This window comes from uncultured Bradyrhizobium sp. (genome assembly GCF_964252615.1).
Taxonomy (GTDB): Bacteria; Pseudomonadota; Alphaproteobacteria; order Rhizobiales; family Xanthobacteraceae; genus Bradyrhizobium.
In genome coordinates this window covers 169,556-215,509 of the sequence record NZ_CAXUNQ010000003.1, presented here as the reverse complement: position 1 = coordinate 215,509, position 45,954 = coordinate 169,556, and the positions used below count along the sequence as shown (strand labels likewise).

46 protein-coding genes and 1 tRNA gene (1 of these 47 running past the window's edge) are annotated in these 45,954 nt (G+C 63.3%); 23 read left to right on the top strand and 24 right to left on the bottom strand.

Annotated elements, in window-relative coordinates; all coding sequences use genetic code 11:
* Positions 1–313 precede the first annotated feature (313 nt).
* Entirely contained in the window at positions 314–1,834 is a 1,521-nt protein-coding gene (locus ACFE72_RS03575; RefSeq protein WP_375411685.1) for a glycosyltransferase family 39 protein, read from the top strand.
* A gap of 349 nt (positions 1,835–2,183) precedes the next feature.
* On the top strand, positions 2,184–3,038 hold the full coding sequence (locus ACFE72_RS03570) for a hypothetical protein (protein ID WP_375411665.1): 855 nt from the start codon (positions 2,184–2,186) through the stop codon (positions 3,036–3,038).
* A 45-nt stretch (positions 3,039–3,083) separates the two neighbouring features.
* Here the strand turns inward: ACFE72_RS03570 and ACFE72_RS03565 are convergent, their stop codons facing one another.
* Together ACFE72_RS03565 and ACFE72_RS03560 are read right to left on the bottom strand one after the other, a co-directional pair.
* Complete coding sequence (locus ACFE72_RS03565; RefSeq protein WP_375411664.1) at positions 3,084–4,118, bottom strand: YcjF family protein; 1,035 nt, start codon at positions 4,116–4,118, stop codon at positions 3,084–3,086.
* Positions 4,115–5,581, bottom strand: a complete 1,467-nt coding sequence (locus ACFE72_RS03560) for a YcjX family protein (RefSeq protein ID WP_375411663.1) — start codon at positions 5,579–5,581, stop codon at positions 4,115–4,117. The genes ACFE72_RS03565 and ACFE72_RS03560 overlap by 4 nt, the downstream gene beginning before the upstream one ends.
* Before the next feature lie 175 nt (positions 5,582–5,756).
* On the opposite strand from ACFE72_RS03560, the gene ACFE72_RS03555 reads away from it, so the two are divergent.
* Together ACFE72_RS03555 and ACFE72_RS03550 are read left to right on the top strand one after the other, a co-directional pair.
* A complete protein-coding gene (locus ACFE72_RS03555) occupies positions 5,757–6,452 on the top strand; it encodes a hemolysin III family protein (protein ID WP_375411662.1) in 696 nt (231 codons plus the stop codon).
* A gap of 25 nt (positions 6,453–6,477) precedes the next feature.
* Positions 6,478–7,275 carry an SDR family oxidoreductase gene (locus ACFE72_RS03550; RefSeq protein ID WP_375411684.1) on the top strand — a complete coding sequence of 266 codons (798 nt, stop codon included), beginning with the start codon at positions 6,478–6,480 and terminating at the stop codon, positions 7,273–7,275.
* A 42-nt stretch (positions 7,276–7,317) separates the two neighbouring features.
* Here the strand turns inward: ACFE72_RS03550 and mdlC are convergent, their stop codons facing one another.
* From mdlC to ACFE72_RS03520, 6 genes are all read right to left on the bottom strand, one after another.
* Positions 7,318–8,916, bottom strand: coding sequence for a benzoylformate decarboxylase (gene mdlC / locus ACFE72_RS03545; RefSeq protein ID WP_375411661.1), 1,599 nt, complete (start codon positions 8,914–8,916; stop codon positions 7,318–7,320).
* Positions 8,913–9,782, bottom strand: coding sequence for a MaoC family dehydratase N-terminal domain-containing protein (locus ACFE72_RS03540; RefSeq protein WP_375411660.1), 870 nt, complete (start codon positions 9,780–9,782; stop codon positions 8,913–8,915). Before ACFE72_RS03540 ends, mdlC begins: the two co-directional genes overlap by 4 nt.
* Positions 9,779–10,912 (bottom strand): CaiB/BaiF CoA transferase family protein, encoded by a 1,134-nt coding sequence (locus tag ACFE72_RS03535; RefSeq protein ID WP_375411683.1) that lies wholly within the window; start codon positions 10,910–10,912, stop codon positions 9,779–9,781. The genes ACFE72_RS03540 and ACFE72_RS03535 overlap by 4 nt, the downstream gene beginning before the upstream one ends.
* Positions 10,913–11,062: 150 nt before the next feature.
* Entirely contained in the window at positions 11,063–12,235 is a 1,173-nt protein-coding gene (locus ACFE72_RS03530; protein ID WP_375411659.1) for an acyl-CoA dehydrogenase family protein, read from the bottom strand.
* Between the two features lie 17 nt (positions 12,236–12,252).
* Positions 12,253–13,524: a cytochrome P450 gene (locus ACFE72_RS03525; RefSeq protein ID WP_375411658.1), complete on the bottom strand. Its 1,272-nt coding sequence runs from the start codon at positions 13,522–13,524 to the stop codon at positions 12,253–12,255.
* A gap of 34 nt (positions 13,525–13,558) precedes the next feature.
* Positions 13,559–14,830 carry a cytochrome P450 gene (locus ACFE72_RS03520; protein WP_375411657.1) on the bottom strand — a complete coding sequence of 424 codons (1,272 nt, stop codon included), beginning with the start codon at positions 14,828–14,830 and terminating at the stop codon, positions 13,559–13,561.
* Between the two features lie 257 nt (positions 14,831–15,087).
* Between ACFE72_RS03520 and ACFE72_RS03515 the strand changes: the two genes are divergently transcribed.
* Entirely contained in the window at positions 15,088–16,260 is a 1,173-nt protein-coding gene (locus ACFE72_RS03515) for an isovaleryl-CoA dehydrogenase (RefSeq protein WP_375411656.1), read from the top strand.
* Between the two features lie 153 nt (positions 16,261–16,413).
* On the opposite strand, the gene ACFE72_RS03510 is transcribed toward ACFE72_RS03515, so the two are convergent.
* Both ACFE72_RS03510 and ACFE72_RS03505 read right to left on the bottom strand, forming a co-directional pair.
* Complete coding sequence (locus tag ACFE72_RS03510; protein WP_375411655.1) at positions 16,414–17,172, bottom strand: DUF2927 domain-containing protein; 759 nt, start codon at positions 17,170–17,172, stop codon at positions 16,414–16,416.
* A gap of 108 nt (positions 17,173–17,280) precedes the next feature.
* Positions 17,281–17,862: a L,D-transpeptidase gene (locus ACFE72_RS03505; RefSeq protein ID WP_375411682.1), complete on the bottom strand. Its 582-nt coding sequence runs from the start codon at positions 17,860–17,862 to the stop codon at positions 17,281–17,283.
* 225 nt (positions 17,863–18,087) lie between these two features.
* Between ACFE72_RS03505 and ACFE72_RS03500 the strand changes: the two genes are divergently transcribed.
* The 6 genes from ACFE72_RS03500 to ACFE72_RS03475 all read left to right on the top strand — a co-directional run bounded on the left by ACFE72_RS03500 (position 18,088) and on the right by ACFE72_RS03475 (position 23,118).
* Positions 18,088–19,632 carry an acetolactate synthase large subunit gene (locus ACFE72_RS03500; protein WP_375411654.1) on the top strand — a complete coding sequence of 515 codons (1,545 nt, stop codon included), beginning with the start codon at positions 18,088–18,090 and terminating at the stop codon, positions 19,630–19,632.
* Positions 19,633–19,734: 102 nt separating this feature from the next.
* A complete protein-coding gene (locus tag ACFE72_RS03495; RefSeq protein WP_375411653.1) occupies positions 19,735–19,881 on the top strand; it encodes a hypothetical protein in 147 nt (48 codons plus the stop codon).
* 99 nt (positions 19,882–19,980) lie between these two features.
* Positions 19,981–21,312 carry a M20/M25/M40 family metallo-hydrolase gene (locus ACFE72_RS03490; protein ID WP_375411652.1) on the top strand — a complete coding sequence of 444 codons (1,332 nt, stop codon included), beginning with the start codon at positions 19,981–19,983 and terminating at the stop codon, positions 21,310–21,312.
* Between the two features lie 73 nt (positions 21,313–21,385).
* Positions 21,386–21,748, top strand: coding sequence for a phasin (locus tag ACFE72_RS03485; RefSeq protein ID WP_375411651.1), 363 nt, complete (start codon positions 21,386–21,388; stop codon positions 21,746–21,748).
* A 24-nt stretch (positions 21,749–21,772) separates the two neighbouring features.
* Complete coding sequence (locus ACFE72_RS03480) at positions 21,773–22,450, top strand: alpha/beta family hydrolase (RefSeq protein WP_375411650.1); 678 nt, start codon at positions 21,773–21,775, stop codon at positions 22,448–22,450.
* Positions 22,447–23,118 (top strand): metallophosphoesterase, encoded by a 672-nt coding sequence (locus tag ACFE72_RS03475; protein ID WP_375411649.1) that lies wholly within the window; start codon positions 22,447–22,449, stop codon positions 23,116–23,118. The genes ACFE72_RS03480 and ACFE72_RS03475 overlap by 4 nt, the downstream gene beginning before the upstream one ends.
* A 136-nt stretch (positions 23,119–23,254) precedes the next feature.
* Here the strand turns inward: ACFE72_RS03475 and ACFE72_RS03470 are convergent.
* Positions 23,255–23,329: transfer RNA gene (locus tag ACFE72_RS03470), tRNA-Val, on the bottom strand.
* A gap of 36 nt (positions 23,330–23,365) precedes the next feature.
* Between ACFE72_RS03470 and ACFE72_RS03465 the strand changes: the two genes are divergently transcribed.
* Complete coding sequence (locus ACFE72_RS03465; protein ID WP_375411648.1) at positions 23,366–23,503, top strand: hypothetical protein; 138 nt, start codon at positions 23,366–23,368, stop codon at positions 23,501–23,503.
* Between the two features lie 3 nt (positions 23,504–23,506).
* On the opposite strand, the gene ACFE72_RS03460 is transcribed toward ACFE72_RS03465, so the two are convergent.
* Complete coding sequence (locus tag ACFE72_RS03460; protein WP_375411647.1) at positions 23,507–24,799, bottom strand: hypothetical protein; 1,293 nt, start codon at positions 24,797–24,799, stop codon at positions 23,507–23,509.
* A gap of 163 nt (positions 24,800–24,962) precedes the next feature.
* Positions 24,963–25,559 carry a DUF1134 domain-containing protein gene (locus ACFE72_RS03455; RefSeq protein ID WP_375411646.1) on the bottom strand — a complete coding sequence of 199 codons (597 nt, stop codon included), beginning with the start codon at positions 25,557–25,559 and terminating at the stop codon, positions 24,963–24,965.
* A 109-nt stretch (positions 25,560–25,668) separates the two neighbouring features.
* On the opposite strand from ACFE72_RS03455, the gene ACFE72_RS03450 reads away from it, so the two are divergent.
* A complete protein-coding gene (locus ACFE72_RS03450) occupies positions 25,669–26,172 on the top strand; it encodes a YHS domain-containing (seleno)protein (protein WP_375411645.1) in 504 nt (167 codons plus the stop codon).
* On the opposite strand, the gene cysQ is transcribed toward ACFE72_RS03450, so the two are convergent.
* Positions 26,173–26,994, bottom strand: a complete 822-nt coding sequence (gene cysQ, locus ACFE72_RS03445) for a 3'(2'),5'-bisphosphate nucleotidase CysQ (protein WP_375411644.1) — start codon at positions 26,992–26,994, stop codon at positions 26,173–26,175.
* A gap of 270 nt (positions 26,995–27,264) precedes the next feature.
* On the opposite strand from cysQ, the gene chpT reads away from it, so the two are divergent.
* From chpT to ACFE72_RS03415, 6 genes are all read left to right on the top strand, one after another.
* Positions 27,265–27,912: a histidine phosphotransferase ChpT gene (gene chpT, locus ACFE72_RS03440; protein ID WP_375411643.1), complete on the top strand. Its 648-nt coding sequence runs from the start codon at positions 27,265–27,267 to the stop codon at positions 27,910–27,912.
* A 480-nt stretch (positions 27,913–28,392) separates the two neighbouring features.
* Entirely contained in the window at positions 28,393–31,053 is a 2,661-nt protein-coding gene (locus ACFE72_RS03435) for a chemotaxis protein CheW (RefSeq protein WP_375411642.1), read from the top strand.
* Positions 31,050–31,535, top strand: coding sequence for a chemotaxis protein CheW (locus tag ACFE72_RS03430; RefSeq protein WP_375411641.1), 486 nt, complete (start codon positions 31,050–31,052; stop codon positions 31,533–31,535). The genes ACFE72_RS03435 and ACFE72_RS03430 overlap by 4 nt, the downstream gene beginning before the upstream one ends.
* Positions 31,536–31,615: 80 nt before the next feature.
* The gene (locus ACFE72_RS03425) at positions 31,616–31,981 is read left to right on the top strand and encodes a PleD family two-component system response regulator (RefSeq protein ID WP_375411640.1); all 366 of its coding nucleotides are present in this window, start codon (positions 31,616–31,618) and stop codon (positions 31,979–31,981) included.
* A 73-nt stretch (positions 31,982–32,054) separates the two neighbouring features.
* Entirely contained in the window at positions 32,055–33,224 is a 1,170-nt protein-coding gene (locus ACFE72_RS03420; RefSeq protein ID WP_375411639.1) for a chemotaxis response regulator protein-glutamate methylesterase, read from the top strand.
* Positions 33,221–34,075 (top strand): CheR family methyltransferase, encoded by an 855-nt coding sequence (locus tag ACFE72_RS03415; RefSeq protein ID WP_375411638.1) that lies wholly within the window; start codon positions 33,221–33,223, stop codon positions 34,073–34,075. The genes ACFE72_RS03420 and ACFE72_RS03415 overlap by 4 nt, the downstream gene beginning before the upstream one ends.
* Positions 34,076–34,329: 254 nt before the next feature.
* Here the strand turns inward: ACFE72_RS03415 and ACFE72_RS03410 are convergent, their stop codons facing one another.
* From ACFE72_RS03410 to ctrA, 6 genes are all read right to left on the bottom strand, one after another.
* Entirely contained in the window at positions 34,330–35,487 is a 1,158-nt protein-coding gene (locus tag ACFE72_RS03410) for a glutathionylspermidine synthase family protein (protein ID WP_375411637.1), read from the bottom strand.
* Between the two features lie 20 nt (positions 35,488–35,507).
* Positions 35,508–35,732, bottom strand: a complete 225-nt coding sequence (locus tag ACFE72_RS03405; protein ID WP_375411636.1) for a hypothetical protein — start codon at positions 35,730–35,732, stop codon at positions 35,508–35,510.
* A 160-nt stretch (positions 35,733–35,892) separates the two neighbouring features.
* Positions 35,893–36,513, bottom strand: a complete 621-nt coding sequence (locus ACFE72_RS03400; RefSeq protein ID WP_375411635.1) for a cytochrome P460 family protein — start codon at positions 36,511–36,513, stop codon at positions 35,893–35,895.
* Positions 36,514–36,805: 292 nt separating this feature from the next.
* Entirely contained in the window at positions 36,806–38,122 is a 1,317-nt protein-coding gene (locus ACFE72_RS03395) for a nucleotide sugar dehydrogenase (protein WP_375411634.1), read from the bottom strand.
* Between the two features lie 10 nt (positions 38,123–38,132).
* Positions 38,133–38,870, bottom strand: coding sequence for a hypothetical protein (locus ACFE72_RS03390; RefSeq protein WP_375411633.1), 738 nt, complete (start codon positions 38,868–38,870; stop codon positions 38,133–38,135).
* A 276-nt stretch (positions 38,871–39,146) separates the two neighbouring features.
* Positions 39,147–39,848, bottom strand: a complete 702-nt coding sequence (gene ctrA, locus ACFE72_RS03385) for a response regulator transcription factor CtrA (RefSeq protein ID WP_335579925.1) — start codon at positions 39,846–39,848, stop codon at positions 39,147–39,149.
* Between the two features lie 365 nt (positions 39,849–40,213).
* Between ctrA and fliI the strand changes: the two genes are divergently transcribed.
* Together fliI and fliJ are read left to right on the top strand one after the other, a co-directional pair.
* Positions 40,214–41,539, top strand: coding sequence for a flagellar protein export ATPase FliI (fliI, locus tag ACFE72_RS03380; protein ID WP_375411632.1), 1,326 nt, complete (start codon positions 40,214–40,216; stop codon positions 41,537–41,539).
* 106 nt (positions 41,540–41,645) lie between these two features.
* Positions 41,646–42,062 carry a flagellar export protein FliJ gene (fliJ, locus tag ACFE72_RS03375; RefSeq protein ID WP_375411631.1) on the top strand — a complete coding sequence of 139 codons (417 nt, stop codon included), beginning with the start codon at positions 41,646–41,648 and terminating at the stop codon, positions 42,060–42,062.
* A gap of 188 nt (positions 42,063–42,250) precedes the next feature.
* On the opposite strand, the gene ACFE72_RS03370 is transcribed toward fliJ, so the two are convergent.
* Together ACFE72_RS03370 and ACFE72_RS03365 are read right to left on the bottom strand one after the other, a co-directional pair.
* Positions 42,251–42,658, bottom strand: a complete 408-nt coding sequence (locus ACFE72_RS03370) for a hypothetical protein (protein WP_375411630.1) — start codon at positions 42,656–42,658, stop codon at positions 42,251–42,253.
* Between the two features lie 11 nt (positions 42,659–42,669).
* Positions 42,670–43,341, bottom strand: a complete 672-nt coding sequence (locus ACFE72_RS03365; protein ID WP_375411629.1) for a serine hydrolase domain-containing protein — start codon at positions 43,339–43,341, stop codon at positions 42,670–42,672.
* 231 nt (positions 43,342–43,572) lie between these two features.
* On the opposite strand from ACFE72_RS03365, the gene ACFE72_RS03360 reads away from it, so the two are divergent.
* Together ACFE72_RS03360 and ACFE72_RS03355 are read left to right on the top strand one after the other, a co-directional pair.
* Positions 43,573–44,118 carry a sigma-70 family RNA polymerase sigma factor gene (locus ACFE72_RS03360; protein ID WP_375411628.1) on the top strand — a complete coding sequence of 182 codons (546 nt, stop codon included), beginning with the start codon at positions 43,573–43,575 and terminating at the stop codon, positions 44,116–44,118.
* Between the two features lie 19 nt (positions 44,119–44,137).
* The gene (locus tag ACFE72_RS03355; RefSeq protein ID WP_375411681.1) at positions 44,138–45,001 is read left to right on the top strand and encodes an anti-sigma factor domain-containing protein; all 864 of its coding nucleotides are present in this window, start codon (positions 44,138–44,140) and stop codon (positions 44,999–45,001) included.
* A 430-nt stretch (positions 45,002–45,431) separates the two neighbouring features.
* On the opposite strand, the gene ACFE72_RS03350 is transcribed toward ACFE72_RS03355, so the two are convergent.
* Both ACFE72_RS03350 and flhA read right to left on the bottom strand, forming a co-directional pair.
* Positions 45,432–45,632 carry a hypothetical protein gene (locus ACFE72_RS03350; RefSeq protein WP_375411627.1) on the bottom strand — a complete coding sequence of 67 codons (201 nt, stop codon included), beginning with the start codon at positions 45,630–45,632 and terminating at the stop codon, positions 45,432–45,434.
* Positions 45,633–45,928: 296 nt separating this feature from the next.
* Positions 45,929–45,954 carry the end of a flagellar biosynthesis protein FlhA gene (flhA, locus tag ACFE72_RS03345; protein WP_375411626.1) on the bottom strand. Its footprint extends 2,206 nt past the window's final position, so only the last 26 of its 2,232 coding nucleotides appear in the window; its start codon lies off the right edge, out of view; it ends in the stop codon at positions 45,929–45,931.

The window sequence follows — 45,954 nt, the reverse complement described above, 5'->3', positions numbered from 1 at the left end:
TCCTGCCCCGCGTCCGTGACGTTCGCGAGCGCCCCTGTAGTGGGGCAGGACACGATCAGCATAAGCGAGGTTTGAAGAGCGGGGATAACTATCCAACAAGATTTAACGATAATGAACGAATTTTTTTGTCCGCCAGAAGGCGCGTTCATAACAACGCGCAGGCCGGTACGGCGCGAACGAGGGCGCACGGCGTTGACACCCCCACCGGAGTTGGCGAAAAGGCCCCGTGACAACAGCCCTGCCGGAACAAGCCAGCCCGACGCAGCGCCGTCAGCTATTGGCTGTGGTCGCGCTGATCGCGTGTCTCACCGCGATGCGCGCGATCTATGCAGGTCTGATCGAGTTGCGTACCGACGAGGCCTATTACTGGACCTGGTCGAAGGAAAGCGTGCTGTCCTTTCTCGATCATCCCCCGATGATTGCGTGGTTCATCCGCCTGGGCACCGCGATCTTCGGGGATACCAACTTCGGCGTACGGTTTGCGGGCTTGCTGGCGATGCTCGTCACGCAACTGTTGCTGGCGGATCTGGTGCGGCGTGTAACCCAGGACTTCCGGGCCGTCATCCTTGCGGTGGTGATGCCGGAGGCGGCGGTCTATTACGGCCTGCTGATGGCCAAGGTCGCGCCTGATGTGGCGCTGATCCCCTTTGCGGTCGCGATGGTATGGGCGCTGGTCCGGCTGTCTGAAAGCAATGACGAACGCTGGTGGCTCGCCGCAGGCGGGTTTGCGGGCCTGGCCCTGTTGTCGAAACTCACCGCCGTGATGCTCGTCCCTGCCGTCCTGGCGTTCATGGTGATACCCGATTGGCGACGGCGCTGGTTGACCAGCCTCTATCCCTGGCTTGCCGGCGGAATTGCGGTCGCGCTGTTCTCGCCGGTCCTGATCTGGAACGTTCAGCACGACTGGGCATCGTTCCGATTCCAGTTCGTGCGTGCGGCGGCCACCCATGAATTATCGTTGCGCACGGTCGGCGATTTTGTCGGCTTGCAGTTCTTTCTGCTCGGGCCGATCCTGTTTCCAGTGGTCTTATCCGGCCTGGCGTTGACGGCGTGGCGCGCGGTTCGGCGGCGTGACGCCATTGCCGTTCTGCTCGGGACCAGCGTTATCATCCCGTTCGGCTATTTCTTCTGGAAATCGTTGAGTCTACGGATCGGCGACACTTGGCCGATGTTCATGTGGCCGATCGGATTTGCCGCGGCCGCCATCAACATCGCGATGCTGTCCCGCGAAAACTGGCCGGCATGGATGATCAGATCCACCATCGCATGGGCAAACGCGGCGGTCGCGTCGGGCATCGCACTGGTAATTGCGGTCTTTCTCTATTCCGTCGCCAGCCCCTGGAATTTTTTCGGCAAAGCGGATCCGATCGGTGGGGAAGCGGGCTACGAGCAGGTCGCGAGCCGCGCGCGCGCCGAACTCGAGCAGATCGGCGCGACCTGGATCGCGACCACCGATTATCGCACCTATGCGATGCTGCGCTGGTACTTCAAAGACCACGTGCCGGTGGTGCAGATCAACGAGCGCGGCCGGTTTGCGGGCTTTCGCGATCCCGGCATGAATCGGATCAGAGGTCATGCCGCCCTGTATGTCGCGCGCGAACCGGACCAGACCAATCCGGTCTGGGCTGCGACGACGGCAGTGCTGACGCCGTTGGAACGGGTGCAGCGAAAGTGGCGTGGCGTGGTGATGGATAGTTACGCCCTGGAGAAGCTGAACGGCTGGACCCCCGATCTCGATCCGCCGGTGGATTCGCCACTGTATCGCTGGCGTGTGCTGGCGGAAGACATTTCGAATGGTAACCGCCGGTTCGCTTTCGCGTCGCCGGCAAAATAAGATCCTCGAGCCCGGCGGTATGAAACAAATCTCTGGTCATCCACGGGCTTGACCCGGCAATCCATCCGCTTCGAACGACTCTTGGGAAGAAGGATGGATAGGCGGGACAAGCCCGCGTGTGACGAGGTGTGTGAATCCACCAGGATTGAGCCCGGCCATGACGCTCGGGCACTGGACGGTTCCCGTTCCGCCAAGCGCGGGAAAAAGTGGAACTTTGGCGAACGTCCGCGATTATAGGTGCGAGAGACACCGAGGAGGATTCAATGAACGGTCTGATTTATCTGGTCGGTCTGGTGGTCGTTATCTTGGCCGTATTGTCGTTTTTTGGCTTGAGATAGGGGCGGCGGTCATGATCGCGCAAACCGACGTTTCCGGCCCGCTTGACGCGGAGCCAGCCGTTTTACAATGGACGCCGGTAATCGCAGGAGCCTTGGCTGCTACGGCGCTCTCTCTCATTCTGGTTACATTCGCTGCAGCGGTGGGGTTGGGCGTAAGCTCGACGGCGCCGACCTGGCGTGACGCGTCCGCAGCGCTCTGGATCCTGTCGGGGATCTACCTCATTATCCAGGCAATCGTCAGTTTTGCCTTTGGTGGCTATATTGCAGGCCGCCTGCGTCGTCCGCTCGTCGCCGTTCCCTCCGAACAGGTAGAAGTCCGCGACGGAATTAACGGGCTGGCCGTCTGGGCCTTGGCGGTGGTTCTTGGCGCGACGGTGGCCGCGTTCGTCGCTGCTGCCGCTGTCAATCGCCCGTCCCCAGCGACAGCCAGTCTCAGCGCCGCCGAACCGCTTTTGAGCTATGAACTTGACCGCCTGTTCCGATCGGGGCGCCGGCCCGCGAATGCGGACTTGCGGTCCGAGCGGGCCGAGGCCGGCCGTATTCTGCTGACCTCGTCCGGCCACGACGGTGTGAGCACGGAAGACCGTACGTATCTGGTTCAAATGGTAGGCGCCACCACCGGTCTAGCCGCTGCGGACGCCGAGCGCCGCGTTGACAATGGCATCGCCAATGCCAAAGCTGCGCTGAATCGTTCGCGTCGCAGCACGATCATCCTCGCATTTTCCTTGGCAACGGCGTTGCTGCTTGGCGCGGTGGCGGCATGGGCGGCCGCCTGCGCCGGCGGCCGGCACCGCGATGGAGCTCCCCTTCCAGAGTGGATGGCGCATTCGGATCGGCTGGCGCGCAGGCGTATTGTGATTCACTAGGGAGCAGCGCGTCCCTTCACGCGCGCGCAAAGGCGCACTGGCATTTCATTCGTCGGCGCCGCGCTTGCTCAGCAGATCCCTGGCGAGATCACCGAGCGCAGGGCGGGGCAGTGCCGTGAATGGCAGCGGCCGCGTTACGTCGATCGCCGCAAGGCCCAGCCGCGCCGTCAGCAGTCCGTTCATGACGCCTTCACCGAGCCGCTGCGACAGTTTTGCCGCGATGCCGTGGCCGAGCACCTGCTGAACAAAGCCGTCGCTGGCCGCCATGCCGCCGGTGATGGCAAGATGGGCGATGACGTGCCGCATCAGACGGATCAGCCCCAGCGTTCCCGGCCGCCCGCCATAAAGCCGCGCCAGTTGCCGGACCAGTCGCAGCGATGCCGCAAATACAAAGAGAACATCGATCAGCGCGCGCGGGCTGACGGCGGTGACGATGGAGACGCGTTGCGCTGCGGATGAGACGAGGCGGCGCGCCTCTTGATCCAGCGGCGTCATCAGTTCGCGTTCGGCCAGCCGGATCAGATCGGCGCCGTCGATGATGTCGTCGCCATGGTTTTGCAGCACGGTTCGCGCCCGCGCCAACTGTGGGTTGCGGTGCGCAAGCCTGAGCAGGTCCTGCATGATCGCGCGGCTTTCGGCGCGGTCGTCGCTGAGCAGCGCGTCGGCCGCGCGGCGATGCAATTTCTCGATGGTTGCAAGGCGCGCAAGGCTGAACGCCTCCCGCGCCACGATGACGACAAGCGCCAGCGTGGCCACGAACGCCAGCACAATTCCAAGATAGCCCAGCCCTTCGCTGCGCGAAAACAGATCCTCGATCAGATGTGTCACGCCGAGCCCCAGGCCGAGCAGGACGAGGCCTCCGAGCGCGGTCCAGAGCAGGATGCCCCAGCGAAAACCGCGCTGCGGCGGGCCTGCCGGCTCCTCCGCCACCACTGGCAGCAAGGAGGGGTCGGCTTCCGGCGTAATCCGGATCGTGCCGCGCGACGGCCGGCCCGGATCGCCATCGGGATCCATCACGATCACATGGGGATCGTCGAGCTTGAAGGTCGCGGGACGGCGATGCGGCTCTCGCTCACTCATTGCAGTCTGTCTCCGATCAGGAACTGGAGCGCGCGGTCCAGGCGGATGTGAGGCAGCGCCGGCCCGCTCGCATCGTCGTTATCGAGCTGCGGCGGGCGGAAACGGAGAAAGCGAAAATCGGCTTTGTCAGCCGTTGCGGCGGCCAGTCCGCGAAAGGCGCCGTCGTCCCGAAAGAAATCGTCGAGATCGACCGGCAGGTCGCCGGGAAACGTCGCGACCTCGGTGTTGCCGTCGAAGATTTCGCCGTTCGCAGTCTCGCCCTTGGCGGGCGTCCCGAGGATGGACGGCAGCCTGTCGCGGCCACGCTGCACCTGGGCTTCGCGGGTGGCGCGCACCGCAGCCAGCGCAACCACGTCGACCGCGGCTCCGGCTACCTCGGCCCGGGTCGCGGCACGGTCCAGCATGCGCCGCAAGATCGCCTCCAGCCGGTCATGGCTGGAATGGTGCAGATGGTCCGCCTTGGTGGCGGCAAACAGGATGCGGTCGATGCGCGGCCGGAACAGCGCGCTGAAAACCGTACTGCGGCCGATCCGGAAACAGTCGAGAATGCCGCCGAGCGCCGCTTCCAGATCGTGCAGCGCTTCCGGTCCCGCGTTGAACGCCGAAAGCGCATCGATCAGGACGATCTGGCGATCGAGCCGCGAGAAATGGTCGCGGAAAAACGGCCGGACCACCTTTTCCTTGTAAGCCTCGTAGCGCCGCCGCATCATCGCCCACAGCGAGCCGTCCGGAGCAATGCCGTCGACCGCGACGTCGAGCGGCGCAAAGGTCAAGGCGGGCGAGTTCACGAGATTGCCCGGCATCAGGAAACGGCCCGGCGGCAGCAGGCTCATGGCGATGCGTTCGTCACGGCATGCGCGCAGGTAGTCGGTGAACAGTTTTGCTGCGGTTATGGCGGCCTGCTCGTTCTCGTGCGCTTCGGGACTAAGCGTCGCAAGATGTGCATGCCATTCCGCCGCCGGTCGGGCACGCGGCTCACCCCGCGACAACGCAAGACTTTCCGCCGACCATCGTTCGTAGGATTTGGTGAGCAGCGGCAGATCGAGCAGCCATTCGCCGGGGTAGTCGACGATATCGAGGGTCAGCGTGCGCTCCGCGCCATTTTGCCGTTGATAGTCGATCACCAGCCGAAGTTGGCTGATGTCCGTGGTCGAACTCGGCCAGCACCGCTGCTCGATCAGGGTGCGCAGGTGGTTTTCGTAGGCGAATCTCGGCACCGCATCGTCGGGCTGCGGCGCAAGCCGGGCGCGGGCGATCCGTCCGGTTGCGAGAGATTCGAAGATCGGAAACCGCCCGCCGCGCGCCAGACCATGGACCAGCGCGGTGATGAAGACGGTTTTTCCCGCGCGCGACAGGCCTGTGACCCCGAGCCGAACCGTCGGTTGGAAAAGATGGTCGCCGTAATCCAGCAGGGCCCGCGCGGACAGGCGCGCTTCCTCGACAATTTCGGAGAAACTGGCCATGCGGGGATGAACGACTCGACAAGGATGGAGGCAAAAGCGCCCGAAGCTTTTCAAAAAGTGGCGATTGTCCGGGCAAAATCAAGTTTCATATTTAAGGCGGTTTTGCCGGTTCAGTTTCGTTGACCTTGCAAGTGGTATGATTTATCGCTTGCTGACGAAGGCGGACGACCGATCGATGACTATCTTCAAGCTCAAGCAATTCGCCTCGGATTCCGCCACCGCCGCGATCGGCGCCGTGCGCTGGAACTACGACCGCGCAGAGCTGATCGCGGACGGCGTCGTGCACGGTATCGGCGTGCTCGGCGGTCTGGTGGCGGCAACCGTGCTGATCGTACTCACCGCCGTCTATGCCACGCCGTTCGACGTCGCCGTCGTATCGGTTTATGTCGCCGGTCTCTTGACCATGCTGGTGCTGTCGGCGACCTACAATCTGTGGCCGGTGTCGCGGGCAAAATGGGTGCTGCGCCGCTTCGATCATTCGGCGATCTACGTGCTGATCGCGGCGACCTACACGCCGTTCATCATGGAGATCAAGGACAGCATCCTCGCCATCGCGCTGCTGGTCGGGATGTGGTGCGTGGCCGTCGTCGGCATCGTGCTCAAGCTCGCGTTGCCGGGCCGTTTCGATCGGCTGTCGGTGGGGCTTTATCTCGCGATGGGCTGGAGCGGCTTCATGCTTTATGACGCCGTGGTGGCGGCATTGCCCGCCATGGCGCTATGGTTCGTCATTGTCGGCGGGGCGCTGTATAGTTTCGGCGTCATCTTCCATGCGTGGCAACGGCTGCGTTTCCAGAACGCAATCTGGCATTCCTTCGTGCTGCTCGGCGCGGCCTGTCATTACACCGCCGTGCTCGACCTGGTGCTGAGCTGACAATCTCGAACGGCGGGACGTGACGATGCAGGTTGCCGGCAAGGTCGTCGTGGTCACCGGGGGCGCCAACGGCATCGGCCGGGCGCTGTGCGAAGCCTTTCGTCGCGCGGGTGCCGCCAAGGTCGTCGTCGCCGACATCGATCTTGCCAACGCCGAAGCCGTCGCATCCTCGATCGATGGCGCGGCGTTCAAATGCGACGTCGGCCAGGAGCGGGACATCCGCCACGTCGTCGAGGACACCGAAGCACGCTTCGGCCCGATTGCGCTGTTCTGTTCCAATGCCGGCATCGGCGGCGGCTTCGATCCGCTCTCGGAAAATGCCGGCGGCACCTCGGACGAGCCGTGGGCCAGAAGCTGGGCCATCCACGTCATGGCCCATGTCTATGCGGCGCGGCATCTGGTGCCGAAGATGAAAGCGCGCGGCGGCGGCTATTTTCTCAACACGATTTCCGCCGCCGGCCTGCTGTCGCAGGTGGGTAGCCCGGCCTATTCGGCCACCAAGCATGCCGCGGTCGGCTTTGCGGAGAATCTCGCGATCTCGCACCGGGCGCATGGCATCAAGGTTTCGATCCTGTGTCCGCAAGGCGTCGATACCAACATGCTGCGGTCGATTCCGAAAGGCCCGCAATCCGGCGATGGCGATCTGACGCCGGAGCAGGTCGCGCAGGATGCCTTGCGCGGAATAGAGCAGGAAACCTTCGTGATCCTGCCGCATCCGCAGGTTCTCGATTACATGCGCAAGAAGACAGAGAATTACGACCGCTGGATCGGCGGCATGGCGAAGATCCAGGCCAGGATGCGGGAAAGTTACGGAAAACCATAAGCTCTACGTCATGGCCAACACAAGGCCGGGCATGGCGGCGGGTTACTTCTGCCCATAAAGCAGCGGCACTGCGGACTCCACCATCACCTCGATCAAGCTGACGCCGTGATGCGCGAGGCCGCGCGTCAGCGCGGGCGCCAGTTCCGAGGCCTTGTCGATCCGTACGGCATCGCAACCCATTCCCCCCGCGATCTGCACAAAATCGATGCCGGGCAGATCGAGGCCGGGGACGTTGCGGACCTGCATCACCTCGCTGAACGAGCGCATCGCGCCATAACCGATGTTGTTGAGCACCACCACGGTCAGCGGCAGCTTGCGCTGCGCCGCGGTCCACAGCGCCTGAATCGAATACATCGCCGAGCCGTCGCCGATCAGGCACACGGTGCGGATACCCGGCCGGCCCAGCGCCACGCCGACCGATGCGGGCAGCCCGTAGCCAAGACCGCCGCTGGCCATGGTGTAAAAGCTGTCCTGCCCGCGCATCGGCAGGTACTTGTACATCAGCGGACGATGCGACGGCGCTTCCTCGACCAGCGCGGCATTCCCCGGCAGCACGCTCGAGAGCGTGTGCATCAGGAAATCGACCGGGATCGGATCGGCCGCTTCCGGCGGCGGCAGGCTTGCGCGTCCCGCTGGCATCGCGCGCGGGGTCTCGATCAGGAACTGCAAGAGCAGCGTCAGCGCCGGCTTCATGGTGGCGATGATGCTGGTGCCTGACGGAGTAACTGCTGCGGCGGCCGGATCGTCAGTGATCTGGAAAATGGAGCTGGCACCATCGAAGATCGCGGCCTGGCCTTCGACGTGGAACGTGAATACCGGGGCGCCGATCACGGCCACCAAGTCATGCCCGCGGAGTGCATCGGACAACTGCGCTGGCGAAGCCTGAAGATGCCCTGCGAATTGCGGATGCCGCTCCGGAAAGCTGCAGCGCGAGGAAAACGGGCTGACCCAGACGGCGGCCCTGGCCTTTTCGGCGACCTGCACCATCAGGTCGACCGCCCTCGCGCGGTCGACCCCTGGACCGACCACCAGGGCAGGGCGCTTGCTGTTGCCGAGGGCGGCGGCGAGCGAACGCATGGCGTCCGGATCGGGACCGAGATCCCGGGTGACGCTGCGCACGGTGATGCGCGCGCCAGGGCGGGTCCAGTCGTCGATCGGCACCGAAACGAATGTTGGCCCGCACGGCGGCTGCATCGCCACGTAATAGGCGCGCGCGATCGCCGCCGGCACGTCTTCGGCGCGCGCGGGCTCGACGCTGAACTTGACATATGGCCGCGGAAATTCGGAGGCGCGCTCCGCATACAGAAACGGCTCCAGCGGCAGGATGCTGCGCGCCTGCTGGCCCGCGGTGATCACCAGCGGTGTCTGGTTGCGGTAGGACGTGAAGACATTGCCCAGCGCGTTGCCGAGGCCGGCGGCCGAGTGCAGGTTGACGAAGGCGGCGTTGCGGGTGGCCTGCGCATAGCCGTCGGCCATGCCGATGACGGAGGCTTCCTGCAGGCCCAGCACGTAATCGATATCGTCGGGCCAGTCGCTCAGGAACGGCAGTTCCGTCGAGCCGGGATTGCCGAACACTTTTCGGATTCCGAATGCACGCAGCAGCTCGAGCGTCGCGTCCTTGACGGTGACGGACCCGCTCACCACGTCGCGGTGCCCTTCATGGTCGGCGCGCCTTCGCAATTCGCGGTCCACAGTTCCATGCCTGCGTCCCCGTCGTTGGCATTGACGCTGAACTCGCCGCCTTCGAACAGCGGCTGTACCCCGCGATAGGTGAACTTTGCCGGTGCCGCCCCGCCGCGCAGCTTGGCCGCGAATTCCACCAGCAACGCTGCCTGCATCGGCCCATGGAAGATCAGGCCGGGATAGCCCTCCACCCTGGTGACGTAATCGCGGTCATAATGAATGCGATGGCCGTTGAAGGTCAGCGCCGAATAGCGGAACAACAGCACGGCGTCGGCCATATGGCTTTCGCGATAGGTTGCGGATGGCGGAGCCGCCGGCCTGGCTGTAGCGGCGGGCTGACCGCCCGCCGGCACATCGCGATAGACGATGTCCTGCCGCTCGCGGATCGCGACGCCGCGCGGCGATGCGATCTCATGTCGGACGGCCACAAAACACAGCATGCCGGTGCTGCCGGTCTTCATGGTCACATCCAAAATGCGCGAAGATCGTTTCATCTCGTCGCCGACGCGGAGCGTATCGATAAACTCGAGCTCGCCTCCGGCCCACATCCGGCGCGGCAGCGGCACCGGCGGCAGAAAACCGCCGCGGGCGGGATGGCCGTCCGGCCCAAGCTGCGACATCGGATAGACCGGCTGCGCCAGGCACCAGTGCGCGGTGAAGGGCGCGGCGTCGCCGGTTTCCGGTTCGCCGACCTCCATGAACAACGTCGCGCGCAGGCCCCGCACGAGATGCGCCGTGACAATGTCGGTTTTCTCTTCGGTGCGGCCGATCCATTGCCGGAGATGATCCAGATCGAGGGCGGCGGAAGCGGCGGCGGCGGTCATGGTGATTTCGTTCCGGAGCGGATGGATGTGGCGTCGGCGCGGCCGCCGATCGCCGGCACGGCGCCATAGCGCCGCGGTTGATCGACGACGACGGCGGCAGGCGCCGGATAGGCGACCGGCCCGTTCGGCGTATCCACCTCGATGCGACGCAAATGCGGATGGATGGCGAGATCGGCCATGGTGTTTACTTCCGCAAACGCAATGTCGGCTTCGGACAGCCGTTGCAGCAGTTCGTCGCGCGTCAGCGCCGCAAAACTGTCGCCGACGATCCTGTCGGTCAGCGCCCGGTTGCGCACGCGCTCCACCATATTGGCAAGCCGCGGGTCGCCGGGCAGGTCGGGTTGGCCCAGCACTTCGGCGCAGAGTTTTTTCCATTCGCGCTCGCTCTGGATGGAAATCAGGATGCCCCTGCCGTCGCTGGAGGTGAACACGCCATAGGGCGCGATCGAGGGATGCGCGAGGCCCATGCGCTGCGGCGGGTTGCCGGCTTCGGCGTTGAGCAACGGCACCGTCAGCCAGTCCGCCATCACGTCGAACATCGAGACGCGGATGTCGGCGCCCTTGCTGGTTCGCCCGCGCGCGATCAGGGCTTCGAGAATGGCGGCATGAGCGGTGGCGCCGGTGGCGATATCGACGATCGAAAGGCCGACGCGCGAGGGACCGTCCGGACCGCCGGTGATCGAGGCCAGGCCGCTCTCGGCCTGGATCAGAAGGTCGTAGGCCTTGCGATGCGCGTAGGGGCCGTCATCGCCATAGCCGGAGATGGTACAGCAGATCAGCTTCGGATAATCCCTGCGCAGGCGGTCAAGCGGGAAGCCAAGCCTGTCCATCGCGCCGGGTTTCAGATTTTGCAGCAGCACATCGGCTTTTGCGATGAGCGCTTCCAGCGCCGAGCGGCCGTCGCTGGTCGCAAGATCGATGACTTCGGAATCCTTGCCGCGATTGAGCCAGACAAAATAGCTGCTCTGGCCTTTGGCGGCGGCGTCGTAACCGCGGGCAAAATCGCCTTCCGGCCGCTCCACCTTGATGACATGCGCGCCGGCGTCGGCGAGGCGCGACGAGCAGAACGGTGCTGCGACCGCCTGTTCGACGGCGATCACGGTCAATCCCTCGAGCGGCAGCGTCGGCATGTCAGTCATCCACACCGTCATTGCCGGGCTTGACCCGGCAATCCATCCTTTTCGCAGAACGCATTTTATGAAGATGAATGGACGCGCGGGTCAAGCCCGCGCATGACGCGCAGTGTGCGGAAACGCTCCCGGACTTCATGGCTCTGAACCCTAGTAAGAACGCGGCATGCCCAGCACGTGCTCGGCCAGATAGGACAGAACGAGATTGGTCGAAATCGGCGCGACCTGATAAAGCCGCGTCTCGCGGAACTTGCGTTCGACGTCGTACTCCTCGGCGAAGCCGAAGCCGCCATGGGTCTGCACACAGGCGTTGGCGGCTTCCCAGGAGGCATCGGCCGCGAGCATCTTGGCCATGTTGGCTTCGGCGCCGCAATCCAGGCCGCCCTCGTACCGGCGCGTCGCTTCCCTGACCATCAGCTCGGCGGCGCGCATCGCGGCGTAAGCCTTGGCGATCGGAAACTGCACGCCCTGGTTCTGGCCGATCGGCCGGCCGAATACCACGCGCTCCTTGGCATAGGCGCTGGCCTTGGCGATGAACCACTTGGCGTCCCCGACGCATTCGGCGGCGATCAGGATGCGCTCGGCGTTCATGCCGGACAGGATGTAGCGAAAACCCCGGCCTTCCTCGCCGATCAGGTTCTCCGCCGGCACGCGCAGGTCGGTGAAGAACACCTCGGTGGTCGCATGATTCATCATGGTGCGGATCGGACTGATCGAAAGCCCGTTGTCCTTCGCGGCCTTCATGTCGACGATGAACACCGACAGTCCGTCGGTGCGTTTCTTGACGTCTTCCTTCGGCGTCGTGCGCGCCAGCAGAATCATGAGGTCCGAATGTTCGGCGCGGCTGGTCCAGATTTTCTGGCCGTTGACGATATAGCTGTCGTTGCCGTCGCGCCTGGCAAACGTCTTCAGCGACGACGTATCGGTGCCACTGGTGGGCTCGGTGACCCCGAACGCCTGCAGCCGCAACTCGCCGCCGGCGATCTTCGGCAGCCACTCCGCCTTCTGCGCGTCGCTGCCGTGCCGCAGCAGCGTGCCCATGGTGTACATCTGGGCATGGCAGCCGCCGCCATTGCAGCCGGCGCGCTGGATTTCTTCGAGGATCGCGCAAGCGGCGGAGAGCTTCAATCCCGCGCCGCCGTATTCCTCCGGGATCAGCACCGAGAGGTATCCAGCCTTCGTCAGGGCATCGACGAAGGCCGAGGGATACGCCATCTCGCGATCGAGCCTGCGCCAGTATTCGCCGGGGAACTGCGCGCAAAGTCTTGCGACGGCATCGCGAATATCCTGGAACTCATCCGGTTCCGCGGCTTGGGTCATCATCGGAAATTTGCATTCTTCTAGGAAATACGCACCGGCAGGGATTCGTAACCCTTGACGAAGCTCGAATACACCCGCTTCGGTTCGCCGACAACCTCGATGGTATCGAAGCGTTCCAGCATTTCCTGCCAGACGATCTTCAATTGAAGTTCGGCCAGCCGCATGCCGACGCAGCGATGAATGCCGAAGCCGAACGACAGATGCGTTCGCGGCCGGGCCCGGTCGATGATGAAGTCGTTGGGATGCTCGATCACTTCTTCATCGCGGTTGCCGGACACGTACCACATCACGACGCGGTCGCCCTTTCTGATGGTCTTGCCGCCCAGTTCAGTATCGGCAAGCGCGGTGCGGCGCATATGCGCCAGCGGCGTCTGCCAGCGAATGACCTCGGGCACCATGGTGTCGATCAGGGCCGGATTTTTGCGCAACTTCGCGTATTGATCGGGATTCTCGTTCAATGCCAGCACCGACCCCGTCATGGTGTTGCGCGTGGTATCGTTGCCGCCCACAATCAGCAGGATGAGGTTGCCCATCAGATTATCGGCATCCATGTAACGGGTGGCGTCGCTATGCGCCATCATGGACAGCAGATCGTTGCGCGGCTCGGAATTGACGCGCTCGTTCCAGAGTTTCGTGAAAAAGGCGGCGCATTCGTCCATCTCGCGGCGGCGTTCTTCCGGCGACGAAACCACCCCGCTCTTCGGCAGCGCGGTCGAAACGTCGGACCAGCGCGTCAGCTTGTGCCGCTCGTCCCAGGGAAAATCGAACAGCGTCGCCAGCATCTGGGTGGTCAGCTCGATCGAGACGCGCTCGACGAAATTGAAAGTCTCGTTGCGCGGCAGCGCGTCCAGCACTTTGGCCGAGCGACGGCGGATCAGGACCGCAAGCTCATCAAGATGCGTCGGCGTGAACATCGGCGACACGGTCTTGCGTTGAGCGCCGTGCGTGGGCTGGTCCATGGCGATGAAACTCGGCCAGTCGTAGCCAACCGGCACGTCGCGGATGGAAATGCCGCCATTCCTCACATCGGATGAATAGACGCCGTGATTGGTATCGACATGCATGATGTCGTTGTATTTGGTCACCGACCAATAAGGTTCGATCGGCGCATTGGTGCAGTAATGCACCGGCTCTTCCTTGCGCAGCCGCTCGAAATACGGCCACAGCGTATCGTCCTGGAACAACCGAGGCGCACCGGGATGAAAATCCTTCAGCGGCATCGAATAGGCTTGCTCGCGCGCGGCGCGGCGGCGCGCTTCCTGGTCTGACCTGATCGCGGTCTGGATATTCATATCTGGTGCATTCCAACGGGTTTCGGCCCCGACATCAGCCGGCGATACGGACCGGCAGCGTTTCGTAGCCTTTGACGAAGCTGGAATACACCCGCTTGGGCTCGCCGACCACCTCAATATCATCGAAGCGCTTCAGGATTTCCTCCCAAATGATCTTCAACTGCAGCTCGGCGAGCCGGATTCCGACGCAACGATGAATGCCGAAGCCGAAGGAGACGTGGGTACGCGGCCGCATCCGGTCGATGATGAATTCGTAAGGGCGATCGATGACGTCCTGGTCGCGGTTGCCCGAGACGTACCACATCACGACCTTGTCGCCTTTTCTGAACCGTTTACCGCGGAACTCGATGTCTTCAAGCGCGGTGCGGCGCATATGCGCCAGCGGCGTCTGCCAGCGGATCACTTCCGGCACGAAACTGTCGATCAACGCCGGGTTCTCGCGCAGCTTCCGGTACTGGTCCGGATTCTTGCTCAAGGCGTAGATGCTGCCCGACAGCGTGTTGCGGGTGGTGTCATTGCCGCCGACGATCAGCAGGATGAGGTTGCCGAGGAAATTCTTCGGATCCATGTCGCGCGTGGCTTCGCTGTGCGCCATCATCGACAACAGATCGCTCCTGGGCTCCTGGTTGATGCGCTCCCTCCAGAGCCTGCCGAAATACGCCGCGCATTCCAGTAACTCCGCTTGCCGCGCGTCTTCGGTGGCGACCACGCCGTCCGGACCGGGAAGGGTGGTGGCGACGTCGGACCAGCGCGTCAGTTTGCGGCGATCTTCCCAGGGGAAATCGAACAGCACCGCCAGCATCTGCGTGGTCAGTTCGATCGAAACGTGGTCGACCCAGTCGAATACTTCGTTCTTCGGCAGATTGTCGAGGCATTCGGCCGAGCGCTTGCGGATGTTGATCGCGAGCTGGTCGAGATGCGTCGGGGTGAACATCGGCGCCACCGTCTTGCGTTGCGCGCTGTGTCGCGGCTGATCCATGGCGATGAAGCTCTCGCGGCGCAGATCGGTCGCGACGTCGCGGATGGTGATGCCGCCGAGCGACGCCGCTGACGAGAACACCGCATGGTTGGTTTCGATGTCCATGATGTCGTTGTATTTGGTCACCGACCAGTACGGCCCGAACATGCTGTCCTTGCAGTAGTGCACGGGGTCTTCCTTGCGCAGCCGGTCGAAATACGGCCAGAACGTATCGGTCCTGAACAATTCCGGATCGCCGGGATCGAATTGCCCGAGCGGGATCGAATAGGCTCTTTCCCGTGCGGCCTTCTGCAGGGCATCCTCGGCAGGATTGATCGTTCCGTGCATGTGACATCTCCCGGCTCGTCCCATCCGTGATTGAGCCCGGAGGGTGTCGCGTCGGACGGAATTACAGCCCGTTGCGGCTGCATGAGCAAGGGAGTTGACCGGTTTCCATCCAGATTCAGGCGGCCGGCTTTAACCGAATTCATGACCTGGAGCTGACCGCACCACCGGCCGGCGGCCGATGTGCCCTTCTCAGCACCCTCGGGCCGTGACATGGTTATGGTCAAACACAAAGCCGTCTGACCGGAGGCAGCCAGCCGATGATTCCCAACGCGCAACGGATGTTTAATTTCGACCTTGGCGAGACCGCGGACGCCATTCGCGAAACGGTCCGCGACTTTTCGACCCATGAGATCGCGCCCCGCGCCGAGGAGATCGACAAGACCAATCTGTTTCCGCGCGACCTGTGGCCGAAGCTCGGCGAACTCGGCTTGCACGGAATTACCGTCGAGGAGGAATACGGCGGTTCCGGGCTTGGATACCTCGAACATTGCATCGCCATGGAAGAAATTTCGCGGGCATCGGCGGCGGTCGGCCTGTCCTATGGCGCGCATTCCAATCTGTGCGTCAACCAGTTGCGCCGTAATGGCAGCGATGCGCAGAAGCGCAAATACCTGCCCAAGCTGATTTCCGGCGAACATGTCGGCGCGCTGGCGATGTCCGAACCGTCCGCCGGCTCCGACGTGGTGTCGATGTCGACCCGCGCCGACAAAAAAGGCGACCGCTACGTCATCAACGGCAGCAAGATGTGGATCACCAACGGTCCCATCGCGGAAACGCTGGTGGTTTATGCCAAGACCGATCCGTCGGCGGGACCGCGCGGCATCACCGCCTTCATCATCGAAAAAGGCATGAAGGGATTTTCTACCGCGCAAAAGCTCGACAAGCTCGGCATGCGCGGCTCCGACACCGGCGAACTGGTATTTGAAGACTGCGAAGTGCCCGACGACAACGTGCTCGGCGAGGCCGGCCGCGGCGTCAATGTGCTGATGTCGGGCCTCGATTACGAGCGCTCGGTGCTGGCCGCGGGTCCCCTGGGCATCATGCAGGCCTGCCTCGACGTGGTGATGCCCTATGTGCACGAGCGCAAGCAATTCGGTCAGCCGATCGGCAGCTTTCAACTGGTGCAGGGCAAGATCGCCGACATGTACACGACCATGAATGCGTCGCGCGCCTACGTCTATGCGGTGGCCAAGGCCTGCGACCGCGGCGAAACCACGCGCGAGGACGCTGCCGGCGCCATCCTCTATGCATCGGAGAAGGCGACGCAATGCGCGCTCGATGCGATCCAGTTGCTCGGCGGCAACGGCTATATCAACGATTATCCGACCGGCCGGCTGCTGCGCGACGCCAAGCTGTACGAAATCGGCGCCGGCACCAGCGAAATCCGCCGGATGCTGATCGGCCGGGAGCTGTTCGAGAAGTCGGCATAGGGCGCAAACCTCGTGCGCCGGACACAGCGCAGCGCGCCGCTCTTCGCGGCGTGGTGCGCAGAGCCGGGGTCCATGCAACGGCATGGCGTGGCGCTGGCGGGTCCCGGTTCGGCGAAGCAGCGCTGCGCGCTGCGTCGCGCCCGGGACACGAGTTTACTCCGCCGGCAAGACATTCACCTTCGCCACCCACGCCCGCACGTCGGCCAGCACCTGCGGCAGGACGGCCCTGACCTCCTGAACCGTCATCCCGGCCTTGATCCGCGGGTCATACAGGACGTTGAGGATGTACTGATCGTAGACGTCGAAAAATCCCATCTGGACGCTGTCGTTGAACATGGTCCAGGGGACCGCACTGGTATCGTTGATTGGCCCGAGCGATTGCAGCAGCTCTTCGTAGGCGCAGTCGAAGAAGGTAAAATCGCCGCTGTCAATCGTGAGAATGACGTCGGAGTGCTCAATTTCGTATTTGTCGTTTTTGCGAAAGCCGGACAGGCATTGCGGATCGAGGTTCTTGCGAATCTCGCGCGCACGGTCGCTGCCGTAGAACGTCGAAATGGTGCGGTTCAGATCGCGGTCGCGCACCAGCCTGACCATCACGTTGGCGCCGTCGCTGTTGTCTGCCATGGCGATGTCGAGGTGCCGGACGCGCGTTCGGATGTCCGCGACGATTTTGGCGAGCTGGGCCTTGCGATTGGTGCGGCGTACGCCGCCGGCGAACACGCGCACCGGCGTGTCGTATTTGCGGATGCGGTCGACCCGGCCGGCAAGATGATATTCGGCGCCGAACGCGGTCTTCAGAAAACCGTCCACGATCTCAGTGTCGGTGAATGTTTTTCTTTCGGTGCGCTGCCGCGATGCGATGCCGGGAATTTCCGCGGCCGCCGGATGCTGCCAGGCGAAACCGTCCAGCACGATGCAGCTCAAGCCAAGGACGAATTGCAGAACCGGTTGAAGTCGAGGAAATACGCGCATTGCAACGACGCTGCCGCAATCGCTGCGCGTGCGCAAGGTCGTCGTCGATCAGTTTTTGACGACCACGGTGGTTCCGACCCGGACGCGGTCATAGAGATCGGCGACGTCCTCATTGGTCATGCGGAAGCAGCCCGACGATACGGCCTGTCCGATCGTTTCCGGCTCATTGGAGCCGTGAATCCGGTACAGCGTCGAACCCAGATACATCGCTCGCGCGCCGAGCGGGTTGTCGACGCCGCCGCGCATGTGGCGGGGCAGATCGGGTCGGCGGCGCAGCATCTGCGACGGCGGCGTCCAGCTCGGCCATTCCTTCTTGGCCGAGATGCGATGCACGCCGCCCCAGCGAAAGCCGTCGCGTCCCACCCCGATGCCATAGCGCAGCGCCTGGCCGCCCGGAAGTACCAGATAGAGCCGCCGCTCCGCAGTATTAACCACGATGGTGCCGGGCGAATAATCGCCGGCATAGCTCACCGTGGCCCGCGAAACCGGGCTCGATCCGCCGCCGGGGGTGCCGAAATTCGGGCCGCCGCCCATGATATCGCGCATGTCGAAAAAGCCCTGCGCGGAGGCGCCCGCGGTTCCGGCGATCAGGGCCGCGACGGCAACAAGCAAAGCAAAGATGCGGGTCATCATCATCCTCGGCAAACTCCATCTCGCCAGAGAGAGGCCATAAATGGACCGATTTCGCAAGCCACGGCCGCGTGAGCGGTTAATTTCCAATCCCATCGTTGCCGAAAAACCCGCTTTGGAACGCACGCCGCGATGCCAGCAATGCGCCGCAACCCCTTTGACCAAACGCGTGAACAATGGTTGATCTCTCAGGATGTCCAAGAACGTCGCGAACGGAGCGGAACAATGAATGGGGCGGAAAGTCTGGTGCGAACCTTGGTCGCGGGCGGCGTCGACGTCTGCTTCGCCAATCCTGGCACCTCGGAGATGCATTTCGTCGCGGCGCTGGACCGCGTCGAGGGCATGCGCTGCGTGCTCGGCCTGTTCGAGGGCGTGGTGACCGGTGCTGCGGACGGCTACTTCCGCATGAAGGGCACGCCGGCATCGACGCTATTGCATCTCGGCCCCGGCCTCGCCAACGGGCTTGCCAACCTGCACAACGCCAAGAAGGCGAATTCCGGCATCGTCAACATCGTCGGGCAGCACGCGGTCTATCACATCGGCTACAACGCGCCGCTGACCTCGGACATCGAGGGCCTGGCCCGGCCGATGTCGGCCTGGGTCCGCACCTCGCCGGATGCAAAATCGGTGGCGCGCGACGGCGCCGCCGCCATCGCCGCGGCCAAAAGCGCGCCGCCGCAGATCGCGACGCTGATTTTGCCCGCCGACACCGCATGGAATGAAGCCGACGGTGTCGCGGATGCGCCCGCGGAGTCCCAACGCGCGAGTTATTCGTCGCAGGCGGTCGACGCCGCGGCGAAAGTGCTGCGCGGCGGCGAGCAGACGCTGCTGCTGCTGACCGGCGGCGCGCTGACTGAGCAAGGTCTGGCATTGGCCGCGAGCATCGCCGGCAAGTCGGGCTGCAAGGTGATGGGGCAGACTTACAATCCGCGCATGGCGCGCGGGCGCGGGCGGTTCGCGATCGACCGGATTCCTTACGTGATCGAGCAGGCGCTGCCGATCCTGAAAGATTTCAAGCATATCATCCTGGTGGAAGCCAACGATCCGGTGGCGTTCTTCGCCTACCCCAACAAGCCGAGCCTGCTGAAGCCGGAGGGCTGCGAGGTTCACCGCATGACCTCCGGCGGCGAGAACTCGGTGGCGGCGCTGGAGGCCTTGGCGAACGCGCTCGGCGCGACACCCGGCGATGTCAGACCGCAGAAGATGGCCGATTTGGTGACGCCGACCGGCGCGCTGACCCATGCCTCGATCGCGCAGGCAATTGCGATGGCGATCCCGGAAAATGCCATCGTGGTCGACGAGTCCATCACCACAGGCCGCGGCTTCTTTCCGCCGACGGCGGCGGCCAACCCGCACGACTGGCTGCAGAACATGGGCGGCTCGATCGGCTTCTCGACGCCGGTGGCGACCGGTGCTGCGGTAGCCTGTCCCGACCGCAAGGTGATCTGCATGGTCGGCGACGGCAGCGCGATGTACACGCTGCAGTCGCTGTGGACGCAGGCGCGCGAGGGCCTCAATGTGCTGACCATCGTATTCGCCAACCGCATCTACCAGATCCTGCGCGGCGAGTTCGATGGCGTCGGCGCAGGAGAGCCTGGGCAGCGCGCGCTCGACATGCTGAAAATCGACCGCCCGGCGCTGGATTGGGTTTCGCTCGCCAAAGGCATGGGCGTATCCGGCCGGTCGGTCGCCAACGTCGACGATTTCGTCAAGGCGCTGGCGGAAGGGATCGCCGAGCCCGGGCCGCGGCTGATCGAGGTGCAGATGTGAATCCGGCCCGATCTCGGCAAAATTCCGCTCCTCGAGTGCCGACCGTGGAACTGGTCGCCGGCCAAATGATTGCTTTCCGACAGACGGTTTTTGGAGGCTGCGATGTCTCACCATTGGCGTGCGGCGGTGGGTCGGGCCGATCCGATCCAGGGCGCGGGCGATCACGCCGTCGAATATATCGGCGGCTGGCTTGTCAGCGGCGCAATGGCGGTCGCGACCATCCTGGTGTTGTGGCATTTCCATATCTGACGGCATCGCCGCTCGCCCACCCGAATGCGCCCGCACGGGGTGACACATGCGAAATTTTAGCTCTCAATTGCCGCACTTGAATGCAGGGCAGAGGCCGGGATGAGAACTGGACCTAGGCGAGCCATCCTGGCTGTCGCGTTGTCGCTGATGGCCGCGCGGTCGGTCGATGATGTCGGTGCCCAGGCCGCCTCCGGGTCCGCCATCGAGGCCGCCTATACCGCGATCCTTGCCCATCCCGGTGTTGACAAGACGCTCGAAGACATCAGGGCCGATGACGACCGGACGCTGGCCGAGCAGAAACGCATCACCGAAATCCCGGCCCCGCCCTATAAAGAAAGCGTCAGAGCCGCGTATTACCTGAAGCGATTTCAGGAACTTGGCCTCAAGGATGCCTCGATCGATGCCGAAGGCAATGTGACCGGCTTGCGCAAGGGCAGCGGCAGCGGGCCGAAGCTGGTGGTGTCGGCGCATCTCGACACCGTCTTTCCCGAAGGCACCGACGTCACGGTGAAAGAGAAAGACGGCGTCATCCTGGCCCCCGGCATCGGTGACGACTCGCGCGGACTGGCGGCACTGCTGTCCCTGATTCAGGCGATGAACGGCAACGGGATCGTGACGGTGGGCGACGTATTGTTCGTCGGCACGGTCGGCGAGGAGGAACTCGGCAATCTGCGCGGCGTCAAAGCCCTTTTCCGTGACCATGCGGATATTGACGGCTTCATCTCGGTCGACGGGCTTGGCATCACCCGCATCGTCAATCAGGCCACCGGCAGCCACCGCTACGAGGCGACCTTCCGGGGCCCCGGCGGCCACTCCTTCCAGGAGTTCGGATTGCCGAGCGCGATCCATGCCATGGGCCGGGCCATTGCAAAAATCTCGGATCTGCAGACGCCGTCCGATCCGAAGACCACTTTTACGGTCGGCACCGTTGCCGGAGGAACCTCCGTCAACGCCATCGCCGCCGAGGCCAGGATGGCGGTCGACATGCGTTCGGATTCGACCGAGCAGCTTCTGAACCTCGAGGCCCGGCTGCTCGATCTGGTCAAGCAGGCGGTAGCGGAGGAGAACAAGCGCTGGAACTCGGACAAACTCGCCGTCGAGATCAAATTGATCGGCGACCGGCCCGCCGGAATCGTCGCGCTGGACTCTCCCATCGTTCAGGCCACCCAACGGGCGGTCGCCGTCATCACCCGCGCGCCACGCGTCACCTTTGCCGGTTCCAGCACGGATTCAAACTGGGCGATGTCGCGCGGCATTCCCGCTGTGACCATCGGCGGCGGCGGCGAGGGCGGCAACTGGCACTCGCGCAACGAGTGGTACAAGCCGGTCGCCGCCTATTTCGGCCCGCAGAACGCACTGCTGACCATTCTGGTGCTGACCGGGCTGGATGGTGTGAGCAAGCCTGCGCTGCAGGCCCGCCGGTCGCAATGACGAAGTGTATTGCGCCCACCGGCGGATTACGCTTCGCTAATCCGCCTACATTCAACATCCGCTGGAGAGCGATATGAACGAACCCAAACTGGAAGTCCCGGCCGAATTGCGCGACCTGGCCGAGAAAACGATAGATCAGGCGGAAAAAGCCTTCGGCATGTTTTTCGACGCCGCAGGCAAGTCGATGGCCTCGATGCCGGGTCCCGGAACGGACATGTCCAAACAGGCGCTGTCGTTCACCGAGCAGAACATGAAGGCCGCGTTCGAGCACGCACGAAAGCTGGTTCACGCCACCGACCTTCAGCAGGCGATGCAAATCCAGTCGGAATTTCTTCGAAGCCAGTTCACCACGGCCGGCGAGCATATGAGGCAGATCAGCGGCGGGTTCATGTCGGCGGCGACGGATGCGGCGCGCGGGAAATTCGACAAGCGGTGACGCTGCTGCGCCAAAGCCGGTCTGATGACGGCAGAACAGTTGAAGCTGGACGTCGGGAACGCCATTTCGGTCTCCGCTCTGCTGCTGCGGCCGTACAACGCACGCGCCTGTTTTGTGTTTGCCCATGGCGCCGGGGCCGGGATGTCGCATCCATTCATGGAGACGATTGCGGCCGGTCTCGGCGAACGCGGCATCGCGACGTTGCGCTACCAGTTTCCCTATATGGAGCATGGCAGCAAACGTCCCGATGCGGCGCCGATCGCCCATGCGGCGGTGCGCGCGGCGAGCGCGGAAGCGGCCCGACGCTGTCCTGGCCTGCCGCTGATCGCGGGCGGCAAATCGTTCGGCGGCCGCATGACCTCGCAGGCGCAGGCGATCGCGCCGCTGGCCGGCGTTTCTGGACTGGCCTTTCTTGGCTTTCCGCTGCATCCGGCCGGCAAGCCATCCGTCGCGCGCGCCGCGCATCTTACAGAAATCAAAATCCCGATGCTGTTCATGCAGGGCGTCCGCGATGATCTGGCGGAGCTTGCGCTGCTCAAGCCCGTCGTGGAAGACCTCGGATGCCTGGCCTCACTGCATCTCGTGCAGGAGGCCGATCATTCCTTCCACGTGTTGAAGCGCTCGGGCCGCACCGACGCCGAAGCGGCGAGCGAAGTTCTGGACGCGTTGTCGGCCTGGGTCGGCGGACTGGATGCAATGTGAGCCTGACCTATGTCATACCGGACCTTCACGGCAGGTTCGACCTGCTGTGCGACGCGCTTGCGAAGATCGAGCATCACGCCGCAGGCAGCATCGGCACGATTGTCGCGCTCGGCGACTATGTCAACAAAGGCCCGCGCAGCAGACAGGTCGTCGAACGGATGCGGCTCGGCGTGTCCCATGCATGGAACTTGCTTCCGCTCAAGGGCAATCACGATGCGATGATGGTCGAGGCGCTGCGGGATCCGTCGAAAATGAACGCGTGGCTCGCGCGCGGTGGCGACGCCACCGTCCGATCCTACGGCGGCGATCCATCGGCGATACCTGAAGCCGATATCGCATGGCTCGATGGATTGACGCTGATGCATACCGACATCTACCGGATATTCGTTCATGCCGGCGTCGATCGTGAAGTGCCGCTCGGCGCCCAGGCGGATCGCACGTTGCTGTGGAAGCGTTATCCGAAAGGGTTCAGATTGGGTTTCGGCGATCGCCACGTCGTGCACGGTCACAATTCCTTTGCGGAGGGACCGGAACTGTACGAAGGCCGCACCAATCTCGACACGCTGGCATGGCGGACCGGACGGCTGGTGGTCGGCGTGTTCGATGACAACAGGGCAGGCGGCCCGGTGGATTTTGTCGTGGTCCGGGGGCCTGCGGCTCCGCGGTGACGGCCTGGCGGCGCAGCGATTGCGCTATAGGCATTATGCCGTGTGGATAGCGCCGATGGCGCGTAGCAACGTCAGCTATCGATTTCCAGACGGAGTGCGGAGCTCGCAAGCCCCGCCATGTTCCAGAAGAGGCCCATGGTGGACGCACAAGGGATCGAACCTTGGACCTCTCCCGTGTGAAGGGAACGCTCTCCCGCTGAGCTATGCGTCCGGGATTGTGGTGCGGTTCAAAGGCCGGAAACGGCCAATGGATGCGTTTGCCGCGATTTACGGAGTGTGGGGCAGGGCTGTCAAGCATCTGACCGGGAACCCGGTCGAATGGGTGGGCATTGTTGGCGCGTCCGACGAACAAAGCTTCGTCATTGCGGGGAGCGAAGCGCCATAGGGTTCACGCCTCCTGCGGCCGCGCCCGGGACGCATGCGACTGCAGCGCCCGGATGCGGTCGGCCAGGGTGCCGCTGGAATGGGCGATAACGCCGTCGACGCCGCTGGCGGGCGCGTCCTTGGCAGGCTTCAATGGTTTCGGCAGCGGCACAGGGTCTGCCGCGAGGAGGGCGTCGATCGCCGAATTCGGGCCCTCCAGCGTCATCGCAAGTTTCGCCACTTCGGCGGCGATGTCGTTGATGCGCTCGCGCAACAGCGCGTTCTCCATGCGCTCGGTGGCCCATGAGCTTTCGGCCTGCTGCTGCATCGCGTTGAGGTCACGCTGCGCTCTTGCGCGTTCGTCGCGGGCCACGCCAAGCTGCTGCTCGAGCGCGGCCTTCTCCTCGCGCAGCCTGTCCATCGCCGGCGACGACTTGCCGCTGTTCAGCGCCGCGATCTCCTCGCGCAATTGCTGCTCGGTGCGTGCGGCCGCCTCGGCCGCCTCGCGCAGGTGCTTGTTCTCGTATTCGCGCTCGGCAAGCTGCTTGCCTTGCGCGGCAAGACGGTTTTCCAGATCCGCAACGCGGCCGCCGAGCAACTCGGCTTCCTTGACCTGCAGCATCAACTGGCGGTCGAGGTCGGTCACCCGATGGTTCAGATTTTCGACCTGGCCACGCGCCTCGGCCAGGGCCTCGGTCGCGGCATCGGATTCGCCGCGCTGCTGCTGCAGCCGTTTCTGGGTTTCGGAAAATTCCTTTTCGGCGTCGCCGACCCGGTTCTGCAGCGCCTCGATCTGCGCGCGCACCGCGACCAGTTCGACCTGACGACTCTCCGCCATCATCGATTTGTCGGAGAGATCGTGATTGAGCTTTGCAAGCTCGGCCTGCTTGTCGGTCAACGCGGTTTCGGCGGAACGCAGCATCTGGGTCTTGGCGGCGAATTCCTCTTCGGTCGCGCGCAACTGGTCCTTGACCGCCTTCTCGCGGGCTTCCAGCGAAAAGATCGTCGCGGTCTTTTCGCTGAGCTCGAGCTTCATGCGGTTGATGGCGTCGGATTTCTTGCCGAGTTCGGCGAGTTGGCTGGTGGTCTTGTTCCTGAGCTGGTCGACGCTCATTTCCAGCCGCCGCGCCGACATCGCGAATTCCGCGCGCAGCTGGTCCTTGTCGGCCTGGATCTCGGCCATCGACAGCGGCGTTGCCGCCTCCAGCCGCCTGGTCGTCAGCCGCACCGCGCGGTTATGGACCAGCGGCACGATCATCAGTCCGAACAGCATCGAAACCAGAAAACCGATCGCCAGATACATGATCGGCTCGATCATTTAGCGTACTCCCGCACACAGAATTCGATGTGGTTACCAATGCCATAACGCGCGGTACAAAGGCCAGCGCAATGCCGCGTTAACGTGAATCGGTTAACCAACGACGGCGCCCTTCTCGGTCATGCCGGGACAAGCCCGGCCATGACGAAAGAGGGAGATGAAATCAGAACGGGTTCCAGGTCGCGTTCGGGGTATATTTGAGATAGCCGATATTGGCCCCCAGCCGCAGGCCGAGGCCGGAACGGATCGGCACCAGCACGATGTTGTTCGCAGTCAGCGCCGTCATCCCGAAGCCGCCGATGATATAGGCGGAGCCGTTGATGCCGGCGAAGCGCTGGTAGATCGCGCCGGTCGATGGCAGGTTGTAGACCAGCGTCATGGTGCGCGCGCCGTCGCCGCCCCAGTCGAATCCGACCGACGGTCCCTGCCAGTAGACCCGCAGGTCGCCGGCATTCTTGGTATAGAGCGTGCCTTCGCCATAGCGCAGGCCGGCCACGAAGGCGCCGCTGCCTTCCTCGCCCAGCACGTATCCGTTCGGCAGGCCCCATTGGCTGACGGCCCTTTCGATCACCGAGGCGAGCCCGCGCGACACGTTGCCGAAGAATTTGTGGCCGGCGCCCAATAATTCGTCCGGCCCGTAGGTGTCCGGCCCGGGCTGGGCGCGCGGCGGCTGCGGGGCCGGCTGTTGCGCGGATGCCGGGACCAGCCAGCACATCATCGCGGCAAACGTCGCCGCGGCAAGGCGTGAAGCGAAAGTCATGAAAGCACCCCTGGCATTAAATCGCGGCCGCCGCCTTAACCGGATGATGACCGACCCCGGTCTAGATAGCGTCCATGTCCCCTCGACTCGGATGTTATCGGCATCAACTATGACGGCACAGCGGCAGGAAAGAAACCGCCGGCGCCGCCGGACAGCCTTTATAGCACTGCTTTTTGGCGCCGCCGCCGCCGGGGTCGATCTGGCGGCGCAGGCGGCGACGACCGAGCGGCTGGTCGTCGACCGCCATACCGGTCTGGCGATCGGCGGCTTCGACCCCGTCGCCTATTTCACCGACGCTCGCGCCATGGTTGGACAGCCCGGCTTCGAACTTTCGGAGGCGGGAGCGGTCTGGCGCTTTCGCAACGAGGGAAACCGGGCGTTTTTCACCGCCCACCCGGAAATCTACGGCCCGCAATTCGGCGGTTACGATCCAACCGACGTCGCGCGCGGCATCGCCTATCCCGGCAACCCGCGGTTCTGGCTGATCTCAGGGCAGCGGCTGTTCCTGTTCGGCCGCGCCGAAAGCCGCGACGCCTTTGCCGTCGATCCCGTCCGCGTCCTGCGCGAGGCGCGGCAGCGCTGGCCGGGCCTGAAGGAAACGCTGGCACGGTAGTCATGGCGCCGCCCTCGGATCGCCCCAGGCGATGAATTCCGGCACGATGAAGTCCGCCCGCCCGGCGCCGAAGCGCAGCGCCTGACCCGCCGAGTCCGTGATCCTGCCTCCCGCCGCGGTCACCACCGCATGGCCGGCGGCGACATCCCATTCGCAGGTCGGCGCGAGGCGGGGATAGATATCGACCTCGCCTTCGGCCACCCGGCAGAATTTCACCGCCGAACCGAGGCTTTTTCGTAAGGCTCCGGGCCGCGCATCGATGAACGCCTCGGTCCGTTCGTCGCCGTGCGAACGGCTGACGGCCGCCGCCCAGGGCTTGTCCGCCGCGGGCATTGGCCGCGTATGGATCGGCACCGCCGCAAAGGCCGCGCCGCTGGCGACGGTCAGCCGTTCGGCGCCGCCGCCGACCAGCCCGCGCCAGATCAAGCCCAGCGCCGGCGCGCCGACGATGCCGAGCATCGGCGCCCCGTCCGTCACCAGCGCGAGGTTGACGGTAAACTCGTCGCGCCCGGCGATGAATTCCTTGGTACCGTCCAACGGGTCGATCAGGAAGAAGCTTACGGACGCCGGCAGCGTCGCGCGATGGCTGCGTTCCTCCGAGATCGCCGCAACCTGCGGGATCAGCCGCGCCAGCCCTTCGCCGATGATCCGGTCGGCGGCGAGGTCCGCCTCGGTTACCGGCGAGCCGTCGGCTTTTCCTTGCGCGGTCATGGTGCCGCGGTTGACCGCCAGGATCGCGGCGCCAGCCCGCGCCACCAGGTCCGTCAGCGGCTCGATCAGCGCCGCCGCGGCGTCGCGGTCGATCCTGTGCACCGGGCTCATGCGCTTGCTTCCTTTCATTCCACGCCAGACGCATCTTACCTTTCCCCGCTCGCGGAAGAGGTGAGACGCATCGAAGACGACATCCGGGGTGAGGGGGGCTTTCCGCCCGTCCGGCCGGAGCAGAATCCCTTGCACCCCGACCCTCTCCTTGCAGGCGGGCGAGGAAGTTGCAACGGCGGCGTCGTGCTGGCAGGGCGAGCAGGCGCGGTGTATCAAGCGGGGAGCTTGCATGATTCGCCGCCTCGCCGCGGCTTTCCAGGAACCGTATAGATGTCCGGCCCTTCGTCTCCCGGCCCCGCACCCGATATGCTCGAACTCGCGGCGCTGTTGTGCTCGCGGGTGTGCCACGATCTGATCAGTCCGGTCGGCGCCATCGTCAACGGGCTGGAAGTATTGGACGACAATCCAAAACCCGACGACCGCGAATTCGCGCTCGAGCTGATCCGCAAGAGCGCCAGGACCGCATCGGCGCGGCTGCAGTTCTGCCGGCTGGCATTCGGCGCCGCCGGATCGGCAGGCGCCCAGATCGACGTCGGCGACGCGCAAGTCATGGCGCGCGGCCACCTGGAAGACGACAGGACCAAGATCGCCTGGAACCTGCCGCGCGAATTCCTGCCGAAGAACAAGGTAAAACTGCTGCTCAACATGATGGTGATCGCGCAGCAGACCATCCCGCGCGGCGGCGTGCTGACGGTCGATCCGACCGGCGCGGGCGAGGCGGGCGGCTTTCGCGTCGCCGCCACCGGACTGAATGCGCGGATGCAGCAGAACATCGCCGACCTGTTGAGCGGCGCCAATGCCGGCTCGGTCGACGCCCACGCCGTGCAGCCCTATTACACCCGCCTGCTGGCGCAGGCCTGCGGCCTGACCGTCGCGCTCGCCGCCGACGGCGAGGCGATGGTGGTGACGGCGGCGTAGCCGCGCTGCCGGTTTCCGCAGATCGTGCGCGCCATCCCCGTGAACGCGATGTCGTCCTGACCGGGATCCGATCCGCGGGATGGATATGCGGGTCAGCCCGCATATGACGAGATGTGCAGGTGCACAGGCGCCGTAGCGGGTCGGACGGCTACCCAAGGACCCCGAGTGCGCGGGGCCGCCAAGATTCTTCCGACCGCTATACGGTCGCGATCATTTCGCCAAAGGTTGTCTGAATTGGCTTTGTAGATTTCACCCAACGCACCGAACGTTGAATAATCAATCATTTGATCTGCCCACGCCGGCAAGGCTTAACTCCCGCCCGACATGGTTAATGCCTCCTTACACCCCCGCCATTATCCCTTCCCTAACCGCATCCTTTTCCCATTACTCAACCAAACTTAAACGCTTTGCATCGAAACTGGCCGAACCCGAGTACCGCGCGACGCCGTCGCGCACGCGTGCTGTTCAAGGCCTCACTTCATGGATGATCTGCTGCGCGAGTTCCTGACCGAGACCAACGAGTCGCTCGACACCGTCGACAACCAGCTGGTCAAGTTCGAGCAGGATCCCAACAACGCCAAGATCCTGGATAACATCTTCCGGCTGGTGCACACCATCAAGGGCACCTGCGGCTTTCTCGGGCTGCCGCGGCTGGAGGCGCTGGCGCATGCCGCCGAGACGCTGATGGGCAAATTCCGCGACGGCATGGCGGTGACCGGCGAGGCGGTGACGCTGATCCTGCGCTCGATCGACCGCATCAAGGAAATTCTCGCCGGGCTCGAATCGACGCAATCCGAGCCGGAAGGCGCCGACGCCGACCTGATCGAGGCGCTGCATGCGATGGTCGAGCGCGGCGTGGCGCAGCTCGCGGCCGTCCCCGCGCAAGCCCCAGTCGAGCAGGGCACGGTGACGTTCCAGGTGCTGGAGCGCCAGCTCCGGCCCGGCGAAGTGTCGCTCGACGAGCTGGAGCGGGCGTTTCGCGAGACTCCGAGCGAGGCCGCGCCGCCGCCGCCGAAACAAGCCGCCGCGCCGCCGCCGGCCGCAAAACCTGCCGCGAAAAAAGTCTTTGCCGAGCCGGAGACCGCGGAGGGCGAGCGCGTCGCCAACCAGTCGATCCGGGTCAATGTCGACACGCTCGAGCACCTGATGACCATGGTGTCGGAGCTGGTGCTGACGCGCAACCAGCTTCTGGAAATCGCGCGCCGTCAGGAGGATACCGAATTCAAGGTGCCGCTGCAGCGGCTCTCCAACGTCACCGCCGAACTGCAGGAAGGCGTCATGAAGACGCGGATGCAGCCGATCGGCAATGCGTGGCAGAAACTGCCGCGGATCGTGCGCGACCTATCGAGCGAACTCGGCAAGCAGATCGAGCTGGAGATGCACGGCGCCGACACCGAGCTCGACCGCCAGGTGCTCGACCTGATCAAGGATCCCCTGACCCATATGGTGCGCAACTCAGCCGATCACGGGCTGGAAACCCCGGCCGAGCGCATCGCCTGCGGCAAGCCGGAGCAGGGCACGATCCGCCTGTCGGCCTATCATGAAGGCGGCCATATCATCATCTGCATCGCCGACAATGGCCGCGGGCTGAACACCCAGCGCATCAAGGCCAAGGCGGTCGCGGGCGGCCTCGTCGCCGAGGCCGAGCTGGAAAAGATGACGGAAGCACAGATCCACAAGTTCATCTTTGCGCCGGGCTTCTCCACCGCGGCCGCCGTGACCAGCGTGTCCGGGCGCGGCGTCGGCATGGATGTAGTGCGCACCAATATCGACCAGATCGGCGGTACCATCGACATCAAATCGGTGGCCGGCGAGGGCTCCAGCGTCACCATCAAGATTCCGCTGACATTGGCCATCGTCTCGGCGCTGATCGTGGAAGCCGGCGGCGACCGCTTTGCGATTCCGCAACTGGCCGTGGTCGAACTGGTGCGGGCGCGGGCCAATTCCGACCACCGCATCGAGCGCATCAAGGATACCCCGGTGCTGCGGTTGCGCAACAAACTGCTGCCGCTGCTGCATCTGAAGAAACTGCTCGGAATCGAGGACGGCAGCGAGAGCGACCCGGAGAACGGCTTCATCGTGGTGACGCAGGTCGGCAGCCAGACCTTCGGCATCGTGGTCGACGGCGTATTCCATACCGAGGAGATCGTGGTCAAGCCGATGTCGACCAAACTGCGCCACATCGAGATGTTTTCCGGCAATACCATCCTCGGCGACGGCGCGGTGATCATGATCATCGATCCCAACGGCATTGCGAAAGCGCTGGGTACCACGGGTGCGGCGCAGCTCGATATCGCCGATGAAAACGCGGCGATGCGCAGCCTCGCCGCCGAGCAACTGACGTCGCTCCTGGTGTTCCGCGCCGGCTCGGCGCAGCCCAAGGCGGTGCCGCTGGCGCTGATCACCCGGCTGGAAGAAATCGCGATCGACAAGATCGAAACGTCGAACGGCCGGCACATGGTGCAGTATCGCGACCAACTGATGCCGCTGGTGCAGATGGACGGCGTCGCGTTGGCCGCCGAAGGCGCGCAGCCGATCCTGGTATTCTCCGACGACGGCCGTTCCATGGGGCTGGTGGTCGACGAGATCATCGACATCGTCGAGGAGCGGCTCAACATCGAAGTCGCCGGCACGCAGGACGGCATCCTCGGCTCCGCCGTGATCAAGGGGCAGGCGACCGAGCTGATCGATGTCGGGCATTTCCTGCCGATGGCGTTTGCGGACTGGTTCAGCCGCAAGGAAATGCGCCCCTCGACCTCCGCGCAGTCGGTGCTGCTGGTCGACGACTCGGCGTTCTTCCGCAACATGCTGGCGCCGGTGCTCAAGGCCGCCGGTTACCGGGTGCGGGTCGCCGACAATGCCCGGGAGGGCCTGGTCGCGCTGCGCTCCGGCCTCAGGTTCGACGCCATCCTGACCGATATCGAAATGCCGGACATGAACGGTTTTGAATTCGCCGAAACCATCCGCGCCGATCAGCGGCTGGGCGCGATGCCGATCATCGCGCTGTCTTCGATGATTTCTCCCGCCGCGATCGAACGCGGCCGGCAGGCCGGTTTCCACGACTACGTCGCCAAGTTCGACCGGCCCGGGCTGATCGCCGCGCTGAAGGAACAAACCGCCGAACTGAACCAGGCGGCATGAAGGCCATCACGATGAACAACCCGACGCCAAGCGCCGAAGGCACGATCACCGAATACGTCACCGCGGCGATCGGCGGCCAGTTGTTCGGCCTGCCCATTTCACGTGTGCAGGACGTCTTCATCCCCGAGCGGCTGACCCGGGTGCCGCTGGCGTCCAGCGACGTCGCCGGCGTGCTCAACCTGCGCGGCCGCATCGTCACGGCAATCGACATGCGCTCACGGCTCGGCCTGCCGAAACGCGACATGGAACGCCCGCCGATGGCGGTCGGGGTCGACCTGCGCGGCGAATCCTACGGGCTTCTGATCGACAGCGTTGGCGAAGTCTTAAAGCTTGCGGACGACAGTCGGGAAGTCAATCCGGTCAACCTCGATCCGCGGCTGGCGAAAATGGCCGCGGGCATCCACCGGCTCGATGGGCAACTGATGGTGGTGCTCGACGTCGATCGGGTGCTCGAAATCATGCCCGACCTGCTGGCGGCGTAAGCGGCGCGGCCGGCGCGATGCAATCCGGCTTGACGACGGGAACGCCCGTTTTCGAATTCGAAGAGAGAACAGAGGCTAAAATGAAGACATGTCTGGTAGTCGACGACTCAAGCGTCATTCGGAAAGTCGCGCGGCGCATCCTGGAAGGGCTCGAATTCCAGATCGCCGAAGCCGAGGACGGCGAGAAGGCGCTGGAGGCCTGCAGGCGCGGACTGCCGGATGCGATCCTGCTCGACTGGAACATGCCGGTGATGGACGGCTATGAATTCCTGCGCAACCTGCGCCGCATGCCCGGCGGCGATGCGCCCAAGGTGGTGTTCTGCACCACCGAAAACGACGTCGCGCATATCGCGCGCGCGCTTCATGCCGGCGCCAACGAATACATCATGAAGCCGTTCGACAAGGATATCGTCACGGCGAAATTCCATGAAGTCGGCCTGATCTAGGGCGCCGCCATCGGTCTGCCGGCTCGGTCGCCGGCGGGATGTTTCAGTTGCGTCGCTTGGCGTCTGGTGAGTAATGAGTGTTGCGTTGGCAAGTTCCCCGAGCCGCGATGCGGTGCGCCATGAGCCGCTGCGGGTCATGGTGGTCGACGATTCCGTGGTCATTCGCGGCCTGATCGGCCGCTGGATCGAGGCCGAGCCGGACATGGTGGTCGCAGCCTCGCTGCGCACCGGGCTCGACGCGGTCAACCAGGTCGAGCGCGTCAATCCCGACGTTGCCGTACTCGATATCGAGATGCCCGATCTCGACGGCATCGCCGCGCTGCCGCGGCTGCTCGCGAAGAAGCCCAACCTCGTCGTCATCATGGCCTCGACCCTGACCCGGCGCAACGCCGAGATCAGCTTCAAGGCGCTGTCGCTCGGCGCATCGGACTATATCCCGAAACCCGAAAGCACCCGCGAGCCCGCCGCCGCCGATATCTTTCGCCACGACCTGATCCAGAAGATCCGTCATCTCGGGGCTAAACATCGCCGTCCGGCGGCGGCCGCGCCCAGCCCGGCGCTGGCCCCCGACCTCGGCCGTACAGCGGGGCCGGCGATGCGCCCGACGCTGGCGCCGGTGGCGCATCCGCAACTGCTGCGCCGCGCATTCTCGACGCATGCGCCGCGCGTGCTGGTGATCGGCGCCTCGACCGGCGGCCCGCAGGCCCTGATGGCGCTGGTGAGCGAACTTGGCGCGGTGATCGACCGCTTTCCGGTGCTGATCACGCAGCACATGCCGCCGACCTTTACTACGATCCTCGCCGAGCATCTGGCGCGCTCAAGCCATCGGCCGGCGCGCGAAGGCATCGATGGCGAACTGGTAAGGCCGGGCCGCATTTACCTCGCGCCGGGCGGCCGTCACATGCGCGTGGTGCGCAACGGGGCCAATGCCGCGATCGCGCTCGACGACGGGCCGCCGGTGAATTTCTGCAAACCCGCCGTGGATCCGTTGTTCAGCTCGGCCATCGAGGTGTGGCAAGGCGGCGTCCTCGCCGTGGTGCTGACCGGTATGGGCTCGGACGGGATGCGCGGCGGCAAGGACATCGTCGCCGCCGGCGGCAGCGTGATCGCCCAGGACGAAGCAACCAGCGTGGTGTGGGGAATGCCGGGGGCGGCGACGCATGCCGGAATTTGCGCGGCGGTGCTGCCGCTTAATCAGATCGCGCCGAAGTTGATCCAGTTGTTCGCGGGGGTGCGATCATGACGCCGTTGGAGTATGAGTACCTGCGCAAGCTGCTGAAGGATCGCTCCGGCCTCGATCTGTCGCCCGACAAGCAATATCTGGTGGAGAGCCGGCTGATCCCGCTGGCGCGGAAGGCCGGCATGACCGGCATCGGCGACCTGGTCCAGAAGGTGAAGAACGGCGCCGACGCGCTGACCGTGGACGTCATCGAGGCGATGACGACCAATGAGACGTTTTTCTTCCGCGATAAGATTCCGTTCGATCATCTGCGCCAGACCGTGCTTCCCGGGCTGCTGCAGGCGCGCAGCCAGCGCCGGTCCCTGCGCATCTGGTGCGCGGCATCCTCCACCGGGCAGGAGCCGTATTCGATCGCGATGTGCCTGAAGGAATTCGCGCCGCAGCTCGCCGGATGGCGGGTCGAGATCGTCGCCACCGATCTGTCGCTGGGTGTGCTGGAAAAAGCCCGCGCCGGCATCTTCAGCCAGTTCGAAGTCCAGCGCGGCCTCCCGATCCAGCTCCTGGTCAAGCACTTCCGGCAGGTCGGCGAGTTGTGGCAGCTCAATGCCGACATTCGCGCCATGGTGCAGCACCGGCAATTGAACCTGATGCAGGATTTCTCCCAGCTCGGGACCTTCGATGTGATTTTCTGCCGCAACGTGCTGATCTATTTCGACCAGGACACCAAGATCGGCGTGTTCAACCGGCTGGCAAAATCGCTGGAAGCCGACGGCGTGCTGGCGCTGGGAGCCGCCGAATCGGTGGTCGGCATCACCGACGCCTTCAAGCCGTATCCGGAACGCCGCGGGCTGTACCGGCCGAACCCGACGCGCGCGGCGCGTCCTGCGCTCAAGCTGGCTGCCGCCGCGGGTTGAGTACGTGCCCTCGACACTGGGGACACGAAGAGTTGTCATTGCCGGGCTTTCATCCTACCGTATGCACACATCTGCCGTCATTGCCGGGCTTGACCCTACTGGATTCACACATCTCGTCGCACGCGGGTCAAGCCCGCGTATGACGAGTGTATGAATCTAGTAGGGCTTTCACCCAGCAATCCATCTTCTTCGAAAAGATTCGTGTGAAGAGGAATGGATGCGCGGGGTCAAGCCCACATGACGCAGAACGTGTCTTACAAAATCGCATGCGGCAAGAACCGCGACGTATTGCCCGTGATCGGGTTCTGGTCCTCGCGGATCGACAGCCCGCACGGCGCGTGATCGACCAGCCAGCTTCCCAGCACCGGATACGAGCCTGAAAAATGCGGCAGCGGCGCCAACGCCTGGCGGATAAAACCTTCGGCGCCGTAGGGACCCTGCTGTTCTCCGAGCGTAGCGCCGGCGCTGACCAGGGTTACGTTGGCGCCTTCGCGCGAATACAGCGGTTTGCGGACGTAGGATGCGCCGAGCCGTGCCGCTTCGGGATCGTCCTCGAAATAGGCCGGCAGCAGGTTGGGATGGTTCGGAAACATCTCCCACAGCAAGGGAAGGATGCCCTTGTTGGACAGGATCGCCTTCCAGGGCGGCTCGACCCACCGCGTCGGCGCATCGGCCAGCCTTACGCCGAACGCATCGTGAAACATCCACTCCCAGGGATAGAGCTTGAACGCCAGTTCGATTGCACGATCCTGCGGATCGGCGAAGCTGCCGTCATCGCGCAATCCCAGATCCTCGATATCGATCAGGGTGGTGGTCAGTCCGGCCTGACGCGCGGTATCTTCGAGATAAGCCAGGGTGCCGGCATCCTCCGCGCTTTCGGTCATTCCCGTCAGATGGAGATGGCTGCCGCCGCCGACCTTCTTCCATGCCTCGATCAGGTGTTCGTGGATGGAATTGAACTGGTCGGCGTGTCTTGGGATAACGTTCCGCTCGATCGCCTGTTCGAGCCAGGTCCATTGGAACACCGCCGCCTCGAAAATCGAGGTCGGCGTATCGGCATTGTATTCCAGCAGTTTTGCGGGCCCTTGGCCATCGAAGCTGAGATCGATGCGGCCGTACAGGGATGGATCGTCGCGGTACCAGCTCTCCGCGATCAGCGGCCAGAAAGCTTCCGGTATCTTCAGCCGCTTGAGAGCGTGTTCGTCATTGACGGCGGATTCGACCAATTCCAGGCACATGGCGTCGATCTCGCCGGTCGGCGCTTCGATCCGGCGTTCGATCTCGTCCAGCGTAAAAGCGTAATAGCCGCGCTCGTCCCAATAGCGCTCGCCGTCGATGCTGTGAAAATCGAATCCCGCGGCTTCCGCGGTCAGGCGCCAGTCATCGCGCTCGGGACAGTCGATCCGCCGCATGATGCTGGACGGCGGCGGCGCTAGCCCCCGCCGCCGTGGCCGCCATGTCCGTGGCCGTGACCATGGGCGCGAAAGCCGCCGCCGCCGAAGCCGCCATATCGGATGCGGCAATTGTCCGGCCATCGTCCGTCGGGTCCCGGCCGGCCATAAGGACCGCAGTCGTTCGGCCGGACAAAGCCCATCGATACGGCGCCGACGGCCGCAGTTCCCATCATCGTCAGGATTACGCGGCGCGAACGTTTCATGGATCGGTCCTTAAGGTCGGTGAAGCGATGGAGCTATTGAGACATTCGCGGCGAAGGCATGCAAGCGGAAGCGCATGGTTTCACGACAACGTGCGGCGCAAGCGCCGTTGCGACGGCCGCCGCCGGAGACAGGCGAGGTGAAGGCCTGCGCAAACGCAGCCTATTGGATCAGCTTGCGTAACGTCGGATAGAACTGCACCCAGACATTGTCCTTGCCGGCATGCAGCTTGTGGCAGTCGTAGCAGTCGCCGTCCTCGTGCGCCGGCGCCGACGGCGCCATCACGGGGGAGGGATCGAATGGATTCATCAGCGTATAATAAGCCCAGGGCGTGGTCTTGCCGTCGGGACGGCTGAGGTTCTTCACCGCCACCTGCACGCCGGCGTGCTGGCCGTTATAGAACCCGGATTTCAGGATGTGCTTCGGCTCCCGGTCGGCCGAGTTGAAGACGTCCATGACCAGCACGGTCTTGTCCGGAAATTCCTTGTTGGCAAGGAAATATGCGTAGGCTTCCGGGTTGATATAGACGTTGTGGAATTGCTGCTGCTCCGGCCGTGTCGCCTCCAATTGCGTGTTGGCCGGCGCTTCGTCCTTGTAGCCCAGCGCGAGGTTGGAGCCGACGAATACCCAGGTCTCGAACCCGGCCGGGAGTTTGAGCTGGCCGTCGGCGGTGTATTGCGGGGCGGTGTTGCTGGCCTGGCCTCTGACCTTGGTCGTGAATGTCATCGGCGCTGCAATGCCGACGAGCACCGCAACGCCAACCCAGATCCGGTTGAAGATCATGCTGTTCTCCTTCGGGAGGACCGGTGATCCGGCGCAAACCTGCGACCATATTAGCGCGCGATTTGGCACCATTTCAATTCTTGCTGGCGGATGCGAAATGACTCACTTTCCGTCATGGCGGGCCTCTTCCCGGCCATGACGGAAACAAAAACCCCGCCGTTTCCGGCGGGGTCCAGTCGGGAGGCGAGAGCCACGCGACCAGTTCGTCCTTGTGAAGGGGTCGGTCATGTCGTCGTCGGCGCCGAGACCTTAGCCCTGATGCCGGCGGGAGTAACCGGTTCAAGCCAATGGTCTATTCGCCGTCACTCAAGCAAAGTGGGCATGATCCTGCAGTGTACCAATTATGCAGCCGGTCGGAAATGCCGGCCGGTGTAACGCGCGCAAAATCAAAGATCGATCGAACGTCTTTCATTAGCCCGACTTGCGCCTCCCAATTCACCTCCCGCAATTCGGGATGGTCGACTAACAAAACAGCGACATCGGCATCGGCTAGACAGGCCGCAAGAGATTCAAAGCCCTCGACCCCTGGCATTGTTGCAATGACCGAGGAGACATCGGCATAAGCGTCCCACACGCGGATGGCGGTGCTACCCTGCAATGCGGATAACAGTTGAGGACTAAGCGCGCCGCGAACATCTCCCACTTGCGATGCGTATCCCAAACCGACAACAGCGACGGTTGGGGAACGGCCGATTCTTCTGACATGTCTAACGATGTTGCCTATCGCGACGCGGCGAAACTCGTCGCTGCGGTAAGCTGCGCTGTCTAAGAGCGTGCCGGTTTCACCCGTAATCTTGCACAAGGCTGATAGATCTTTTCTAAGGCAAAGGTCTCCTAAGCCTGGGTGATGTTCGAGAAGATCCATTCCAATGCGGAAGTCGCCCGCAATGCCCCTTCTGACAATCTCGGCATTTACAGCATGGTGCTCGCAAACCAAGGAGAGTTCGGCAGTCAAAACTTGGTTCACAGCAAGGACCGAGTTACTCATCTGCTTTGTCAATTCCGCTTCTCGGCATGACATTACCAGCACTAAATCATGAAGATTTTCAGGAAAAACCTGATTTGCGAATCGAGTTGCGGTCTGTGCACTTTGGCAGCCGACAACGATACGGTCTGGCCGGGCAAGGTCTTCGAATGCGCGGTGTTGTCGGAGAAACGCGGGCCAGTACACGTACCGATTCAATAGGCTGGCATGATCAACTGCTGCAATCATTTGAGCCGAGTCACCCACCATCACGGTCGAGCGGACACAGATAAACGCATTGCGGGCCGGCGGCCACGTTACCAGAGATTTTATGACATTCGTGAGGATCGAGATGTCTATTGATCCATCGTAGCGGCTGTCTGCTGGAACAGCTAGTATAACCGCTTCTACATCGTCGGTCGTTTGGCAATCTTCAAGACAACTTTGAAACCGCAATCGTTCCATGTCCGCTGCTTGGAGCCTCGACGAGAGTTCCGGGCAACTAAAAGGCGCTTGCTGGCATCGAAGCATGTCCAAGCGCTCAGGCGCGGTCTCAACCAGAGTCACTTGGTGTCCGATTTCGTTTAACCAGATTGCAGTGGGGAGCCCTACATATCCCGCACCGATCACCACGACGTGGGGCATACATCGAGCCTTATTCTTGAACGGTATGGACTATGAGCCGAACTGTGCCCGCCTCGAGCCCGGAGATATTGGTTTGGAAAGCAAGGAACGCGCGAGAGGCGTTTGCGAGTGACCGAGCCGCGTCCGAAGACGGCCGCAACTCGATAAGCCCTCGTACCGCAGCCCGCGTTCCCGTCCCCCATACTCCGCATACGACGATATTGCGATGCTGTGCGTCGGGACGAGAGCAGAAAAGAAAACCGTAGTCTTCCAGGAGGTCGTCCAACTGGCCTCGCGGTGGAACAAACGATGTTGATCCATAAGCAGCCACATGCTCCGGATACTTGAGGGCAAATAAAGGGTGGTCGGCACTGAGTAATTTACGAGAGTAGTGATTTACGCTGGGACCACCGACGGAAATCGTTAAACCGTACGAGCTGCTTACCTTGTCATCCGTAGTCAGGTCTACGTGCACCCCTCGTGGCAGGCTTCGCAAAGCGTCGACCAGGTTTGCCACAGCTTCGCCTTCCGGCATCGGCATAACCAGGACGTTGCTAGGAAAAAAGGCTTCAATCGACTCGCCTTTCACTAGAAAGCTTTTTACCTCGGCACTAGGAAGTACGAGTTGCACGCGTCGATCTTTGGGGATCAACCGTTCTAAATGCCGGTATCGCTGATACGCCTGAATTCGAGAGTAAAGAATTCCCGAGACGAACCCGATACCTGCTGTGATCAAGCCAGTAAAGATGCTGAGCACGAATTCTGTCACGTATCGTGATCCATTCCCCCGTGCAGGATCGCGTAAGAAACTTCCAATAAAGCGGGCGGCGGTCTCGCTACTATGTGCTAACGCCCACATTAGTATCGATTGCCGAGAATGCACAAATGATCGTTTATATCTAGCGCCTTGGACGTATTTTCTCAATACGAATTATGAATGCTGCCTATTTCTGCTAACCGCTCTTCTTCCAAACGAAAAACCCCGCCATTTCCGGCGGGGTCCAGTCGGGAGGCGAGAGCCTGACAAAGCTCTCCTTGAAAACGATCAGGCCGGGATGCGCACTTCGTCCTCGTGCGGCTCGCGCAGCACGTAGCCGCGGCCCCACACGGTTTCGATGAAGTTGCGGCCGTCGGAGGCGTTGGCGAGCTTCTTGCGCAGCTTGCAGATGAAGACATCGATGATCTTCAGCTCCGGCTCGTCCATGCCGCCATAGAGATGGTTGAGGAACATTTCCTTGGTGAGGGTAGTGCCCTTGCGGAGCGAGAGCAGCTCCAGCATCTGGTATTCCTTGCCGGTCAGGTGCACGCGCTGGCCGCCGACTTCCACGGTCTTGGTGTCGAGGTTGACGACAAGGTCGCCGGTCTGGATCACGCTCTGGGCGTGGCCCTTGGAGCGGCGCACGATGGCGTGGATGCGCGCGACCAGTTCGTCCTTGTGGAAAGGCTTGGTCATGTAGTCGTCGGCGCCGACGCCGAGGCCCTTGACCTTGTCCTCGATGCCGGCGAGGCCGGAGAGGATCAGAATGGGGGTTTTGATTTTCGAGACCCGGAGCTGCTTCAGCACGTCATAGCCGGACATGTCGGGCAGGTTGAGGTCTAGGAGAATAATGTCGTAGTCGTAGAGTTTACCGAGGTCGACGCCTTCTTCACCGAGATCGGTGGTGTAGACGTTGAAGCTTTCGGATTTCAGCATCAATTCGATCGACTGCGCGACGGCGCTGTCATCTTCTATCAGCAATACGCGCATGCCAGTCCCCTATCGTCGCCGCTCCGGGCGTCAGGTCGGCCGCACTTGCGGCACTCAAAACGCCTTTGAACAACTGATTCGAATCCTGACGACATATGGTTAACAAAATCTGATTCTCTCCCGCAAGCTCTATCCGTGCAATTTTTGTCGAATCGCCATAAGATATTGCAGTGAACCAGGTTTCCGTATCCGTTCTCGCTCAAGTTTCACTTTAAGAGCCGGGGCTAACCGACTCTCGCGACTCATCCTTCGTTCTGAAGACGAGCGCGCTCAGTCACCAAAGACAGTGACGTAATGATTAACGATGCGGGTAAACACGAAGTTAAGGGCGAGGCTGCAAAGCGCGGAAACTTAAGGTTTTCGCAATGAAGGCGCTCGCCGAGCAGATCGGCGATCTCGACGGCGTCAATATTTATGGCCGTGTGGTCGGCGTGCGCGGCCTGATGGTGGAGATCGCCGGACCTATTCACGCGATGTCGGTCGGCGCCCGCATCGTGATCGAGACCGGGGCCAACCGTTTCATCCCCTCGGAAGTGATCGGCTTCACCGGCAACAACGCCGTGGTGATGCCGTTCGCCGGTCTCGAGGGCGTGCGACGCGGCTGCCGCGCCGTCATCGCCAATGCGGCAAGTCAGATCCGGCCGGCGCCGTCCTGGGTCGGCCGGGTCCTCAATGCGGTGGGTGAGCCGATCGACGGCAAAGGGCCGCTCGCCCAGGGCCCGTCGCCGATGCCGTATCGCAACCCGCCGCCGCCGGCGCATTCGCGCAAGCGCGTCGGCCCGCCGCTCGATCTCGGCGTGCGGGCGCTCAACACCTTTCTCACCTGCTGCCGCGGCCAGCGGCTCGGCATTTTCGCAGGTTCCGGCGTCGGCAAGTCGGTGCTGCTGTCGATGCTGGCGCGCAATGTGGATGCGGATATCACCGTGATCGGCCTGGTCGGCGAGCGCGGCCGCGAGGTGCAGGAATTCCTGCAGGACGACCTCGGCGACGAGGGTCTGGCGCGCTCGGTGGTGGTGGTGGCGACCTCCGACGAGCCCGCCTTGATGCGGCGGCAGGCGGCTTACCTGACGCTGGCGATCGCCGAGTATTTTCGCGACGAGGACAAGGACGTGCTGTGCCTGATGGATTCGGTGACGCGCTTTGCGATGGCGCAGCGCGAAATCGGCCTCTCCGCCGGCGAGCCGCCGACCGCCAAGGGATATACGCCCACCGTATTCACCGAACTGCCCCGGCTCCTGGAGCGGGCCGGCCCGGGCCTCGGGCAGGGCACCATCACCGGCATCTTCACCGTGCTGGTGGACGGCGACGACCACAATGAGCCGGTGGCCGACGCCGTCCGCGGCATCCTCGACGGTCACGTGGTGATGGAGCGCGCCATCGCCGAGCGCGGACGCTATCCCGCCATCAACATCCTCAAATCGGTGTCGCGCACCATGCCGAAGTCGGCCGATCCGGCCTATCTGCCGGTCATCACCCGGAGCCGCCAGGTGATGGCGACCTATGCCGACATGGAGGAACTGATCCGGCTCGGCGCCTACCGGGCGGGCTCCAGCTCCGAGGTCGACGAGGCGATCCGGCTGCATCAGCCAATGGAGAACTTTCTCCGCCAGGCCAAGGAAGAAGTCGCCGGCCTGAACGCCGGCTACCGCCAACTTGAGCAAATCATGGGCGCTAAAGAAACGGAACGCTAACTTTGTCAGGCCATCATCCGCCACACATGAAGTATGCCGGTGGGGCCCTTGCGGGAGGCCGGTTCTGTCCCGCGTTCGATAAGGGACTTCTGGGGAGTATGAGTCGATGAAGTCACGTGAAACGCTGATCCGCCTGAAGAAATTTCAGGTCGATGAAAAGCGCCGAAGGGTTACCCAGATCGAGGGCATGATCGCCGACTTCCAGCGCATGTCGGTGGATCTGGAACGCGAAATCCAGAACGAGCAGGACCGCGCGGGGATCAACGATCCGACGCATTTCGCCTATCCGACCTACGCCAAGGCGGCGATCCAGCGGCGCGAGAACCTGACCCGGTCGGCCGACGAACTGCGCATCCAGCTCGAGGACGCGCGAAGCCTGCTGTCCGAGGCGTTCGAGGAACTGAAGAAGGTCGAACTGCTGGACGAACGCGACCAGGCGCGCGAGCGCGCCGAGGAAAGCGCCCGCGAGCAGGCCGATCTCGACAGCATCGGCCTGATGCGCGCACGCATCGCGATGGCTTAAGTTCAAGACAACCACAACCGTTATTCCGGGATGCGCCCCTTGGCGCAGGCCCGGAATCCATAAACACCCATCATGGCTATGGATTCCGGGCTCGCGCTACGCGCGCCCCGGAATGACGAAAGCCCGGGCCGCAAGGCCCGGCCCGGGCTCGCGCCCGGATTTTTCTATGGCCCGCGACTTCAGTTCGGCTACTCGACCCGCACGCCCTTAAGCTCCCATTGGCCCGGATCGAGAACCGCGCCCAAAACCTTGCCTGCCTGGTCCCTGACAAAGGCGATCCGGGTGTGCTCACCGCCGTCGACATAGAACTCGCGCTCGGACGCGGCCATCACCGCGACCGGTTTGCCTTTTTCAAAATCGAGCACGGGCCAGGGCCCGGTCGCCTCGACCACGAGCTTGCCGGCATCGATCCGAACCTGCAGTTCGACCGCCGGGACGTAAATGATCGCGCGGGCGATCGCGAATTCGAGCGGATCGTCGAGGCCCGCGCGCGAAAGTTTCAATCGCACCTGCGAATTCGCAGCACCCCGCAGCTTGCCGACGATCCGGTCGAGCTTCAGCCCCTTGACCGGCGCGCCGTCGATGGCGGTGATCATATCCCCCCACTTTATCCCGGCCTTGGCGGCGGGTCCGTTGTCGCGAAGCCGGGCTGATGCGCCAGCGGCAGGTCGGCGAGGCTGGCGACAAAGTCGGCCAGCGTCTTGTCGGGCTCGAACACCGCCTTGTTGTAAAGCCGGTTGATGGCGGTGTTGCTGAATTGCGGCGGATAGACCAGCCCAGAGGTGTGACGGAGCAGGTCGCGCACTGTCATGAGGCGCCTTGGCGGTTCGCGCGCGATTTCTTTTTTGCCCGTGGCCGGATCCCGCTTTTCGACGCCGACCTGCATGTCCTTTAGCTCAGGCAGGTAGCGCGCGACCGGAGCGTCAAGATCGAGCTTGGCTTCCTCCACCAGCATCATCGCAGCGACGCTGGTCACCGGCTTGGTCATCGACGCAATCCAGAAGATCGCATCCGGCTTCATCGGAATCGTCCTGGCGTTATCCTGAAAGCCGACCGCCTCCAGATAGGCCAGCTTGCCGTTGCGGGCGATCGCCACCACCGCGCCGGGCAACGCGCCGGCATCGACCCGCGCCCGATACCAGGACCCGATCCGCTGCAGCCGCGCCGCCGAAAAGCCGAGGTTTTCCGGATTGTCGACGGTTGTAAGATCGGCCGCGAACGCCGCGCTGGAAAGCCAGAACGCCAGTGCGATCGCGGATGCCATACGGGCCTGGGTCATTCTGGCAGCCTTGTCTCGTCAATTTCGCCGGCGGTGAGGATAGAGTTCGATTTCGGAATCGTCGAGGCCGCCTGCCGTGTCGGCCCGGGCCGTGAGATCGGGGTTTTTCTTTGGGGGTTCCCAGCGACTTAGGGATCGGCCCGGCGCAAAATATGATACGAAAACGCTTGGACGGCCTTGTGGGCTGGATACAATCGCGGTCGAGGAATCCGCGAATTTTGGGGACACCGAATGCTGACGCCGGCTGAGCTGGTCTGGCTGATTGCCGCGGTTGCGAAGGGGGATGAGGCGGCTTTCGAGCGGCTTTATGCCGCCACGCGCGCGAAACTGTTCGGCGTTGTGCTGCGTATCTTGCGGCGTCAGGATCTTGCGGAGGAGGTCATTCAGGAAGCTTACGTCAAGATCTGGAACAGCGCCGGGCAATTCAATCCCGGCATGGCGTCTCCGATCACGTGGATGGCGTCGATCGCCCGGAACAGGGCTATCGACGTCGTTCGCAAGCGGACCGAGGCTTCGATCGAAGAGGAACCGGCAGCGATGGAAGTTGCCGCCGACACGCCGGATCCGCTGGCGCGACGGGAAATGACCGAGGAATTGAAACGGCTGCTGGAATGCGTTGGACGGCTGGAGCCGGATCGTCAGAAACTGCTGCTGCTTGCCTACTACAACGGCTGGAGCCGTGAACAACTTAGCGCGAAGTTCGAGACGCCGGTGAACACTGTGAAGACATGGCTCAGGCGCAGCATGATGGATATCCGGGAGTGCCTGGGACTTTAAGGTCTTGGACATTTAGATGATGGCTTATAGCGAAGACCATATCGCGCTCGCTGCGGAATACGCACTTGGCACCCTCGACGCCGAGGAGCGCGCGCAGGTCGAAGCCATGATGTCCGACGACACGGATTTTGCGGCGATGGTCGACGCCTGGGCGCATAAGCTTGGCGTGCTGAACCAGATGGTCGGTTCGGTCGAGCCATCGGCGGAAGTCTGGGACAGGATCAAGGCCGCGGCGGGATTGTCCGGAACGCAAATGCCGCTGGTGCTACCTGAAGCGCCGGCTCCGGCGGTCGAACCCGCCGCCGTCGAATCCGCGCCGGTGGCCGAAACAAGTAACGTGGTCGCGTTTTCGGGGCAGACGCGGCGCTGGCGCACGATCGCCACCGCCATGACTGCGGTCGCCGCCGCCCTGACCGCCATCGTCGTGACCCAAATCGTTCGTCCGGATTTGCTTCCTGACAGCATTCGCCCACCACCGCGAACCCAGGTGGTGCAGATGCCCGCGCAACCGGCGGCGGCCCCGGCGCAATACACCGCCGTGTTGCAGAAAGACGGCGGGTCGCCGGCTTTCATTCTCACCGTCGATGGCGCCACCCGGAATTTCACCGTGCGCAAGGTGAGTAACACCGCGGCCGAACCGGGCAAGAGCTACGAGCTGTGGGTGATCTCCGACAGGCTGGGTGCGCCGCGTTCGCTGGGCGTCATCGGCGACGGCGATTTTACAACGCGCCCGACGCTTGCGTCTTACGACCCCAATATTGTCAAGACCGCGACCTACGCCGTCACGGTCGAACCATCAGGCGGTTCGCCGAACGGCAAACCCGGCTCACCGCCGGTGTTCGCCGGCAAGCTGATCGAAACCGTGCCACAGGCTAATCGCTAATCGATTTGGTGGACGCCGCGCAGCGCGTCTCGGAGCAGTTCGCGGCAGAGCCGGAGCCGTGACGATGCAAACACTCCGTCATGGGCGGGCTGCCCCGCGCATCCTCTCTTGGCAACAAGGTCCTTAAAAGAGACAATTGCCGGTCAGCCCTACCGCATGCACATATCTCATCGTCCTTGCCGGGCTTAACCCGGCAATCCACCCCTTCGAAACGACTCTTCCGAAGATGGATGGATACGCGGGTCACGCCCCGCGTATGACGAGATGCGTGAATCCAGCCCGGCGGTCACGCCTGGAGCACAAAAGAAAACGCCCGTGGGGAGCGGGCGTTTTCGGTCGTCTCAGTCAACTTGGGGCTTGGGGGTCTTAATTATCCACGTGGCGACTTTTGGGGGGCTGGTAAAGAGCCGCGTGAATTCGTGAATTCCTGTCAGCGCACAACCGAAGTATTCGAATTTGTTACCGCTATCGGTGCACCCGCCTTAATGACGCGGCTCGACTGCGCATAATTGAGATCCGAACCGGTGCGGGCCGAAATACCGAAGCCGGCCACCGCGATACCTGCAACAAGGGCCACGACCACGACTTTGAGGTGGGTCATGCGGTCCGCGCTGTAGATCGAATGGTTCATCTGCAAGCCTCCTGCCGTCCAACTTGCCTTGAGGGTATGTCTCGCCTTCCCCCGGGCCGGTTCAACAACTCCTGGCTAGAAAAGTGGGAATTCGGCTTTATGTTCCTAAGAGGCGATCACAAAGCGGTGAAAAGACTTGAATTCCCGCGATCCAGCGCGGCCGACGTTACCTGAAATGGCGAATTCGCGTGTTAACGCAATAGGTTAATTTGATCTTATCGTTAAGGCCGCAAATCCGGCGTTAAAAATCAACCGCACGACAAAAGGGTTGTCTGTGGCGAAAAAGCCGCGGCGTTTCAAACGCTCCCTACGGTCTTGAGCC

Coding starts and splice junctions, on each gene's coding strand:
- ACFE72_RS03575 (WP_375411685.1), top strand. CDS start 314: ATGCGCGCGATCTATGCAGGTCTGATCGAGTTGCGTACCGACGAGGCC.
- ACFE72_RS03570 (WP_375411665.1), top strand. CDS start 2,184: ATGATCGCGCAAACCGACGTTTCCGGCCCGCTTGACGCGGAGCCAGCC.
- ACFE72_RS03565 (WP_375411664.1), bottom strand. CDS start 4,118: ATGAGTGAGCGAGAGCCGCATCGCCGTCCCGCGACCTTCAAGCTCGAC.
- ACFE72_RS03560 (WP_375411663.1), bottom strand. CDS start 5,581: ATGGCCAGTTTCTCCGAAATTGTCGAGGAAGCGCGCCTGTCCGCGCGG.
- ACFE72_RS03555 (WP_375411662.1), top strand. CDS start 5,757: ATGACTATCTTCAAGCTCAAGCAATTCGCCTCGGATTCCGCCACCGCC.
- ACFE72_RS03550 (WP_375411684.1), top strand. CDS start 6,478: ATGCAGGTTGCCGGCAAGGTCGTCGTGGTCACCGGGGGCGCCAACGGC.
- ACFE72_RS03540 (WP_375411660.1), bottom strand. CDS start 9,782: ATGACCGCCGCCGCCGCTTCCGCCGCCCTCGATCTGGATCATCTCCGG.
- ACFE72_RS03535 (WP_375411683.1), bottom strand. CDS start 10,912: ATGCCGACGCTGCCGCTCGAGGGATTGACCGTGATCGCCGTCGAACAG.
- ACFE72_RS03530 (WP_375411659.1), bottom strand. CDS start 12,235: ATGATGACCCAAGCCGCGGAACCGGATGAGTTCCAGGATATTCGCGAT.
- ACFE72_RS03525 (WP_375411658.1), bottom strand. CDS start 13,524: ATGAATATCCAGACCGCGATCAGGTCAGACCAGGAAGCGCGCCGCCGC.
- ACFE72_RS03520 (WP_375411657.1), bottom strand. CDS start 14,830: ATGCACGGAACGATCAATCCTGCCGAGGATGCCCTGCAGAAGGCCGCA.
- ACFE72_RS03515 (WP_375411656.1), top strand. CDS start 15,088: ATGATTCCCAACGCGCAACGGATGTTTAATTTCGACCTTGGCGAGACC.
- ACFE72_RS03505 (WP_375411682.1), bottom strand. CDS start 17,862: ATGACCCGCATCTTTGCTTTGCTTGTTGCCGTCGCGGCCCTGATCGCC.
- ACFE72_RS03500 (WP_375411654.1), top strand. CDS start 18,088: ATGAATGGGGCGGAAAGTCTGGTGCGAACCTTGGTCGCGGGCGGCGTC.
- ACFE72_RS03495 (WP_375411653.1), top strand. CDS start 19,735: ATGTCTCACCATTGGCGTGCGGCGGTGGGTCGGGCCGATCCGATCCAG.
- ACFE72_RS03490 (WP_375411652.1), top strand. CDS start 19,981: ATGAGAACTGGACCTAGGCGAGCCATCCTGGCTGTCGCGTTGTCGCTG.
- ACFE72_RS03485 (WP_375411651.1), top strand. CDS start 21,386: ATGAACGAACCCAAACTGGAAGTCCCGGCCGAATTGCGCGACCTGGCC.
- ACFE72_RS03480 (WP_375411650.1), top strand. CDS start 21,773: ATGACGGCAGAACAGTTGAAGCTGGACGTCGGGAACGCCATTTCGGTC.
- ACFE72_RS03465 (WP_375411648.1), top strand. CDS start 23,366: ATGGATGCGTTTGCCGCGATTTACGGAGTGTGGGGCAGGGCTGTCAAG.
- ACFE72_RS03460 (WP_375411647.1), bottom strand. CDS start 24,799: ATGATCGAGCCGATCATGTATCTGGCGATCGGTTTTCTGGTTTCGATG.
- ACFE72_RS03455 (WP_375411646.1), bottom strand. CDS start 25,559: ATGACTTTCGCTTCACGCCTTGCCGCGGCGACGTTTGCCGCGATGATG.
- ACFE72_RS03450 (WP_375411645.1), top strand. CDS start 25,669: ATGACGGCACAGCGGCAGGAAAGAAACCGCCGGCGCCGCCGGACAGCC.
- cysQ (WP_375411644.1), bottom strand. CDS start 26,994: ATGAGCCCGGTGCACAGGATCGACCGCGACGCCGCGGCGGCGCTGATC.
- chpT (WP_375411643.1), top strand. CDS start 27,265: ATGTCCGGCCCTTCGTCTCCCGGCCCCGCACCCGATATGCTCGAACTC.
- ACFE72_RS03435 (WP_375411642.1), top strand. CDS start 28,393: ATGGATGATCTGCTGCGCGAGTTCCTGACCGAGACCAACGAGTCGCTC.
- ACFE72_RS03430 (WP_375411641.1), top strand. CDS start 31,050: ATGAAGGCCATCACGATGAACAACCCGACGCCAAGCGCCGAAGGCACG.
- ACFE72_RS03425 (WP_375411640.1), top strand. CDS start 31,616: ATGAAGACATGTCTGGTAGTCGACGACTCAAGCGTCATTCGGAAAGTC.
- ACFE72_RS03420 (WP_375411639.1), top strand. CDS start 32,055: ATGAGTGTTGCGTTGGCAAGTTCCCCGAGCCGCGATGCGGTGCGCCAT.
- ACFE72_RS03415 (WP_375411638.1), top strand. CDS start 33,221: ATGACGCCGTTGGAGTATGAGTACCTGCGCAAGCTGCTGAAGGATCGC.
- ACFE72_RS03410 (WP_375411637.1), bottom strand. CDS start 35,487: ATGCGGCGGATCGACTGTCCCGAGCGCGATGACTGGCGCCTGACCGCG.
- ACFE72_RS03405 (WP_375411636.1), bottom strand. CDS start 35,732: ATGAAACGTTCGCGCCGCGTAATCCTGACGATGATGGGAACTGCGGCC.
- ACFE72_RS03400 (WP_375411635.1), bottom strand. CDS start 36,513: ATGATCTTCAACCGGATCTGGGTTGGCGTTGCGGTGCTCGTCGGCATT.
- ACFE72_RS03395 (WP_375411634.1), bottom strand. CDS start 38,122: ATGCCCCACGTCGTGGTGATCGGTGCGGGATATGTAGGGCTCCCCACT.
- ctrA (WP_335579925.1), bottom strand. CDS start 39,848: ATGCGCGTATTGCTGATAGAAGATGACAGCGCCGTCGCGCAGTCGATC.
- fliI (WP_375411632.1), top strand. CDS start 40,214: ATGAAGGCGCTCGCCGAGCAGATCGGCGATCTCGACGGCGTCAATATT.
- fliJ (WP_375411631.1), top strand. CDS start 41,646: ATGAAGTCACGTGAAACGCTGATCCGCCTGAAGAAATTTCAGGTCGAT.
- ACFE72_RS03370 (WP_375411630.1), bottom strand. CDS start 42,658: ATGATCACCGCCATCGACGGCGCGCCGGTCAAGGGGCTGAAGCTCGAC.
- ACFE72_RS03365 (WP_375411629.1), bottom strand. CDS start 43,341: ATGACCCAGGCCCGTATGGCATCCGCGATCGCACTGGCGTTCTGGCTT.
- ACFE72_RS03360 (WP_375411628.1), top strand. CDS start 43,573: ATGCTGACGCCGGCTGAGCTGGTCTGGCTGATTGCCGCGGTTGCGAAG.
- ACFE72_RS03355 (WP_375411681.1), top strand. CDS start 44,138: ATGGCTTATAGCGAAGACCATATCGCGCTCGCTGCGGAATACGCACTT.
- ACFE72_RS03350 (WP_375411627.1), bottom strand. CDS start 45,632: ATGAACCATTCGATCTACAGCGCGGACCGCATGACCCACCTCAAAGTC.